Origin of the sequence: Pseudomonas sp. R11-23-07, assembly GCF_003852295.1 — a bacterium.
In the GTDB taxonomy this organism is placed as follows: domain Bacteria; phylum Pseudomonadota; class Gammaproteobacteria; order Pseudomonadales; family Pseudomonadaceae; genus Aquipseudomonas.
Window position 1 is genome coordinate 229,481 of sequence record NZ_CP027761.1, and the last position, 57,671, is coordinate 287,151.

The 57,671-nt window shown below is 56.1% G+C and carries 49 protein-coding genes, 1 tRNA gene and 2 pseudogenes (2 of these 52 running past the window's edge); 35 read left to right on the top strand and 17 right to left on the bottom strand.

Going from position 1 to position 57,671, the window contains the following annotated elements; genetic code table 11:
• From C4J84_RS00870 to C4J84_RS00930, 10 genes are all read left to right on the top strand, one after another.
• Nucleotides 1-1,273, top strand: the final stretch of a protein-coding gene (locus C4J84_RS00870; RefSeq protein ID WP_256681372.1) for a DUF637 domain-containing protein. Its footprint begins 7,991 nt before the window's first position; the window shows 1,273 of its 9,264 coding nt (coding positions 7,992-9,264); its start codon lies off the left edge, out of view; its stop codon occupies nucleotides 1,271-1,273.
• Nucleotides 1,274-1,284: 11 nt separating this feature from the next.
• Nucleotides 1,285-1,827, top strand: a complete 543-nt coding sequence (locus tag C4J84_RS00880; protein ID WP_124369144.1) for a hypothetical protein — start codon at nucleotides 1,285-1,287, stop codon at nucleotides 1,825-1,827.
• Between the two features lie 388 nt (nucleotides 1,828-2,215).
• Complete coding sequence (locus C4J84_RS00885) at nucleotides 2,216-2,617, top strand: hypothetical protein (RefSeq protein ID WP_256681373.1); 402 nt, start codon at nucleotides 2,216-2,218, stop codon at nucleotides 2,615-2,617.
• 377 nt (nucleotides 2,618-2,994) lie between these two features.
• Nucleotides 2,995-3,393 carry an SMI1/KNR4 family protein gene (locus C4J84_RS00895; protein WP_124369145.1) on the top strand — a complete coding sequence of 133 codons (399 nt, stop codon included), beginning with the start codon at nucleotides 2,995-2,997 and terminating at the stop codon, nucleotides 3,391-3,393.
• Nucleotides 3,394-3,786: 393 nt separating this feature from the next.
• Nucleotides 3,787-4,107, top strand: a complete 321-nt coding sequence (locus C4J84_RS26350) for a transposase (RefSeq protein WP_256681374.1) — start codon at nucleotides 3,787-3,789, stop codon at nucleotides 4,105-4,107.
• A 438-nt stretch (nucleotides 4,108-4,545) separates the two neighbouring features.
• Nucleotides 4,546-5,088, top strand: a complete 543-nt coding sequence (locus tag C4J84_RS00910; protein ID WP_124434784.1) for a hypothetical protein — start codon at nucleotides 4,546-4,548, stop codon at nucleotides 5,086-5,088.
• A gap of 390 nt (nucleotides 5,089-5,478) precedes the next feature.
• Complete coding sequence (locus C4J84_RS00915; RefSeq protein ID WP_124369148.1) at nucleotides 5,479-5,952, top strand: hypothetical protein; 474 nt, start codon at nucleotides 5,479-5,481, stop codon at nucleotides 5,950-5,952.
• Between the two features lie 172 nt (nucleotides 5,953-6,124).
• Complete coding sequence (locus C4J84_RS00920) at nucleotides 6,125-6,562, top strand: hypothetical protein (RefSeq protein WP_124369149.1); 438 nt, start codon at nucleotides 6,125-6,127, stop codon at nucleotides 6,560-6,562.
• Nucleotides 6,563-6,762: 200 nt separating this feature from the next.
• The gene (gene comJ / locus C4J84_RS00925) at nucleotides 6,763-7,236 is read left to right on the top strand and encodes a competence protein ComJ (RefSeq protein WP_124369150.1); all 474 of its coding nucleotides are present in this window, start codon (nucleotides 6,763-6,765) and stop codon (nucleotides 7,234-7,236) included.
• A 249-nt stretch (nucleotides 7,237-7,485) separates the two neighbouring features.
• A complete protein-coding gene (locus C4J84_RS00930; RefSeq protein ID WP_124369151.1) occupies nucleotides 7,486-7,932 on the top strand; it encodes a hypothetical protein in 447 nt (148 codons plus the stop codon).
• 144 nt (nucleotides 7,933-8,076) lie between these two features.
• Here the strand turns inward: C4J84_RS00930 and C4J84_RS00935 are convergent, their stop codons facing one another.
• Nucleotides 8,077-8,334 carry a hypothetical protein gene (locus C4J84_RS00935; RefSeq protein ID WP_124372368.1) on the bottom strand — a complete coding sequence of 86 codons (258 nt, stop codon included), beginning with the start codon at nucleotides 8,332-8,334 and terminating at the stop codon, nucleotides 8,077-8,079.
• A gap of 342 nt (nucleotides 8,335-8,676) precedes the next feature.
• Here C4J84_RS00935 and C4J84_RS00940 point away from each other — a divergent pair, with 342 nt between their 5' ends.
• From C4J84_RS00940 to C4J84_RS00960, 5 genes are all read left to right on the top strand, one after another.
• A complete protein-coding gene (locus tag C4J84_RS00940; RefSeq protein WP_177412762.1) occupies nucleotides 8,677-9,069 on the top strand; it encodes a DUF2846 domain-containing protein in 393 nt (130 codons plus the stop codon).
• A 142-nt stretch (nucleotides 9,070-9,211) separates the two neighbouring features.
• Entirely contained in the window at nucleotides 9,212-9,589 is a 378-nt protein-coding gene (locus tag C4J84_RS00945) for a hypothetical protein (RefSeq protein ID WP_124369153.1), read from the top strand.
• The gene (locus C4J84_RS00950; protein ID WP_124369154.1) at nucleotides 9,574-10,218 is read left to right on the top strand and encodes a hypothetical protein; all 645 of its coding nucleotides are present in this window, start codon (nucleotides 9,574-9,576) and stop codon (nucleotides 10,216-10,218) included. The genes C4J84_RS00945 and C4J84_RS00950 overlap by 16 nt, the downstream gene beginning before the upstream one ends.
• 1 nt (nucleotide 10,219) lies before the next feature.
• Nucleotides 10,220-10,912 carry a hypothetical protein gene (locus C4J84_RS00955; RefSeq protein ID WP_124369155.1) on the top strand — a complete coding sequence of 231 codons (693 nt, stop codon included), beginning with the start codon at nucleotides 10,220-10,222 and terminating at the stop codon, nucleotides 10,910-10,912.
• A gap of 399 nt (nucleotides 10,913-11,311) precedes the next feature.
• A complete protein-coding gene (locus C4J84_RS00960; protein ID WP_124369156.1) occupies nucleotides 11,312-13,900 on the top strand; it encodes an autotransporter outer membrane beta-barrel domain-containing protein in 2,589 nt (862 codons plus the stop codon).
• 461 nt (nucleotides 13,901-14,361) lie between these two features.
• Here the strand turns inward: C4J84_RS00960 and C4J84_RS00965 are convergent, their stop codons facing one another.
• Together C4J84_RS00965 and C4J84_RS00970 are read right to left on the bottom strand one after the other, a co-directional pair.
• A complete protein-coding gene (locus tag C4J84_RS00965) occupies nucleotides 14,362-14,949 on the bottom strand; it encodes a hypothetical protein (protein ID WP_124369157.1) in 588 nt (195 codons plus the stop codon).
• A gap of 16 nt (nucleotides 14,950-14,965) precedes the next feature.
• Nucleotides 14,966-15,577 carry a hypothetical protein gene (locus C4J84_RS00970; RefSeq protein ID WP_124365365.1) on the bottom strand — a complete coding sequence of 204 codons (612 nt, stop codon included), beginning with the start codon at nucleotides 15,575-15,577 and terminating at the stop codon, nucleotides 14,966-14,968.
• A 270-nt stretch (nucleotides 15,578-15,847) separates the two neighbouring features.
• Here C4J84_RS00970 and C4J84_RS00975 point away from each other — a divergent pair, with 270 nt between their 5' ends.
• The 6 genes from C4J84_RS00975 to C4J84_RS01000 all read left to right on the top strand — a co-directional run bounded on the left by C4J84_RS00975 (nucleotide 15,848) and on the right by C4J84_RS01000 (nucleotide 20,738).
• Complete coding sequence (locus C4J84_RS00975) at nucleotides 15,848-16,528, top strand: CsgG/HfaB family protein (RefSeq protein ID WP_124360727.1); 681 nt, start codon at nucleotides 15,848-15,850, stop codon at nucleotides 16,526-16,528.
• 29 nt (nucleotides 16,529-16,557) lie between these two features.
• Nucleotides 16,558-16,920: a DUF4810 domain-containing protein gene (locus tag C4J84_RS00980; protein ID WP_124365366.1), complete on the top strand. Its 363-nt coding sequence runs from the start codon at nucleotides 16,558-16,560 to the stop codon at nucleotides 16,918-16,920.
• Entirely contained in the window at nucleotides 16,917-17,567 is a 651-nt protein-coding gene (locus C4J84_RS00985; protein WP_124365367.1) for a DUF799 domain-containing protein, read from the top strand. Before C4J84_RS00980 ends, C4J84_RS00985 begins: the two co-directional genes overlap by 4 nt.
• Before the next feature lie 222 nt (nucleotides 17,568-17,789).
• The gene (locus tag C4J84_RS00990; protein ID WP_124369158.1) at nucleotides 17,790-19,412 is read left to right on the top strand and encodes a VWA domain-containing protein; all 1,623 of its coding nucleotides are present in this window, start codon (nucleotides 17,790-17,792) and stop codon (nucleotides 19,410-19,412) included.
• A gap of 154 nt (nucleotides 19,413-19,566) precedes the next feature.
• Entirely contained in the window at nucleotides 19,567-20,139 is a 573-nt protein-coding gene (locus tag C4J84_RS00995) for an RNA polymerase sigma factor (protein ID WP_124369159.1), read from the top strand.
• A complete protein-coding gene (locus C4J84_RS01000) occupies nucleotides 20,136-20,738 on the top strand; it encodes a hypothetical protein (protein ID WP_124434785.1) in 603 nt (200 codons plus the stop codon). Before C4J84_RS00995 ends, C4J84_RS01000 begins: the two co-directional genes overlap by 4 nt.
• 234 nt (nucleotides 20,739-20,972) lie before the next feature.
• Here C4J84_RS01000 and C4J84_RS26355 read toward each other — a convergent pair.
• Nucleotides 20,973-21,181: pseudogene (locus C4J84_RS26355) on the bottom strand (hypothetical protein).
• Nucleotides 21,182-22,868: 1,687 nt separating this feature from the next.
• Here C4J84_RS26355 and C4J84_RS01015 point away from each other — a divergent pair.
• Nucleotides 22,869-28,676: an ATP-binding protein gene (locus C4J84_RS01015; protein ID WP_124434787.1), complete on the top strand. Its 5,808-nt coding sequence runs from the start codon at nucleotides 22,869-22,871 to the stop codon at nucleotides 28,674-28,676.
• Nucleotides 28,677-28,741: 65 nt separating this feature from the next.
• The gene (locus tag C4J84_RS01020; RefSeq protein ID WP_124434788.1) at nucleotides 28,742-30,538 is read left to right on the top strand and encodes a hypothetical protein; all 1,797 of its coding nucleotides are present in this window, start codon (nucleotides 28,742-28,744) and stop codon (nucleotides 30,536-30,538) included.
• 771 nt (nucleotides 30,539-31,309) lie between these two features.
• Here the strand turns inward: C4J84_RS01020 and C4J84_RS01030 are convergent.
• Both C4J84_RS01030 and C4J84_RS01035 read right to left on the bottom strand, forming a co-directional pair.
• Nucleotides 31,310-32,959: pseudogene (locus C4J84_RS01030) on the bottom strand (DUF927 domain-containing protein); the annotation flags it as partial.
• Nucleotides 32,960-33,044: 85 nt separating this feature from the next.
• A tRNA-Arg gene (locus C4J84_RS01035) sits at nucleotides 33,045-33,121 on the bottom strand.
• A gap of 370 nt (nucleotides 33,122-33,491) precedes the next feature.
• Between C4J84_RS01035 and gabD the strand changes: the two genes are divergently transcribed.
• Both gabD and gabT read left to right on the top strand, forming a co-directional pair.
• Nucleotides 33,492-34,934, top strand: coding sequence for an NADP-dependent succinate-semialdehyde dehydrogenase (gene gabD, locus C4J84_RS01040; RefSeq protein ID WP_124360737.1), 1,443 nt, complete (start codon nucleotides 33,492-33,494; stop codon nucleotides 34,932-34,934).
• A 178-nt stretch (nucleotides 34,935-35,112) separates the two neighbouring features.
• Nucleotides 35,113-36,390, top strand: a complete 1,278-nt coding sequence (gene gabT, locus C4J84_RS01045) for a 4-aminobutyrate--2-oxoglutarate transaminase (RefSeq protein WP_124428348.1) — start codon at nucleotides 35,113-35,115, stop codon at nucleotides 36,388-36,390.
• Between the two features lie 82 nt (nucleotides 36,391-36,472).
• Here gabT and C4J84_RS01050 read toward each other — a convergent pair whose 3' ends face one another.
• The 4 genes from C4J84_RS01050 to desA all read right to left on the bottom strand — a co-directional run bounded on the left by C4J84_RS01050 (nucleotide 36,473) and on the right by desA (nucleotide 41,119).
• Entirely contained in the window at nucleotides 36,473-37,672 is a 1,200-nt protein-coding gene (locus C4J84_RS01050) for a hypothetical protein (RefSeq protein WP_124434789.1), read from the bottom strand.
• Nucleotides 37,673-37,685: 13 nt separating this feature from the next.
• On the bottom strand, nucleotides 37,686-38,573 hold the full coding sequence (locus tag C4J84_RS01055; RefSeq protein WP_124413506.1) for a nitrilase family protein: 888 nt from the start codon (nucleotides 38,571-38,573) through the stop codon (nucleotides 37,686-37,688).
• Between the two features lie 171 nt (nucleotides 38,574-38,744).
• A complete protein-coding gene (locus C4J84_RS01060) occupies nucleotides 38,745-39,746 on the bottom strand; it encodes a sensor domain-containing diguanylate cyclase (protein WP_124434790.1) in 1,002 nt (333 codons plus the stop codon).
• A gap of 188 nt (nucleotides 39,747-39,934) precedes the next feature.
• The gene (desA, locus tag C4J84_RS01065; protein ID WP_124369170.1) at nucleotides 39,935-41,119 is read right to left on the bottom strand and encodes a delta-9 fatty acid desaturase DesA; all 1,185 of its coding nucleotides are present in this window, start codon (nucleotides 41,117-41,119) and stop codon (nucleotides 39,935-39,937) included.
• 166 nt (nucleotides 41,120-41,285) lie between these two features.
• Between desA and dibA the strand changes: the two genes are divergently transcribed.
• The 6 genes from dibA to C4J84_RS01095 all read left to right on the top strand — a co-directional run bounded on the left by dibA (nucleotide 41,286) and on the right by C4J84_RS01095 (nucleotide 47,724).
• Nucleotides 41,286-43,196, top strand: coding sequence for a phosphodiesterase DibA (dibA, locus tag C4J84_RS01070; RefSeq protein WP_124434791.1), 1,911 nt, complete (start codon nucleotides 41,286-41,288; stop codon nucleotides 43,194-43,196).
• A gap of 301 nt (nucleotides 43,197-43,497) precedes the next feature.
• Nucleotides 43,498-43,680 carry a sulfur starvation response protein OscA gene (oscA, locus tag C4J84_RS01075; protein WP_010565387.1) on the top strand — a complete coding sequence of 61 codons (183 nt, stop codon included), beginning with the start codon at nucleotides 43,498-43,500 and terminating at the stop codon, nucleotides 43,678-43,680.
• 146 nt (nucleotides 43,681-43,826) lie between these two features.
• Nucleotides 43,827-44,837 (top strand): sulfate ABC transporter substrate-binding protein, encoded by a 1,011-nt coding sequence (locus C4J84_RS01080; protein WP_124360743.1) that lies wholly within the window; start codon nucleotides 43,827-43,829, stop codon nucleotides 44,835-44,837.
• Nucleotides 44,838-45,035: 198 nt separating this feature from the next.
• Nucleotides 45,036-45,854, top strand: a complete 819-nt coding sequence (cysT, locus tag C4J84_RS01085) for a sulfate ABC transporter permease subunit CysT (protein WP_065949976.1) — start codon at nucleotides 45,036-45,038, stop codon at nucleotides 45,852-45,854.
• 13 nt (nucleotides 45,855-45,867) lie between these two features.
• Nucleotides 45,868-46,740: a sulfate ABC transporter permease subunit CysW gene (cysW, locus tag C4J84_RS01090; protein ID WP_122686303.1), complete on the top strand. Its 873-nt coding sequence runs from the start codon at nucleotides 45,868-45,870 to the stop codon at nucleotides 46,738-46,740.
• A 3-nt stretch (nucleotides 46,741-46,743) separates the two neighbouring features.
• Complete coding sequence (locus tag C4J84_RS01095; RefSeq protein WP_124369172.1) at nucleotides 46,744-47,724, top strand: sulfate/molybdate ABC transporter ATP-binding protein; 981 nt, start codon at nucleotides 46,744-46,746, stop codon at nucleotides 47,722-47,724.
• Between the two features lie 127 nt (nucleotides 47,725-47,851).
• Here C4J84_RS01095 and C4J84_RS01100 read toward each other — a convergent pair whose 3' ends face one another.
• From C4J84_RS01100 to C4J84_RS01110, 3 genes are all read right to left on the bottom strand, one after another.
• Nucleotides 47,852-48,379, bottom strand: coding sequence for a DUF962 domain-containing protein (locus C4J84_RS01100; RefSeq protein WP_124434792.1), 528 nt, complete (start codon nucleotides 48,377-48,379; stop codon nucleotides 47,852-47,854).
• A 102-nt stretch (nucleotides 48,380-48,481) separates the two neighbouring features.
• The gene (gene uraH / locus C4J84_RS01105) at nucleotides 48,482-48,892 is read right to left on the bottom strand and encodes a hydroxyisourate hydrolase (RefSeq protein WP_124369174.1); all 411 of its coding nucleotides are present in this window, start codon (nucleotides 48,890-48,892) and stop codon (nucleotides 48,482-48,484) included.
• A gap of 28 nt (nucleotides 48,893-48,920) precedes the next feature.
• A complete protein-coding gene (locus C4J84_RS01110) occupies nucleotides 48,921-49,394 on the bottom strand; it encodes a heme-binding protein (protein WP_124434793.1) in 474 nt (157 codons plus the stop codon).
• A gap of 100 nt (nucleotides 49,395-49,494) precedes the next feature.
• Between C4J84_RS01110 and C4J84_RS01115 the strand changes: the two genes are divergently transcribed.
• On the top strand, nucleotides 49,495-49,860 hold the full coding sequence (locus C4J84_RS01115) for a response regulator (protein ID WP_124365385.1): 366 nt from the start codon (nucleotides 49,495-49,497) through the stop codon (nucleotides 49,858-49,860).
• 642 nt (nucleotides 49,861-50,502) lie between these two features.
• Here the strand turns inward: C4J84_RS01115 and C4J84_RS01120 are convergent.
• Nucleotides 50,503-51,507 carry an AraC family transcriptional regulator gene (locus C4J84_RS01120; protein ID WP_124365386.1) on the bottom strand — a complete coding sequence of 335 codons (1,005 nt, stop codon included), beginning with the start codon at nucleotides 51,505-51,507 and terminating at the stop codon, nucleotides 50,503-50,505.
• 101 nt (nucleotides 51,508-51,608) lie between these two features.
• Between C4J84_RS01120 and C4J84_RS01125 the strand changes: the two genes are divergently transcribed.
• Nucleotides 51,609-52,679 (top strand): fatty acid desaturase, encoded by a 1,071-nt coding sequence (locus C4J84_RS01125; protein WP_124369177.1) that lies wholly within the window; start codon nucleotides 51,609-51,611, stop codon nucleotides 52,677-52,679.
• Here C4J84_RS01125 and C4J84_RS01130 read toward each other — a convergent pair.
• Nucleotides 52,666-53,481, bottom strand: a complete 816-nt coding sequence (locus C4J84_RS01130) for an ABC transporter ATP-binding protein (protein WP_124360751.1) — start codon at nucleotides 53,479-53,481, stop codon at nucleotides 52,666-52,668. The genes C4J84_RS01125 and C4J84_RS01130 overlap by 14 nt on opposite strands.
• Nucleotides 53,478-55,052, bottom strand: a complete 1,575-nt coding sequence (locus C4J84_RS01135) for an ABC transporter permease (protein ID WP_124369178.1) — start codon at nucleotides 55,050-55,052, stop codon at nucleotides 53,478-53,480. The genes C4J84_RS01130 and C4J84_RS01135 overlap by 4 nt, the downstream gene beginning before the upstream one ends.
• Nucleotides 55,053-55,329: 277 nt before the next feature.
• Between C4J84_RS01135 and C4J84_RS01140 the strand changes: the two genes are divergently transcribed.
• On the top strand, nucleotides 55,330-56,331 hold the full coding sequence (locus tag C4J84_RS01140; RefSeq protein ID WP_124369179.1) for an ABC transporter substrate-binding protein: 1,002 nt from the start codon (nucleotides 55,330-55,332) through the stop codon (nucleotides 56,329-56,331).
• Between the two features lie 104 nt (nucleotides 56,332-56,435).
• Here the strand turns inward: C4J84_RS01140 and C4J84_RS01145 are convergent, their stop codons facing one another.
• Nucleotides 56,436-57,356: a LysR family transcriptional regulator gene (locus C4J84_RS01145; RefSeq protein WP_124369180.1), complete on the bottom strand. Its 921-nt coding sequence runs from the start codon at nucleotides 57,354-57,356 to the stop codon at nucleotides 56,436-56,438.
• A gap of 181 nt (nucleotides 57,357-57,537) precedes the next feature.
• On the opposite strand from C4J84_RS01145, the gene C4J84_RS01150 reads away from it, so the two are divergent.
• Nucleotides 57,538-57,671, top strand: partial view of a TauD/TfdA family dioxygenase gene (locus C4J84_RS01150; RefSeq protein WP_124365392.1) — the 5' end (the start) only. 772 nt of this gene lie beyond the right edge of the window; the window shows 134 of its 906 coding nt (coding positions 1-134); its start codon is at nucleotides 57,538-57,540; the stop codon falls past the right edge of the window.

The window sequence follows — 57,671 nt, forward strand, 5'->3', positions numbered from 1 at the left end:
TGGGTCTACTGCTGGCAGGTTTGGGCAGATTTCCAAGGCTGGCGAAGCCTCGGCTCTTGTCAGGGCTGACAGTGCCCTGGTGGCGAGAAGCGAAGCCGCTGCGGGGATGACGGCCCGATTGGCGGATGACATCCCAACCTACGGCCTGAGCCCCAACAGCTTTGACACCACGTTACAGTTTGAGCGCACGGGCACCCGTACACCGACCACATCCGTCGGCGCCTATCAACCGACTGCCCTCACTGGTGATGTAGGCAGCTACGTCAGAGCGGATGACTTACTTGCTGCCCGAAGCAATGAAGTCGTGCTCACGAAATACAAAGAGCCCTGCTGCTTCGCTGCCGGCACTAAAGTCTCAACCCCTAACGGCGACCGCGCCATCGAATCGCTCAAAGTCGGCGACGTGGTCTGGAGCAAACCGGAAAAAGGCGGCAAACCCTTCGCCGCTAAGATCCTGGCGACCCATCAGCGTACCGACCAGCCGATTTACCGCCTCAAACTGAAAAGCGTTCGGGCAGACGGCATAGCTGAGGGCGAAACCCTGCTAGTCACGCCGGGTCACCCGTTCTATGTTCCGGCCAAGCGCGACTTCATTCCTGTCATCCATCTGAAACCGGGCGATCTGCTGCAGTCCCTGGCTGATGGCGAGACGAACAATACTTCGTCTGAGGTGGAGTCGCTGGAGCTTTACTTGCCTGTGGGCGAGACCTTCAACCTGACGGTGGATGTGGGGCACACGTTCTATGTTGGGGAGTTGAAGACGTGGGTGCACAATACTGGGCCGTGTGCGTTGCCGGAGGGCTTTTTTGGTCCAGGAGGGCTAGCCGCCAACGGAGTTAGCGAGGTAGCGATCACCGGTGAAACAGCTTCGACTTCTCTGGGTAAAAGGGTTCATAAAACACAAGCGGACCTCCGCAGAGAGTCCGGGCTATTCAGCACGGTGGAGCAGCCAATAGCAGATCAATTTGGCAATCCAATTTTGGTCCCAAAGCGGGTTGATTTGAAAACGGGCGAAGCGCAGCCTGGGGCAAACTTCCAAAAGGCGATCCCTGATGCAGCTAACTTCGATCGTAGACTTATAGTGGATGACAAACCTCTGGGCCGTCCTATTGCAAAGGACAGGCAAGAGATTATTAGATTTATTGAGGCGTTTAGGCAAAGAGAGGGCGTTTTGCCTGAGACGATAGGCATACAACGATATGACCCTAAAACTGGCTTGCCTGTGAAAACCGACTTGTACTCACCGTATGATTTTTTGCCAAAAAAGAATTAGGAGTCTAAATTATGAGTTTCGAGCATAAAGCATTCATTTTTGACTTTGATAGCTTTGATAGCGAGCTTAAGCCGTTATTGGAAGCTTCCCTGCGCTCTGGAGATATTGAGCCGCTACGTTGTTTTATTCTTTCTAACAAAGAGCTTTTGGTCGATCCCTATGAGGGAGATGCGCTGGATAACGACTGGGAGGATATGATCGAAGACAGGGATGTTCATCAATATGGGGACTTTGCGCTGACGAAATATTATTCCCCGAAGGATGATCATGGATTAGGCGCGAAATGGGCAGATTTTCAAGAAAAAATCTCCAATCGAGGTAAGCTAAATATTTCTCCTTTTTTGGGTGCGCCAGTAGGTGTAGATGGCGAGTTTTTTGATCCTGGTAAAATGGGGTCGTACTTTCAAACTACCCGTGAAGTGGGTGAAAGTCTAAAAAAAATTGAGAAAGTGAAGGGTGAGATGAAAGATAGTTTAATTGAAGATCTGGAGAGGTACGAAGGTTTTCTCAATCAAGCTAATTCAGTAAAAAAAGGGATATATGTAACGTTTTGATTGAGAGAAGGAAGTGAAGATGGAAAGTAAACGGGTGTTGGATATAAAGGATGTCGTGCAGTAATGTTCTAATTTTGAGAGCGATATTAGTGTTCTCTTTTAACTTTTTCTGTATTTCTTGCGCTCGTTCAATCACAGCTCTTTAAAAAATAATTTTATTTTTTGTTTAAATGTCTAAGCGAGGCGGTTACCAGATAACCGCCCTTAATTATTTACGAAACTTTCGAGTTTAACTTCCATCCAGCCACATCCAGCAGATCACACCCATCTCTCAGGGGAATAGCCAGCAGCAGCGCAAAATCATGCAACACAACCGCACCACTGCTGATCTCCTCCCGAAATGCCAGACTCCCCAAAGAATTGATTCATAAAAAAACAGGACATATTAGTGGCGAAGCTATGGGGGTGGAATGTGAGTGCTATTGAGCTTGATGGTTTCAATGATGAACTGATGGCTTTTGTCATTACGTGTTTATTTTGTGGTGCTATCAGCAAAGATGAGCTCAGTACGTGGTGCGCTCAAGCTTTGTCACTAAGTAACGTCCCAGCTTTTTTATATGATTTGATGGATTTTCAAGATGAGATTTTCAAGGTGTATAAGATAACTGGTTACGTGCCCCATTGGGAGCATGCGGAGGGCGACGAATACGCACTGTATGGTATCGCCCTCCGTAGAGGTTTTAAGCCTTATGACATGCCTGTATCCACGACCGAAGCGCTCATTCACCTTGAAGCGTCACCACATATTGAAAATTTATTCAAAGAGGTCTTTACCTTTATCAAGCTGTAAGTCGGTGCAAAAACTACTGTTAACAGTGCTGCCGAAGGTGCTACGCCTCGGGTTTCTATCGATCCCCCGGAAGGAAGTTTCTCGATTTCAGATTGGGCAGGCTATCCAACGGGCGTCCCTGTACCGCAAGGGCCGTTCAGATTACTGGAGGGGGCCGAGTACAATGCCGCCAGAAATGCCGCCAACAAAGCCAATAGCACTCTCCGCCCAGAACAAGGACTTGTAGGTCAGCCTGTGGACGTGCATGAAATCAACCCAGTGAAATTTGGTGGAAGTCCAACCGACTCTACCAATAAAGTTATCCTGCCTCGCGATGTTCATCGGCAGCAGGTAACTCCTTGGTGGAACCAATTGCAGAAAGACTTAGGAAAATAGCTATGGAATATCATCTAACAGAGGGGCAGCTCAATGGTCCGGCTGAAATTTCGACTGTTGATGGTCTGTCAACACGCTTGGGAGTTGCACTCCCTGAGAGTTACATTGAATTCCTTAAGCAGCACGACGGTGGGGAAGGGTTCATTGGCGATAGCTACATTATTTTTTGGAAAGCAGAAGAGTTAATTGATTTCAATCGTGAATATGAGGTCGAGATATATGCGCCAGGCATCTTTTTGTTCGCTTCTAACGGAGGAGGGGAGGGGTATGGGTTCGATATGGAGGATACAGCAATGCCGGTAGTTCGAGTCCCTTTTATAGGTATGGATCGGCAGTACGCCATCTCGGTCGCGAGTGACCTCCCCGATCTATTTGCTCGATTGGCAGACCGAAATGCGTGACCTTAATAAGTACTCACGCCCTAAAGGCATGGAGCTATTCGAGATTAAACCCGCTATCGTTGGTGGTGATCCGAGCAGCCCTGAGAATAAGACTTGGTTGACGAGGCAGCAGCACTTTGAGGCAGTGCGCTACTGGAATCGGATTATCAGCAGTCTGCGTAACGAACGGAAGTAAAAATAGCGGGGAATAGGGTGCAGACAACGTTTTTGCGTTTTCTAGGGGAATAGGGGGAATATCACGGTTTCGCATTTTTTAGAGTTCAGCGGAGTTGCTCTTTAAAAATATGATTTATTTTTTGTAGTTATTCTATCTCGTTGGCCTATTGATGGGCGGCTAAGCTGTAAGTTTTTATCCAGCTAGGGGTTTTATATGGCCCGCCGTCCTAGGTTTTTATGCCGGGTATCCCGTTTCACATTATACAGCGGGGAAATAATCGGTCTGCGTGTTTTTATTCAGGTAGAGACTACATTTTTTACATTGAAACATTAGCTGTGCTTGCTCAACTGTATGGCTGTAAAGTTCACGCATTGTGCTTGATGACAAATCACGTTCATCTATTGTTGACTCCCACCTGCTGCGCAGGGGCTGGCCTACTTATGAAGGGGGTGGGCAGCGAGATGTTCAGTACGCCAATCGAACATATCAACGAACAAGAACATTGTGGGAAGGCCGTTTCCGCTCTTGTTTGGTTCAACAAGACAACTATGTTTTAGCTTGCTATCGATATATTGAAATGAACCCGATCAGAGCGGGTATGGTTGCTCATCCGGGCGACTATCGCTGGAGCAGCTATAGAGCAAACGCACAGGGCGAGCTATCAGGATTATAAGCCCGCATGCGGTTTATAGCGAGTTAGGTAGCAGCACCGCGCAACGAGCCCAAGCTTATCGGTCTATGTTCGAGGATCGGCTTTCACCTGGATTGATAGAACAAATTCAATCTTCTAAAAACGGTAATTACGTTTTGCGCGATCAGAAGTTTGCGTCCGAAATCGCGCAGATTTTAGGTAAAAGAGTTTCACCGGGTGTGTCAGGACGCCCGAAGAAGTGTGAGTTGAAAGAATAGAGTAATAGTGTTCTGACCCCTATTTTTTCCTAGATGGCTCCGACCATTATAAGGCTGCGGAAGCTGATGTAGAAACGTGGATGCCTGTGTGGGAGGACGAAGGCTGGTCGGCTAGTAAAATCGACAATACGCGAAATCAAATTCACGAATTAAACAAAAGTTTATTCGAAAGAATGGGGCTTAATATGGATCCAAATGAATACTTAAATGCGTCGTTAATTGATGTTCTTGCGGAGTTTAGAAGGGATATATCGATAGTCGAGTACGTAAAGGTTGAGGGTGAAGAGTTTCTAAAGCTGCCGGAGTATGGGGTCTATTTTCAGGCGGGTAGTGACGGTGTCATCGTTGCATACCGCGTTTATTATCAAGCCTCTGATGAGTATTTCCCAGCTGATGCTGAAACTAAAACTGCTTGTGCGGATATTGAAACAATTGAAGAGTCAATTGCTAAATATGGTGCGCCCTTGCGTAATGTGCCCTCCGTTCGAATTCCCGGTAGGGCTCCCACGAGTCCGGGGTGCGAGTTTTTAGTGAGAGGGAATGCGGTAACAGTGCATTATGATTTTGATAGTAAGTTGGTTGATTATGTTCATGTTAGGAGGAAGTTTGAACTGGTGGGAAATGTATGAACGGGTGGAAATCGAGGGAATAGGGTCAGACCACGTTTTTGCATTTTTAGTGTTCAGCAGAGTTGCTCTTTAAAAATATGATTTATTTTTGTAATTAGTTATTCTATTTAGTTAGTCTGTTGATAGGAGGCGAAGCTGAAAACGCTTATCCACTTAAGGGTTTTAGATGGCTCGCCGTCCTAGGGTTTACTAATAGAAGAGTAGTGGTCTGACCCCTAATTTTCCACGGAGTCATGGCAGCTTAGGTTACGCTACGGACGGTCGGGCGGTGCCTCATGAGCACAAAATAGAATATAACGGTCGGGGTTTCGTCGATAAACAGTATTATCGAGAAGTAAGTGCCGACGAAAAAGTTGTCGAGCCTTGGATTTTAGATAAATAGGTATCAGCATGTCGAATGATGTATGTGGATATGTTTTTCCGCCGCCCAGCCCAGACGCTTGGGTAGCGTTGGATAAATATATTTCCGAAAGCGATCTGGGGATATTTAAAATTAGCAGCGCGGAGCTATTTAATTATCCGCCACAGTTGTTGCCAAGCGAAGAAACTTTTGTGTTTTTAATTGGGGATAGGCCCGGGTATCCCAATGCTACGTATTTGACTGACTATAATCAGTATGATCCGCTGTATTCGGATATTGGGTTTCCTGGTGATCCGGTAGAAAGAGTTAAAATTTTATTGGCGGCGATTTTTAAGATCATTGCAATTTGTGAATGTAAAAAACTTGTATTTTCAATTTCAGAAAGTAGCCAAATAGAAGTAATTAAAAAAATTGATGTTTTTAGTATTGTTGATGTCGTTTTGTCAGATTTTGAACGTGCGCAGGCCCCTCCGGACGCCTTATACGAAGTTTCTATAGAATAAGTTAAATGGGCAGAGAAAAGTCAAGGGCTGACGTGATGATGTTCTTTGTCGGTAGGAACGTCATGGCAGCGGAAATGAGATCATGACGGTAGAGGAAAGAGGGCGGATTTATTTAATATGAACTGAAAAACGTATTAGATAAACATAGCCCCTTTATCATATTGGTTTCTTCTTGATCTCTATCGCCCTTTCGTCGCTGAGCGCTTTAGAGGGATGTATGAGGACTTCGCCAGATGGTTTTGACTTTTCGCTGCTTTCTGATTGTTATTTGGAAATGGTTTGTTTTGGAGTGCGTGTCACGAGGTTTGACTTTTCAAGACCGCAGACATTCGCTGGTGTGTCGCCTTATAAAGTTTCATTCTGTGTAGAAGCCGGGTTGAAATATCAAATTCACGACATTGTGGGTCAGCGCGAATTTAACGACTCGTCTACCAGTTCACCCTTATTAGATTTTTTATTAATGGACGTTGAGTCTGTTGAGAAAGTCGAAACTGATGCACTACAAATAACATTTAGCACGGGAGCGAAAATTACCATCGAGTCGGACGTTTCAGATGGTTATGAGTCTTACTCGATTTATTTGGATTCTGGTGGCATCATCGTCGTCTGAATGGGTAAGAACGGAGAAGCGGGACAGATTTATTCGGGTTCGAGGTGGCAGTAAAAAAGCCAAATAAATAAATCTTTTCCCTTTATTTTAAGAAAGTGGGGCCGGAGCGAGTGTTAGACCCGAAGTCCCGGAGGCTAATAGGGACTGGCGCATGTATAGGTAGTGCATGGGGAGAGAGCCAGAATCAAAGTGGTGGGCTGATGGCTACGTTTAAAGAAAGTATATATTTATCTTATTCGCAATTTTGCGTATTTTTGAGTTCGCTTGATCAGCCGTATAACGATTGGAGCGATCGTAGTTGTGCGCAAGGATTCGCGTGGAGATTGGGGAGTGCCTCATTTAGATCACTGGTAGACGAAGGGGGGCATATAACTATTTTTTTCATTAATGAACATGTACCAGCTATAAGCGCAGACGTGGTTCGGGCCTTTAAAGTACCCTTCGCGGTGAGAGATAGAAATATTGAGATTGGTAGTATTTCGGATTCGATTTCTCTAGAGATGGCTGAAGGCGACTATTCTCTTCAGGTCGAATTTATGAGGCCATCTTCCAGTGGGTTATATGCGATAAATGTCTATCTGAATTTGGGGCGCTGCGATTTTGAGGTGTTGAGAGCGGACTCAGAAATTGACGAGCGAGGTGAGTTCGATATCGATGCGGTTCCTGCAGGATAGTGTAAAAATATATTAGAAAAAGAACGGGGAGAAAAACGGATTTATTCGAATTTTAGGTAGCTGTTGAAAAGCCAATTTAAATTCACCCATCTTACTCGCGAACTTTCCCATTAGCAGCGGTAGGAAAGTCATGGCAGCAGAAAAGGACGCTCGACAATGAATAGTGATGCGTGTATCGAAAAGGTTTTAATCGATTTTTAGTATAAGTAAGTGCGGTGTATAGAAAGCTATGCTGGCAGCGTTGTACGCGTGGAAAAACTATTGCTGAGGCTAGGTATGGAGTCTACTAAGGAGAAAAAATGGTTGATGATTGGAGGGTATACACTTAGCCCTGAGCACGGTAGATTGCAAGTCCCTATGGTTCATCAACCGACCATGGAAGATGTAAAAGCCATTCTAAACACATATAGTAAATTCGATGGCGTCGCATCTTTTTCTATTTCCCCGGCGCCTGAATATGGGCCTTACGAAATCAATCTCTACGCTGATTCTGGAAATTATTTTTTAATGCTAAATCAATATCTGGATGATGGGGAGCACGCTGTACGTACTCTTAGTAATACGTCGGCTGGAACAAGTCCGGTTGAGATTCTTAGCGATTGTTATCCGGCGAGTTTCATCACAAGAGATATAGGTGTCGTCATTTCTTGCTTTCAAGAATTTTTGAATTTTAGAGATGTAAGTTCTTTATGTTGAATGATTAGAGGAAGTAGGAAGCAAAAAGGGGGCAGATTTATTTTAATTCGTGATGTCAGTTAAAGCCTATTAAGTAAATCAGTCCCCTTTGTTTCTATTTTTAGCGCACCAAAGCGGGCGACACTACGGTCGCCCGATTTTCACTCAAGACAGCTCAGCATTCAGCCTGCGACTGATGACATCCAGCAAATCACACCCATCGCGCAGCGGAATGGCCAGCAAATGGGCGAAGTCTGAAAGCACTACGGCATCGCTGCTGAGTTGTTCGCGGAAGGCTAGGTTTTCCAGCAGTTGGGTGACGGCCCGAATACGGTGCACGGCGGCGTCGTGAAGGACGTCGAGGGGTGCCTGGGTGTCGATAATCAGGGCGGGGACGGTGCAGTCGTGGCCGGTTAGGGGCATGTATTGATTCATCATTAAGCTCTCTAGATTATTGAGGGCTCGGTTTTCGGGTCGCCAAACCCGGTCGCTTTTTGAGCGACGGCCGGACTATAAGCCCCTCGCCCAAAACCGCGCAAGGCATCACAGCAGTGGCACCAGCCCTCATGCCATGCCAACCCTTGCCGACACATTGGCGATGACCCAACGCATCAAAACTGAGGCCCCGCCATCATCGGCGCTCTCGCAACCGCTCCACCGTTAACCACAAGGAAGAAGTACATGATCAAGTTGTTCTGCAAAGCCGCTGTCGTTCTGTCGCTGGCCACTCTGTTTGGCTGTTCCTCCACGCCGTCGGTAGAGAAGATGCAGGCTGACGTGGCGAACTACTCATTGCCCAAGGCCGCCGTGGCCGATAAAGGCCTGGTCTATGTCGTGCGCCCTAGCAACGTCGGGATGATGGTTCGGTTCAACGTGTTCCTGGATGACAAGGAAGCCAACTCGGAGATGGGTTACAACCGTGGTAACCAGTACATCTATTTTTTCGTGACGCCGGGCAAGCATGTGATCAGCTCCAAGGCTGAGAACTGGGCGGACATGCCGATCGACGTCAAGGCGGGTGAGGTGGTTTACCTCAAGCAGGAAGTCGAAATGGGCTTCGCTGTGGCGCGCAACAGCCTCAAAGTGCTTAGCGATCTAGAAGGCCGTTATCTGGTCAAGGATGCGTCCCTGGGCACCATTGCCAAAGAAAGCAAGTAAGTTAAAAAGGCTTGAAACGGGCGGGCTCTGAGTTCGCCCATTGTCCCTGTCCTCTGCCCTGAACACTGGGTTTGCTTGTGGCTCACCCAGTATTCTTCAATCATGTTTGACTGACACGCGACATAAGCCGGAGTAACACCGTATGGACGCAAATTCCCCCACTAAACAGCCGACCGTTCTGGCTAGCATCGGCCGCCGCCTGCTGGCCCGAATCATCTTGTTCGCCGACGCGCTGTCCAGCGGTCAAAGCCTGGGCAAGCGTTTGCTGAGTATTGCGACGGTGAACCGTAATAGCCGCAAGGGCTGCAGCGTTTCCCAGTCGTTTACCTGTAATGCCGGGGCGCTGTTGATTGTCGACTGGGTGTGGATTTTTCTGGAGTCCAGAACCCGCCTGGGCGACATGTTTGCCAAGACTATCGTGATTCAAACCGGCAACTTGACCAAGGTACGCAGCCTTGCCGATATTTTGACGACGGGAAGTCCTGCGCTGCTTGAGGATAAAAAGTGGACGATAAGCTAAATGAACTGCTGCATTTTGTCCCCCAGCATGCCGATTATGCTGTGGACGCTACAGATCTGGACCCGGAAGATATCCCCGACCGTCGAATAGCGGGCGTGACCGAGTTGCTCAGGACTCATCCCGATGAGGGTGTGCGGCTGTTGGCCGCGCGTTTGTTGACGAGTTGGGGCGTACAAGAAGGATTGAGCTATACGGTTCATATCGTTGACCACTTCCAGGCATTCGGAGGGTTTGACTCACATCGATTGCACGGCCACGACGAGACCTTCAAGTTCGTGCTGAGGTCGTTAGTGGGTTACTTCTGCAGACTGGCAGATGCAGGTGAGAGCGAAAAAGCACGGGCTGACATCTATGAACCAATGGTGAAAATCATCCATCTGTCGAATGACCGCCCTTTTGAAATCGCTGATATGTTTTGGTTGGTCAAGCGCGAAGAGTTCAGGGATTTCATTCCAGCGTTGCGTGAGCATTTGTTGGCTATTAGCGCGCATCCTGAGCTTCACCGATGGAAGATTTATGATGTTTTGGAGCTTTTATTAAAAGTGGATGCTGAGTTCGCTTCTGGATTCTTGAAGCGGGTCGGCAAGTCACATGACGACTTCAACTTGAATAAAACATTAAAGGACTGATGTGAAAAACCTCCTCCTAATCCTCATCACCACCCTCATCCTCGGCGGTTGCGTCAGCCACCCCCTCACCCCCGAAAACCGCGCGCAGATCAAGACGGTAAAAGTCCTGCCCGTGAAGTGGGAAAAGAACATGGTGTACTTCGGTCGCGAACAAGCCTGGGGCGCGGCACTCGGGGCCGGGGTTGGCGCGGGTGTTGGCATGGCCAGCGGTGCGTCCAAGGTGGGTACCGCGGCGTTGAGCGGCGCCGGTTTGGCTGGCGGCATGAAGCTTGGGCAGTTGGCAGAGATGCCGACGTCGATGGCGATTCTGACGCTGATCGAAGCGGAAAAAATCGACGTGGGTGTGTTGCTCAAGCAGGGCTTTGTCGATGCACTGGGCAAGACCTCGACGCTCAAGGTGGTCGGCGACGATGAACCGGCCGATGCGCAGATCCAGTTGACCGTGTCCGAGTGGGGTTTTCGCCTGACCCAGGGGTTCAGCAGCGTGATTTACCCCACCATTAGCGTGGTGGCGCAGATGAATCGCGGCGATGAGATGATCTGGCGCACCTTTGAAACGGTTACGCCATTCAATGGCCAGAACGTTTATGGCTACACGCCGCTGACTTATCGCACCGATCCTGAGGCCTTGCGCCGGGCGTTGACCGGGATTACGCAGATATCTGCGCAGTATCTGGTGAAGGAGCTCAAGTAAGTCTGACGGTGGTGTAACAACGTCTATGCGGCGTTTTTCTGGTTGCTCGCGTTATCGTTGACGATTTTCGCGAGCAAGCTCGCTCCTACAGGGTGGGCGGTGTTGGGGCGTGCCGCTTATAGCTTTGAACATTTTGTTTATCCCAGTGTCTTTACCCCGCCCACCCGCAATCGGTCGGGCTGCATGGACTGCAGCGTTTTCAAATGACATTAAGGATTGATGTGAACCCTATTCCCCTTACGGCCCCTGTCTGCCACCGCCCACGGTGCGCGTGCCCGCGCCTGGGATTCAGAAGGGCGGCCCCGGGGGACTCATTCGGATCGATTGATCCTTTCCCAAAGCACACCTACTGCCGCCGGGCCTCTTGGCGGTTTTGACCTGTAGTTCATGGAGTTTGAAATGAAGCGCAAGCAGTTCCAGAAAAGTCTGTTGGCAATCATGGTTGGCGCGATCAGCACCCAGGTGCTGGCAGTAGAGTTCGACCTGGGTCAGGGCAAGAATATTTGGGCCAATGAGACGTTTAACGAGCCGGTAACCATTACCGGCAAGTTTTCCGAGGTGGTCAATTCCGGCACCACTGACCCCGCCGGTCTCGGATTTGTGAACACCAACATTCAAGGCTCGCTGATCAACCGCGCAGACATCACGCTGGACTCACAGGGCAAAACCATTCGCGCCATCGCCATCGACCCGATGTTCTGGTCTGGTCCTTCCGGTCTGAACCCCGGCACAATCACTGGGGATGTGGTTCAGGCGGGCAATATCCTGATGACCCATGGCGCCTATGAAGGGCTTGAAATCGGCGCTACCACCATTGGCGGCAGCGTTATCAACTCCGGCACCATCCGTTCCACGCCGCCGGTGAGCGCCGAGCCCTTTCCCGGCTACCTGGGCGGTGGTGAGGGTATTTACCTGCACGGCACCACGGTTGCCGGTGACGTTTCCAACACTGGCGTGATTGATATGGCCGGCCCGGAAGCGATCGGCCTGGTCCTCGACGTCAACAGCGGCACGCCGACCACCATCGGCGGCAAGCTGCTCAACTCGGGCTCGATTATCGCCACAGGTAATGGCGCCTGGGGTATGGAAGTTGAGACCGCTACCAACCCCCTGCGCATCGAAAACAGTGGCCTGATTTCCGCCAACGGCAATGAAGCCAAGGGCCTGACGTTTTACGCGGGCACCTTTGATTACATCCTCAACACCGGCACCATCGAAGCCAAGGGCGCGTCGGCCAATGCCTTCGACCTGTCCGGCGCCAGCTTTGCGCAAAACAGTGCCGCAGGTGCGCGTGGTATCGTCAACCGTGGCCTCATCACAGCCGACGGCACCGCGATCCAGGTGGATGCGGCCGAGCAGGTCGCGACCTTTGAAATCAACCAGCAAGCCGGCGAAATCCGCAGCAACAGCGGTATCGCCGTCGATGCCAATAACCTCGCCAGCCTGAACTGGACCGGTGGCAAAATCACCGGCGACTTGCTCAACCTCACCGCCGTCAACGTCGATGGCCAGGCGGGTTTCACCGGTAGCCGTATCATCGCGCCTGTTTCGATCAATTCGGGCTCGCTGAACCTGTCCGCACCTGGCACCGCCATCACCGGCAATCTGAATGTGGCCAGCGGCGCGGGCATTGATATGCACCTGGCCGACAGCGTGGTGCCGACCACGCCGTATCTCACCGTCAACGGCACGGCCAATCTGGCCCAGGCCTCCAAGCTGACCGTCAGCGCCAACCCGGGCGACTTCGCCGCGCCTAAAGCCGGCACGCAATACACCCTGCTGCAAGCCACCAACGTGCAGAACAACGGCGTGGCCGTGGCCAGTGCGTCGTCGTTGCTGAACGTGCTCAGCTACTCGGCCGATGCGCAGACGGTCAAGGCCGTGGTGGCGGTGAAAAGCGATCAGCAGGTGCAGCAGGAGCTGGCGGGTGCCAGCGCGGGTGCGTCGGCTGCGACCGCCGTCAACGTGTTGAAAAACGATGTGCTCGGCCAGCTCAACCAAAACGACCCGGTGTTCCAGAGCCTGGCGAACGCCGGGACAGCACAGCAACTGGCGCAGCTCGCCGGCCAACTCACGCCGGACGTCAACCGTGGCGCCCTCGATGTGGCGCTGTCGGGGCAAACTGTGGTCAACGGCGCGATCTTCAATCGCCTCACCGACCAGCGCGAAAGCCACCAGGTCGGCGGTGTGTGGGTGCAGGGCCTGAGCAGCAACATGGACCAGGACGGCCGTGGCGGCAACAACGGTTACTCGGCCAACAGCAGCGGTATGGCGGTGGGCGTGGACGGTCGTGTGAACGACACCACCACCCTGGGCGTGGCGTACAGCTACCTCAACTCGAATATCCATTCGGACCTGGGCAACAAGACTGACGTCGAGGGCCACGCGCTGTCGCTGTACGGCAACTGGGCGCTGCAGAACTGGTTCGTGGATGGCAGCCTCAGCTACGGCCATAACGAGAACGACAGCAAGCGCCACGTCGCGGGCACCACGGCCAAGGGCAGCTACGACAGCAATGTGTTGGCGGCCAGCGTGATCGGCGGCTACAGCTTCAAGCCGTCCCAGGCGGTGGTGATCGAGCCACGTGTAGCGGCGCGGTATGCCAACGTGCGCATGGATGGTTTTACCGAGAAAGGTTCGTCGGCGGCGTTGAGCACGGCTTCGCAGCGTTATGAAGTGGGCGAGTTGGGTGCTGGTGTGCGTCTGGCGGCCAACCTGCCGTTGAGCGCCGGCACGCTGCAACCGGAAGCCACGTTGATGGCCTATCACGACCTGATGGGTGATCGCGTCGCGCAAACCTCCAGCTTCGTGGCGGGTGGTTCGCCGTTTACCGTGACCGGCGCGTCGGTGGCGCGTGACAGCTATGAAGCCAGTGTGGGCGTGAATTACCAGGTCTCGGACTTTAGCGTCGGCGCCAGCTACACCCGCCAGGCACGCAGCGGTTTCGATGCTGACGGCGTCATGCTCAAGGCACGCTACGCGTTCTAAGCAACACCTCAACATAAATGTGGGAGGGGGCTTGCTCCCGATAGCGGTGGCCCAGTCAATGATGTGTTAACTGACTCACCGCCATCGGGAGCAAGCCCCCTCCCACATTTGGATTTGTGTGAATCCATCAGAACAACTTGCGCTGTACAGCCTCAACCCGCGTACGTAGAGCCTGCCGCTAATCCCCTGTGGGAGGGGGCTTGCCCTAATGCCAGTCAGTTAAGCGAAAGGGCTTCACTGTAGGAGCGAGCTTGCTCGCGAAAAACGCCCAGACAACGCGTTCATTCTGGATGAACGAGGGGGCCTTGAGTTCTTCGCGAGCAAGCTCGCTCCTACAAAAAGCCTTAACTGACTGGCATTAGGGCTTGCCCCCGATAGCGGTGGTCCAGTCAATGTCGTGTTGACTGACTCACCGCCATCGGGAGCAAGCCCCCTCCCACATTTGGATTTGTGTGAATCCGTCAGAACAACTTGCGCTGTACCGCCTCATCCAGCGTGCTGCGCGTCAACGCCTCTACCACTTCCCGGGTGTCTGCCTGGAACGGGATGCCCACGATCAGCACCAGGTGCATCCAGGTGCGTACCGACTCGCTCTTCTTGACGCGGCCCAATTCCTTGCCGTCTTTGTCCTTGAACACGGTTTCCAGGGTGAAGGTGTTCTTGGCTGTGGACGGGATGATGAAGAACGTCACGCCGGTGATGATCGCCGAGGCCATGCTGAACTGTTCGTTGTTGTACAGGGTGGCGTCAGCGTAGATGTCCGAGTCAACCTTGTCGGTGCTCACCCGTGCGAAGCGGTTGGACTGGCGGAACCCATCCGCCACGGCTTTTTCCCACAGGGCGGCGGGTGCGCCGGCAGCGGCGTTGGCGGGGCCGCCGTTGACTTGGTTCAGCCCGGTGGTGCGCACGTACGCCGTAGGTTTTTGTGCGGGCGCGTTGGCGGTCGGTGGCCAGGTTTGTACCGGTGGCAGTTCGTGTTGCGAGTAAGACACGCAGCCCGTCAGCAAGACGGCCGCGAGTACCAGGCTGTGCTTGATCAATCCTTTCATGTGATGCTCCTTGCGGTTACGGTTTGGCCAGTTTGGCGGTGGCGGTGTCGAGCAGTTGCGCGACGAGTTCGTTCAGTTGTTTGGCGCCCATGGTCGGGGCCCAGTATTCGCGACCGTACAGGCCCACGTTGCGCTCGAACTTGACCTCTTGTTTGCTGCTGGCCAGTTCCTTGCCGTCGCGGTCGACGATCACCAGGTCGCCGGCCAGATCGAACGTGTCGACGTAGATCGGGCCGTTGACCCAGATCCAGATCGTCAACGTCAGCAAGGCGCCGGGTACATAGCCCGGGTGTACGCCGCGATGACCCTTGAGCGACGTCATGTTGAACTTGAGCGAAACATCCTGCTCACCCAGGCGCACTGGGTACTCGGTAACCTGCTTGAAGTAACCGGCCGCGCGCACGTACTGGTTAAGCTGCAACGTCAACGAACGGCTGATCGCGGTTTTGTTGGCGTCGTTGACGTCGGCGGCGTTCACCGTCACATCAGCGATTTGCGCGCTGCGCGGGCTGCTGACAGAAGCCGGGTGTAACGGGGCGCCGATAGGGCCGGTGACGGTGTAGGACACACAGCCCGTCATCGACAGCGCGGCAACGAGGGCGGCTGCCCGCAAGAGGATTTTCAACACGCAATATCCCTATTAATGAATGAACCAGGTCAGGGTCTCGGCACGTCGGCTCAGAACTTTAGGCCGATCCGGTTTCCCTCCCTCAGCAGCCCCATTCATCACTTAACCCTGCGTTTATTCAAAACACCTTGAGAACCGCTCTCAACCCCGTAAAATGCCGCAGCCGTTGCGGCACGACAGGTTCAGGGATGAATACAGACGCACGTGTTTCCCTCCCCGAAAATGGCCGCAGCCCTGCGCTCTGCCGATATCTCACTTTAGGAGCAACACGTGAAGACACTGTCCAAAATCCTGCTGTCGGGCCTCACCGCCGTGGCGCTGTTGACCGTGGCCGGTTGCGCCACCGAGAGCAACCGCGCGATGCCGGTGGAGCAAGTCGCCAGCGCCAGCGTGGCCTATTCCGGCGTGCGCGTGCCGATTGCCGTGGGCAAGTTCGACAACCGCTCCAGCTACATGCGCGGTATCTTTTCCGACGGCGTCGACCGCCTCGGTGGCCAGGCCAAGACCATCCTTATCACCCACTTGCAGCAGACCAACCGCTTCAGCGTGCTGGACCGCGACAACATGGGCGAAATCTCCCAGGAAGCCAAAATCAAAGGCACCGTGCAGAAGCTCAAGGGCGCTGATTACGTGGTGACCGGCGATGTGACCGAGTTCGGCCGCAAGGAAACCGGCGACCGCCAGCTGTTCGGCATCCTCGGCCGTGGCAAGACCCAAGTGGCCTACGCCAAAGTCGCGTTGAATATCGTCAACATCAACACCTCCGAAGTGGTGTATTCCACCCAGGGCGCCGGTGAGTACGCGCTCTCCAACCGTGAAGTGATCGGCTTCGGCGGCACCGCCAGCTACGACTCCACCCTCAATGGCAAGGTGCTGGACCTGGCCATGCGCGAAGCGATCAACCGCCTGGTGGACGGCATCAATGCCGGCGCCTGGAACCCACGTAACTGATCAGCAACACCTCAAGGAGCAGTACACGGATGAGCAAGGCAGTGAAGTTGGCGCTGACGCTGGCAGCAATCGCGACGGTAACCGGGTGCCAGACGGCGCCCCAACCCCTGTATCAATGGGAAAGCTACCAGCCGCAGGTTTACGAATACTTCAAGGGTGAGCCCAAGGAAGCGCAGGTCGAGGCACTGGAGCGCGACCTGCAAAAAATCAACGCCACCGGCCGCAAGGCGCCGCCGGGTTACCACGCGCACCTGGGCATGCTGTACATGAACATGGGCAAGGACGACCAGATGGTGCAGGAGTTTCGTACCGAGAAGGCGCTGTTCCCTGAGTCGGCCGCCTACATGGACTTTTTGCTGAAAAACGCCAAGACCGGAGTCGCCACCAAATGAGCCTGTTAAAACTCACCGGCGCCTTGCTGGCCCTGGCTTTGCTCGGCGGTTGCGCGGCGCCCAAGACGTTTGATTACTCAGCCTACAAACAGGCGCGGCCCAAGTCGATCCTGGTATTGCCGCCGATCAACGAGTCACCGGAAGTGCAGGCGTCCTACAGCCTGGTGTCGCAAGTCACCTACCCGTTGGCCGAAGCCGGCTACTACGTGCTGCCGATCGCCCTGGTGGACGAAACCTTCCGCCAGAACGGCCTGACCACCGCCAACGATATCCAGGCCGTACTGCCGGCCAAGCTGCATGACATCTTTGGTGCAGACGCCGCGCTGTACATCACCGTCAGCGAGTACGGCACCAAGTACATGCTGATCTCCAGCGACACCTCCGTGACCGCCTCGGCCAAACTGGTGGACCTGCGCACCGGCACCACCCTGTGGACCGGCACGGCGCGTGCGTCGAGCGAGGAGGGCAACAATAACAGCGGTGGCCTGGTGGGAATGTTGATTACAGCGGCGGTCAAGCAAGTGATCAACAGCTCCACCGATGCGGCGCACCCGATTGCCGGTATCACCAGCGCCCGGTTGCTCTCGGCCGGGCAGCGCACCGGCATCCTCTACGGCCCGCGCAACCCGAAATACGGCACGGACTGAAGTAACCCTTTTCTTCAGACAATGAAGATCAAATGTGGGAGGGGGCTTGCCCCCGATAGCTTAGTGTCAGCCACTGCATCTGGTGGCTGACCCACCGCCATCGGGAGCAAGCCCCCTCCCACACTGATTTCTGGCGTTATCTAAATCGAGAATGTTAACCCGGACCCCACATTCCCCGCGTCTGACCTTGTGAACGGACTATTCACTCACGAGGTTCAGCCCATGTCCCGCCCTCTGCTTTCCCTGCGTCCTGCTGCCCAAGGCTTCACCCTTACCCTGCTGGTGGCGCTGGCCGGATGCGGGCTGTCGTCCTCGCCTGACCTGGCGAAACCGGCTGAGCCCGCCGCCGAACTTCAGCGTGCGCCGGCCCAGGGCGCATTGGTCAAGCGCATGGCCATGCCTGCACCGATGCAAATGCGCGAGACGGCGACCATGGACTACCGCAGCGAACCCCGCGAGCAATACGCCAACCTGCCCGACAACCCGGTTCATCGCGTCGCCGAAACCCCGGTCTCCACCTTCAGCGTGGATGTCGACACCGGCAGCTACGCCAACGTCAGACGCTTCCTCAACCAAGGCAGCCTGCCGCCCGAAGGCGCTGTGCGATTGGAGGAAATGGTCAATTACTTCCCCTACGACTACGCGTTGCCTACCGATGGCTCACCCTTTGGCGTTACGACCGAAGTCGCCGCCACGCCGTGGAACCCACGGACTAAACTGCTGCGCATCGGCATCAAAGCGTCCGACCGCGCCGTGGCGGACCTGCCGCCGGCCAACCTGGTGTTTCTGGTGGATGTGTCCGGCTCCATGGACCGTCGCGAAGGTTTGCCGTTAGTGAAAAGCACGCTGAAATTGCTGGTGGATCAATTGCGTGATCAGGACCGCGTGTCATTGGTGGTCTACGCTGGCGAATCCCGCGTGGTGCTCAAACCGACTTCCGGGCGTGACAAAACCACCATCCGCAACGCCATCGACCAACTCACTGCCGGTGGATCCACCGCTGGCGCGTCCGGCATCGAACTGGCCTACCAACTGGCCCGCGAAGGCTTTATCGACAAGGGCATCAACCGCATCCTGCTCGCCACCGACGGTGACTTCAACGTGGGCATCAGCGACTTCGACAGCCTCAAGCAAATGGCCGTCGACCAGCGCAAAAGCGGCGTTTCGCTGACCACCCTCGGCTTCGGTGTGGGCAACTACAACGAGCACCTGATGGAGCAACTGGCCGATGCCGGTGATGGCAACTACGCCTACATCGACAACCTGCGCGAAGCCCGCAAGGTGTTGGTAGACCAGCTCAGCTCAACGCTGGCGGTGGTGGCACGGGACGTGAAACTGCAAGTGGAATTCAACCCGGCACAAGTCAGCGAATACCGCCTGCTCGGCTATGAAAACCGCGCCTTGAAACGTGAGGATTTTAATAACGACAAGGTCGATGCCGGCGAAATCGGCGCAGGGCACACGCTGACCGCGCTGTACGAAATCGTACCGAAGGGCGAGAAGGGCTGGTTGGAGCCGTTGCGCTATGCCAGAGCGCCTGCGGCTGAAAACACCTCGGCCGAACTGGCGACGGTGCGCGTACGCTACAAACCTGCGGTGGGCGGTGATAGCCAATTGATCGAACGGGCCGTCGGTAAAGCATCCACCAAGCCCAGCGACGACCTGCGTTTCAGCGCCGCCGTAGCCGCCTTCGCCCAACAGCTCAAGGGCGATGGCCGCTACACTGGCAACATGAGTTTGCAGGACACCGCCAACCTGGCCCGCTCTGCACGCGGCGACGACCCGTTCGGCCTGCGCAACGAGTTCGTACAGCTAGTGGAACTGGCCCAAAGCCTGAAACGCTGATCTCAAATCCTACACTGTCCAAATGTGGGAGGGGGCTTGCCCCCGATAGCGGTACATCAGCACCAAATGTGCTATCTGACCCACCGCATCGGGAGCAAGCCCCCTCCCACAGTCAATCCTGCTTCGGCTGACAAAAAGGAGTTCACCCCAGCACATGGCCGTCCCAGACGATCCACCCAGCGACGAATCGCTGCTGGCCCGCTACCGCACCGGCGACGCCGCTGCTTTCGAAGCCTTGTACGCCCAGCACCGCCAAAGCCTGTACCGCTTCCTCCTGGCCCTGTGCAACAAACCCGAACTGGCCGAGGAAATCTACCAGGACACCTGGCTCAGCCTGATCCGCAGCACCACCCAGCCACAGGGCCGGGCGAGTTTTCGTACGTGGTTGTTCCAGATCGCACGCAACCGCCTGATCGACCACTGGCGCAAGCACGGCATCCACAACCCGTTGCACGACAGCTACGACGAGCAGCTGCACGCCCAGGCCGACCACAGCGCCGGCCCCGAGCAACACCTGAGCCTGAGCCGCGACCAGGCGCGCCTCGACGCCGCCGTGCAAGACCTGCCCGAAGACCAGCGCGAAGTCTTCCTGCTGCGCCTGCACGGCGAACTCGAAGTCCCCCAAATCGCCGCCCTCACCGGCGCCCCGCTGGAAACCGTAAAAAGCCGCCTGCGCTACGCCCTGCAGAAATTGCGGCGCTTGTTGGCGGAGGAGGTAACTGTATGACTGACATTCGACCCACCCCAGACGACGAACTGCTCCAGCACTACCGTCAACACAGCACCGGCGAACCCCCCGCGTCCCTCGACGCCTTCATCCTCAACACCGCCCGCCGCGAAGCCCCGGCGCCACAACTCAACCTGTGGCAACGCTGGCTGCACGCCTGCCAACGCCCACGCTGGCAAATGGCATTCGCCACCGTCGCAGGTTTAGCGCTGATGATCGGCGTGCTCACACGCTCCCCCGTGCCGCAGCCCGAAATCTCCACCGCGACATTCTCCGCCCTGCACCACCAAGAAGCCGCCCAGCCAACGCCCCAAGCCTTCTCCGCCCCCGCGCCAATGGCCCGAATGGCTGCGGCACCCAGACTTGAAAGTGCGCCGGCTCAGGCTGAAACCGCAGATACACTGGCGGCCCCGCCAGCGGTAAAACTCAGCAAGTCCGCGCCGGCTGCATTGCCGTCTTTGGAGCAGGAGCTGCAGGCCATCGTGAAGTTGCGTGAGGCGGGAGAGAGCAAGGCAGCTGATGAGAAGCTGCTGGCGCTGCATAAGCGCTTTCCGGAGGAGGATTTGCCGGGGAGGTTGGAGGCGTTGCGGAAGCGTTGAATTGGCATACACGAAAAAGCCGCAGGTCTTTCGGGCTGGGGCTTTTGCATTCGTATCTGGTGCCACGGCGTCGTTTGAACTGGGCGTTAAAAGGCGCGTATTCATTGGGTATGTTTGGTGGTTCTTCGGTTAGGCATACACGGCGCTTACTTCTGGCCACTTTTTCGAGGTAGGTAAAGCAACACCAAATGGTTGCTGATGTGTTGGCATTCAGCTGAGTAGTTACTTCTTCGTTCAACCTTCTGCCGCAAGTGAGGCAAGCGCAAGGGTGATAAATCCTGCATTTCCATCCAGGGTATCCAGTGCCCCTCGAATGTTCTGTGCCACTTCTGTAGATCCTGTTTGCTCAACCCAGTTTGACAGCTCCTCGATAGCTGCCCCAGGGCCAGTTGGTTTTCATTCATGCGCTTGAGCAATGACGCAAGCAAAGGGGTGTCTTCCATGATCTTCTCCCGCCGTGTTGTCAGGTAGTCAATCTACCTCGAGCCAGTCGCATTGCATATCAGCTGTCCTCACCACCTGATGATCGGAAATCGCGCTGATCATCTTGATTCCCTAGATGCGTAGTTGCATGGACTTGACCAGTCGTTTGCATCGGATTTGACCAGCACACTGGGTGGCCTTGATCGGCAAAAAACGGCCAGGAGCAGATCTTCCTTAAATCTCCAAATAGGTTTACAAACCAGATCCGTTCACGAGTTTAGGCTAGACGGTATGACACTTTCCAAGGGCAGTATCATAAAACTGATCACTATTGACCGGGCAGCGGTGGTACTCAGGGACTGGATGAACTCTCGGGAGGCGGCTCCTGGAGATATCGCTGTGGTGGAAAGGGTTTCAATGGGGGAGGCTGGGTGTACCGTTCTCTTGTTGTGCGAGCCAGAAGTAGTATTCCTTGAGTGGAGAGCGTCATATTTTGAGGCTGGATTGACCTATGAGGTGCTTAGCAGCAGTCCCACTGACGTCGCCTCTTGAATGTATGCTCACGGCCGATTTCTACCTGCCGCCACCGCCAGATTTGGGTCGACTTCTGCCAATCAGGGCCGCCAAGTGTGCTGGTCAAATCCGATGCGAACGACTGGTCAAGTCGAATGCAAATGAGTGGGCAAGTGCAATGCAAATGGGTGTTCAGGTGGAGTGCAATTACCCACCCTAGAGGCCAACAATGTGATGTAGGGCCAATTTGGAAAGGCAGCATCAGAGCACATATCCAGCCTCCCTCCAAAACTGTTGTAACCGGTGTTACGAGTGTAACGCCCTCACCAAACGCCCAGTTTCATTGACTTTCATGCCTGTTACACAGTTGAGCGACATAGCGTACATCCCGATGTGCCGCTGCTCCTGCGTGTAACGCTAAAGTCAGCATCCGGGTGTTGTGGGCAGGCGCTTTGCGCTCGAGCCTACCAAGCGAATTTCGCGGGCTCCACCTTTCGATGAGAGGAAATCAGGCTGGGGAACCTGAGAGCTTTAGCTTCACACGGGGCATGAAACCCGCGGGATTGAGTTTGTGGGAGGAACTTAAAGTTACTGAAATTTCAATTGTTGAAATTGAAAGGTTTCCACAGAAAAAGACCATTTCTGCTCCATTGGTACGATTAAAATTTTTGTTGATGATGGTGAACACTCCACCAGATCACCTCTGCGTCATTTTTAGAGACTGAAGGTGCAGGAAAGCTTCCCACGCGCTGATCGCGTGATTCTCGCAGGGAGTGGGTGTGGCGGGCACGTGCTTTCAGCATTCAAGGTAAGTGCAATAGGTGTTCACATGTAACACGTGTGTCACGGTTTACTTAACTCGTTGATTAATTTGATTTTTTAACGTTGCACGAATTCGGCGAAGCCGCTACGCCCGTGTTGGAAATGTCGAGAGTGTGTAACACTGTTGAAATTAAGACGTAATTTTGTGTGCCTTTACGGCTTAAACATGTCATTACTTCTTCGGGTTCAGTGTGTAGCTTTTCTTAGGCCTAGGATAAGAGGGCGCTAATCATGAATATTGTAGATTTTGTTCTCGGCATTGGCTAAATTGGCTGAACGCGCCTAAAAAAGCCACATATACAATAAATTGTGATCGGCATCAGCGGGCGGTCGATCTTAAGCGAAGTCAATTGCTAACTATGGCAAGGGCATATGAATAAAATTTCTTGTATTGAGTTTGATGCTTCCAGAGATAGTCATCCATACGTTGGTATTTGGCCTTTTTCTGCTGATGGTTTTTTTCCTTCTGATATATTTCCCCCTCAACACTTATATGATGTTGTTTTCAAATTGTGGCCTGCTTATTTTAATTGCCCTGCCGCAACAGTTCGGCGAGCCATTAGAGCTCATTTAAAACGTTACGCTCCTCAGGCCTTAAAAACTACTCATAGAGACACGATCCAAAGAGATACTGCGATGGCAAATGCTTTCGCAACCCTATACTCTTCCCGTATTAGAGCTAAAGAACTTACCTTTCATAGGGAAAGTTTAGGCAGATTCGGTCGTGTAAGCAAAAAAAATAGTGTTTTGGAACCGGGCAGTACTTTTGGGGAACTCATAGGTCATAGCTATCACGAGGATAGTGAGTTAAACCCTCTATTTAGATGGTTTTTGGATTGTGCTCAGCCAAGGCATGAACTTGAAAGAGAAAGGTATTTAACAGGGGAGTTATTATCTGAGGGTTTTAAAAAAACACCGTGTCCTAAGCCAGTAGATAGTATCGAGTTTGCCAGGCTCGTGTTGGTGTATGCTTCATTGTCTAAATCGTTCGATGAGCAAGTGTTGCTAGTAGAAACGGCACAGTTGTTAGGCTGTACCCATCTAAATGGGTTGGCGAGAGTGCAGTTTGAAGGCGGCGAGTCAATCGACATTGATTGTGAAGATGTTGGACATAACATCGAACAGCCTAAGCTTATGAAGGGGGTATCTAAATCAAGTGATGAATGGCCGCCTGATTCTGACTCATTGCGATATGTTGAGGAATTTGATTCTGCTATTTCTGCCTTATTTAAGTCGAAAGAGTTGGTCGCTGAATGGGATGGAGGGATGATTTCAGATCTTATTACTATTCCAGACGATAGGTGGAGAGCTCTTTCAAGTGCCGTGCAGGAAGCGAGAGAATCGTCTAAAAATGTTGTCAAATGTCGCTTGAGGGTACAAGAGCAAGACGCTGCGCAGTGGGAGTTGATTCTTGATAGGGTTGGTGCTGAGCAAACTTGGAGTAAGCATGTTCCGGCGAGCGACGAGGAGTTGGTGGCAAGTTTTTTGTTGTTGTGCAGAATAAAAAACGCCTTAGATGAACTAAAACCTTCATTTAATCAACTTGAGGTTTGGAAGGGTTCACTTGGCGGTGTTTTGAATCTATCGAAATTGGAAGGATTAATCAATTCGATAAGCGCAGAGAATGGCGACAGGTGCGAGCGGAGTTCATTTAGAGAATCGTTTAATGAGTATTTGAAAGCATTACCTCCGGCACTTTTAAGACGGTGTATTTTGGGGTTGGATGGAGTAGAGCTAAGTTCACTAATCGACCCGGATGGTAATGATCGCTGGTTAGTGGGTGATGCAATACTCATAAGAGCAGCGCTAGATAAGACGAGTATGATTCCCAGTAGCGTAATGGACGTTATTCTGGCCGCAGTGGTTGTTGAAAAAAGAAGAGCTCTGCTGCATTTTATTGATCCTAGTTCCGCAGTTCTAAAAACAAATTTAACATTTCGAAGAGTTGTTGCTGTTGAGCGTTTTCGGGATATATTTTTATTTGAGCCTGTTGCGCAAATACTCGACCCCTCTTCCGGTCTAAATGATGTTGAGTTGGTTGGCCGTAACGTTTATGAACTTGCGGAGCTGATATCGGTAAATTCGAGTTTGTTGTCAACTGGTGCTGATGTTTCGCGTTTGATAAGGCAGTGTTCCAATGATGAACGTGCGTGCTCTGCTTTAAAAGAATTTGCCAATGCACCAGTCACAATGCGAGGTAACTTCCGAAGGCTTAAGGAGAAGGCTAGAGATAAGTTGCTAAAGACCGCTTTCAAAAATGACGAGCCAGTGGTGAAACAGGCTCTAGTCCTGATTGAGGACATTCAAAGTGAAAATTTTACAGATGGGTTGTTTTTTGAACTTCAAGAGGAGCGTCCAGATGATAGCTTGGAACAGCGGCATCGAGAACAGTTAACTCGATATGTTTCTCAAATGGATCGTTTGTTGAGAGACTTCGTCTCTGAAGTACAACATAGGCCCGATGTCAGACTGAAGAGTGTCGCGTCGAAACTTAGAAAACTGCACCGACAGCTGAGAAGTTCTGACGAGATTGGATCGTTGGAATGGTTAGAGGGGCAGGTTGCAGAACTGCTCAGCAATCCGGCCAGTGGGAATAGTATTCCAACATTGCGTGGGAAATCTGAGGATATTGAAGGTTCTAGATGGACCTCTGAAAATACATTATGGGCCACAGATTTTATAGAGTTGCCCGAATTTTATTTTGAAGCCTCAATTTCTTCATGGGATGTAGCTGTTGCATCGTTATATTGGCGGGCTTTAGGGAATGCGCCTGAAGGGATGCAGATAGCTAAAAAATTACTAGAGTATGAAGAATATCAAGGTGCAATAAAGTTTGCCAAGGAACTGAATGATAAAGCAGTCAGTAGTTATGTGCTGGATGCTGTATCTCCGCAGGTCGACGCCCTCGCACTGAGGGTGGGTAAGTTGATTATTGAGCATGGTGACAGCACTCTGGAGGGGATTGAGGAATATAACCTATATAAGTCAGCTTTAGACTTGTTCGATTTGACCGCTGCGAGCGAGCATCTAGAGCTATTGGAGTTAATAACCACCGATATTAATAAGGTAGTTTCTTTCGATTCAAATCAGAATCAGGAGAGACGGCTGGCTCTTTTACGTTATTTTGGCTTGATTGGCACTACTTTGGAAGATCCAGTGCCAATTGATGCGCAACTAGAAATGCTTTGGTTGAGTGTTATGAACGCTCATTCATTAGAGCGACTACATCTAACAGTTGTTGAGAAGGCCCTTGACAATATTGACAATGCCACCGGTAGCTTTGCCAGCGTAATCTCGACCTTTAAAGAGGGTAATCAAAACCCTGATCGGTGGCTGCCTTCAGATACGGCTGCTGATTTTTCGGATTTTGTCCGCGAGCCAGCCGAAGTGCTAGCGTCATGGGCGAGATCAGCGCCTATGTATATTTCTTCTGAGCAACGTGCTTCGTATATAGTCTGTGAGTGGTTTATAGGCTTTGTAGTGGAGCGTTCGAGATCAATACATCAGCTAGAAGAAGCTGATAGTTTGAATTCAGCTATGGATCGGATATTTGAAGTTTCCGCGATTATTGTTAATGCACTTCGTCCAGCCTTATGCTTAACACAGCTGCGTGAGACCGGAGAGGTGCCTCATGAACTCGTTGATTTGGCTATCGACCAGAACGGGACAGGTGACGATAACCATTACTCGAACTTCGGAAAACGTAGGCTGAATGCTCAAAATGAGCCAGGAGAAGATAGCTCTGAAGCATCATTGGAAGTTATGAGGCTTGTAAAAAGAGAGCAATGGTTAGAAGCAAGTGAAATTTGTGCAAGGTTTGATGCGAGCGGAAGTGAAAAAGCGACGTCTTTGTTCAATATGACTGATGTGTTTCAAGCTCTTTCGGATGAAGCAGAAAAGCCTAGTGTCAATTTAGTCGACAAGCTGGCGTCAGCTGCGACATGGCTTTCCACACATAACGAATACACTACACTACTTCCGGAATCAAGAAGAGTGGATCTAGCGTTTCGTGTGCTTAGTGGTGTCGTTGCCGCCGATAGCGGGGATGAGATGACTCGCGTGCCCGCAACTAACGGCGCATGGACAGAGATATTGGGACGATCCTCACCTTTTAGGAAAATGTTGGTAACTGGAGTAGAGTATCGTGTTGAGAAGGTACTGGAGGCGCTTTTAACTGGGTGTTTGAGCATCCAGATAGCCGAACGGCTTTGGGATGCTGCGACGAACATAAATGACCCTCATACTTACCGTACACCACTTCTAACATTTCTATATGAGCATGGTGCGTCTGACGCATTGAGTAGGCTTGCAGCTAAATTCGATCCCGCCATTGCTGCTCGCCTTTCCCAGCTTTTTGAGTTAAGGCTGGTGGCCTCAAACCGACCAGATCTCATACCGGTGGCGCAGTCGGTTGCAGATCAAGTGGTCACCGCGGCGAAAAGTTTACCTTTTAGAACATTTGTTAAAGAGCTACCTACGGCAGCTCAGGTAGTGAAGCCTAACCTCAGCGTTGAATGTGAGGGGGAGTTATGCTTAAGGGACTCGACTAAGGGTGCTGTCTTCGAATTACCAATTGTGGTTACACCACAAGGTCTGGTACCTGTAAAGTTGGAGGCTACTCTCTTTGACGGTGATGATGCCGTTTTTGAAGAGGATACGTTACGCTCTGAGCTTTCAAGTCGTCCGTTGTACTTCGCTAGTGAGTTTACACTGCGAATTAAATTTGGTTCATCGTGGTTTGTTAAAGGAAGTAATCCTCGCGACAGTGTAAGAGTAAGGGTCCGTGCCAAAACAGTAACAGATGAGTTTTTTGTAGAGGATATCGTGTGTAGAGTTCGCTCCTACGACTCTAGGGGATATAGCGGTACTGATCTGAATACTGATACTTTGCTCGATATATATCCTGGTGTAAGCAATACTCCTGCAGTCGAGGAGGCGTTCATCGGTAGGCATGATGAGTTAGAGTGTTTGAATCAAGTGCTGGTTTCCGCACGGCGGCCTAGTCCAGTATTGTTAACTGGTATGCGTCGTATCGGGAAAACCTCACTGCTATTTGCATTTCATAATCGTTTGCGGCAACCGGGTAATTCGACAGCAATAAGCTTTTACCTTTCCTTGGCTGAGCGAAGAGTAGAGTTTGTAGATCATGATCGTTCTGTGTCGGCCACTATTTTTCGCGCTATTTCTCATGGGCTTGTACGACCCAACCTTTCCGCGACTGATCAAAATCATGCTTTGTGCACACGAATTCGTCAAAAATTTGATGGCGACTGGAAAGCTGCAAGAAAGGCAATTCAGGAGTGCTTCGACGAAGAAAGTCTATCTGACTCGCTTATAGCGCTGAGTGAGAAAATCCTAGATTGGACAGGCGCGCCTTCAGAGCGATTTATTTTATTAATTGATGAAGCAGAGGCTTTGGTAGCGCCATATCAGGCTGGAGGGAACAAGAGACTGGAGTTGGAGCAACTACTCCAAAGTCTTCGTGAAATCTCCCAAACCACCGGTTCAATAGGCATTTTGCTCTCCGGTAGCAATCATATTAACGTTTTTGCCAGGGAGTATAAGAACGCATTTTTTGGCAGCAGCCAGCTTATTGAGTTGGCAGGATTAAAAGATGCTAAAGAAGCTGCCGCTTTAATTGCTCCTCATCGAGTATCAATTTTTGTTCAATTCGAAACGCCAGCTATCGAATACGCTTTCTCTCTGTGTGCAGGAATGCCGCAGTTTCTCTGGCAAGTTGGTGCAACTGTTGCGCATTTGGTCAGATCCGGGGCTGCAACAAAAAAAGACGTTAGGATGGCTGTGGCAGCTTTAGTTGGAGAAAGAAAAGCAGAATTACCGTTTAAGTCTTATGAGATTCTTGAGCCAATTGACAGTATGTTGGCCCTGGAAAGTGCTCGTGAGCGAGACCTGCTTTGGATGCTTCTTTATCGTATCGCTAACGCTAGTTCTCTCGTTGCGGAAGATGCAACTGTTCCGTTTGTAATTGATCATGCACTCGCGGCGTTGGAGGAGCGTTCAGCTTGGAATAGGCGCCTTCGGGCTTTGGTTGACCTAAAAATACTGCGCATGGATTCATCATCAACAATTCGTTTCCAAGTTCCACTTTTTGCTGAGGGATTCAGAGCTAAAAAATATTGGCAGGAATACAATATTAGGCTTCAGGGAGTTGCAGTATGAGACGAAGTTGTGAATGGTTTTCGGATCGGGCGGATATGATATGGCGTGCGCAACCAGCTAGATCTATGCTGCTGTTGGTGCCTCAAGGTTGTGATGAAACTGCTGCTTCAACATTAGTTCGTGAGTGGACTTTACGCAACTTTAAGTTGCCCTCCGCCTATAAAGATCATCATCCTGTTTGTGTTGCCTTGACTTCGGATAGTATGCAGTCATGTGCTCACTTCGCAAATACTTTTGCAAAGCGGCTATGCCGACCTTTGAGTATTAAGCTTGAAGCAGATCCCGATGACTATCCAACTGATACAATTCAATTGGCGGTTGAAGGCTTATTGAGTTCGGGATATTACCCTATTATTGTTATTGAAAGATTCCATGCTTTCGCTTTGATTAAAGACTCTGGCATGACATCTGTCTTGTCGGGTATGCGTTCTCTTGAGCATGCAGGCCAGCTTACAACTCTAGCTTTTTCACCACTTACCTACACGATGATCCGTCGGTTAATGCAAGATGGGCAGCCATTCCTCAACTCTGTGTATGGTGATAATCACGATCAGGCTTTTATGACGCCTATCTCTCGGGAGGACTTTGTTCAGTACGCAACTGATCGAGGTATAACGAACGGTCGCGCAAATTGGTTGTATGTTCGCGGAGGTGGTCCAGACGCAGTATATAACGCTCTGATTGATGTTTCGTCTTCTCCGGACTCTTTCATAATCGAAAGGTGTATTGATCGTATCGGTGATACTCTAGATAAGTTTTTAGAGCGCTCTTTTGCCGCTGGCCTAGAAGACCAGAATTTGATTTTGTCTACTTTAGCGGTGGGTAGATTACTAAAGCAACAGGTTTCATTTTTAGCAAGCAACCCTCTCTCTCCTTTTTTGATGAAAAAGACTGCGGATGGTAATACGGTCTGTAGTTCTCAGATTTTAGCAAGAAAGATATTGCGCAGAGACCAACCGAAGTGGTCTCTCTATGGTGAGTGTCTTCAGGCAATAGGTAGTGAGGAATACCAAAAAGCTGGAGACATTGCTAATTGCCTAGAGGATGACGATTCGAGGTTAACGGTATTTAAAAACGTGGTTCTCCTGCGCTCAGCTCTTTTCTCTCGTCCGGGATTAGGGTTACTAGGTATCGAGTGGGCAGTTGTAGGCAGGCTCGCAGATAATATAATAAATTCTGACGCCCGCGTACCAGATGATATCTTGGAGTGGATTCATTCAGTGTCAGAATGGGCTGATTTGATTATTGATAATGGAGAGGGGGCTATTAATAGATTGCAAGTTGACGCGCTTACATCTTTAGCTGCGAATAAAGATGTTAGGATTCTAGTTTTGTATATGATTTATTCGTTTGTTAAAGAGGTGTCGTTATTGAAGTCACCTTCTCAGCGTATTCTTCATTTGGTTAATGTTCCAGAAGCTATATTGCAAACCATTGCTTCTGGATTTTGCGATATAGATTACAAAAAACCCGCAGAGCCTTTTCCGAAGGCAAATTACAGTGAGTTTTTTAGCGGGGTAAGCGAATTTTTGGTTCCAACTCCAAACCAAAAAATGGCACTTACTTCGCTACTGGTCGTTGTTCCTGCGTTGCTATCTTTTCGTGAGCTGAGAAATTGCGAATCGTTTACGGATAGTAAAAATATAAAGTCATTGCAACAAAAGCTCGTTGATTGCGTGAGAAATCCGGCCGCCCACACTATTGTTGACTTTATAGAAAAGGACTCAAGTTTTCTATTGGAGTTGTGTTCAAAGTGGGTGGAAGGCTGGATAAGAATGGAAGGGTTTCAGGAATTCAATGATTTGCCTGTGGTGCGCAATACTCCAACTTCCGAAGATATTGCTGCGATACTTGTTGGCTGATTGAGGTGAGATTTCTATAAAAATTGGATATCTGCTTAGACCGGGTGCGTTAATGGTGCGAAAATCAGAATTGAGAAAGCCGATAGGTGTCGGCTTCTTAGCCCGCTTGGTTGATATCTATATCGCGAGAAAGTCTTGCAAGCGATGCTGGCTGCTACGATCTGCGAGATCACCCCATTTCCAATTACCAGAATTCTCACCTAGTTGAGGAATATCGAGATTAAAGAGTGATATTGGATCCCTGCTAATCATGCGAGAAGCAGCATAAAGCTCGCCGCCCACGTCGAGCAGCGCCTTGGCCGCTTCATTCCACTGTTCCTCCAAAACGTCATGAGCGAGGTGTAAGGCCTTTTTCTCGATCTTTTGCTGCTCTTCCTGAGCTTCGGTAATGTATCGATCAACGGTGATCAGCTCCTGCTCTAAGGCGGCGATGATCAGGTTTTGACGGCGATTTTGCTCGCTAGCTGCAGTCAGGCTTTGCCGCTTTCTGTGCCATCAGTGTTGGCAGCTTTCTCGCCCTCTGCATCGCCCCATGCCAATGCCTGCGCGTAAGCGGTGGCCGCGAGGGTAATCGTTTCGGAATTCTCGAGAGCTGTTTCATAAGGAATCAGGGCGGCTCGAAGGCCCTCCATTTCGTTGGTAATTTGGTCGCGTCGTCTTTCATTTCTTGAATTTCGTTCATTTGACTGGTCTCTGAATGATTCGAATGGAATTATTGATTGGCTGGCAAGACGGAATGAGCCGGCGCTGCCTCAGTCAGTAGGTTGGACGTCAGGCGGCCTTGGCCTCGCGTTCATCAGCACCCGGTACGGTCTTCACCACATAGCAGCACTGAGTTCCTAGGCCCGGTAAACGAATCGAGCTGGACGCTTTGCCATCTGTGCCTGGTTCAAGCACGCCACGGCGGAGTAGCTCTTTGTTCACAGCATTTAGGTTCATTCCCTTGAAGACTTCGGAGCGCCATGCCTCGGGCAACACGTAGTAGGTGTTTGTGGTGTGCAGGGCATCGCTCATTCCGTGTTCCATCGTCTTGCGAAAGCCAAGCCGATCAATCGTGCGTGGTCCATGCCCGTCGATCTTTGCAGCGGCAGACTCCACCGGGTGAGGCGGCTTTCTCCAAATCGCTCAATGACCTGTCGCAGTCGCGCCAAGATCGCATCGCCCTCGAGGTTACCGGTGCCGCCGCGTTCGTCCAGCCACGCATGCAGACACACCCGTGCTGCGGTTGTGGCTGTGCCATCGGGCCAGCCAGTAACGCCGAAGGCGGTGGCTAGCTCTCCGGCCGCTGCTGCGAGGCCGAAGCGAAGGGCGGCACGCTGCGCCTGACCACTGGCCGAGGCTGGTAGGTTTTGGGTGATGAACTGTTCCACCGTGCGGCGCACGATCACTTTCCACCTGAGCATTTCCCCAGGCGCACACAGTGCGCGCAGGAAAGCGGTGAGGGGCGTGCCGTAATATTTGGCTACTCGGGCCTTGAGCGCATCGGAGAGGGCGGCAGCGTCCTCAAAACCATTCAGCACATCGAACATGCCGAGGCCTTTGCTGGCATCCGCTGGCACGGCGAGCATGCGCACCTCCATACCGGCTTTCGGCTCCTTGCTTGCATCCGCCATGTGCTGCGCCAACGTCTTCTCGCCGGTCGAGAGAAACAGCAAGCGCCACTCCTGCACCTGTCGGCCCGCTTGTCCTCGATCATTCGCCCGGGCCTTGCCGGTGCCGTTGCCGAGCATGTACACCGTCTCGCAAATAATGCGCGGGTCGCACATGCCGATTTCATCCAGTACCAGGAGACCGTCTGAGTGTGCGGCGGCGATGGACTCCAGGGCGTTATCCGTGGAGCCCCACGAGCGCACCAGACGAGGCCCACCATAAACCGAGGCTGCGACTTGCAAGTGTGTGGTCTTGCCGCCGGAGCTGTCGCCGTAGAGGTGGAAGCCGCCCGACTCATGCCCAAGCAGGTTCAGCAGAGGCCCTGCAAAGGCCACAGAGACGACAAACGCCAAGTGATGGTTGCCAACACGCGCCGATTTTCTGCTGCCATTGCTCCAGAGAACCTGCCTCGCTGATCGGCGGCAACTGCGCACCGGCTTCATAAAAATGCAGGCGTTCGGCGTGTGAGCCGATCTGTGGTTCGGGCAATAGGAACGCATTGTCGTGCCAGCCCAGGCGTGTCACCAAACGTACTCGCTGCGCGCTGTCGAAGCCGTCGAGATAACTCTGCAGGTCGTCGCGGGCATTGCGCCCTGATCGGGTTCCCGCGAGGCGCAGGCCCATGTCGACCGGTGGACCGAGTACGTCCTTTCCGAAGTCGCCAGCCATGGTTCGGGCTGGAATGTTCCAGCGCTTGTTGGCGCCGTCCGGGTAATCGAATTCGACCTACAAACCCCAGTTGTGGCCTTTGTCGTCGTGACTACAGGCGACGGATAGCCAGAAACAAGAAAGCCCGCACTAGGCGGGCTTCTTGAGATGACTCGTAGACTGTCTGAGACAGGTCTAAACAGCTATATGGTGCACCCGGCGGGATTCGAACCCACGACCCCTGCCTTCGGAGGGCAGTACTCTATCCAGCTGAGCTACGGATGCTTGTGCGGGCGACATCATACCCATGTCGACCTTGGGCGTCCATGCCGGTCTTTGGGCCTTTAAGTGTAGGAATCCGCCGCGTGCAGGCTCTGGGCCGGGGCCATCGATCAGTGCGGTTAAACCAAGTGCAACTACGCTGATCAGAAAGGTCTGACGGATATGGCGTTTTTGTTCTTTTTTTCGAACATCCTATTGCCCTGTACCCCCATTGCTCCTAGGATTCGTTTGAGATTTCAAACGCTCTGCCTCTCGTGCTCTGTCTATTCACTGTGGCGCGTTGAGGCTGATTTCCCTGACGGCAGCCCACCAGGCGCCTTTCAACAACTCTAATTCGCTCCGCGTGCGCGCGGTGCTGTTAAGGAAAGCCGACATGCAGCTTAAAGACACCCAGTTGTTCCGCCAGCAAGCGTTCATCGATGGCGCTTGGGTCGATGCGGACAATGGTCAAACCATCAAGGTCAACAACCCGGCCACGGGCGAGATTCTCGGCACCGTGCCGAAGATGGGCGCCGCCGAAACCCGCCGCGCCATCGAAGCCGCCGACAAGGCCCTGCCGGCCTGGCGTGCACTCACCGCCAAGGAGCGCGCCAATAAGCTGCGCCGCTGGTTCGAACTGTTGATCGAGAACCAGGACGACCTCGGCCGCCTGATGACCCTCGAACAAGGCAAGCCGCTGGCCGAAGCCAAGGGCGAAATCGTCTACGCCGCTTCCTTTATCGAGTGGTTCGCCGAAGAAGCCAAGCGCATCTACGGTGACGTGATCCCCGGCCATCAACCCGACAAGCGCTTGATCGTGATCAAGCAGCCGATAGGCGTGACCGCTGCCATCACCCCCTGGAACTTCCCTGCGGCGATGATCACCCGCAAAGCCGGCCCGGCCCTGGCCGCCGGTTGCACCATGGTGATCAAGCCGGCGTCGCAAACCCCGTTCTCGGCCCTGGCCCTGGTTGAACTTGCGCACCGTGCCGGTATCCCGAAAGGCGTGCTGAGCGTGGTCACCGGCAGCGCCGGCGACATCGGCGGCGAGCTGACCAGCAACCCGATCGTGCGTAAATTATCCTTCACCGGCTCCACCGAAATCGGTCGCCAGCTGATGGCCGAGTGCGCCAAGGACATCAAGAAAGTCTCTCTGGAGCTGGGCGGCAATGCGCCGTTCATCGTGTTCGACGACGCCGACCTGGATAAGGCCGTCGAAGGCGCGATCATCTCCAAGTACCGTAACAACGGCCAGACGTGCGTCTGCGCCAACCGCCTGTACATCCAGGATTCGGTATACGACGCGTTCGCCGAAAAACTCAAAGTGGCCGTGGCCAAGCTCAAGATCGGCAACGGTCTGGAAGAAGGCACCACCACCGGCCCGCTGATTGACGAAAAGGCCGTGGCCAAGGTCCAGGAACACATCGCCGATGCCCTGAGCAAAGGTGCCAAACTGTTGGCCGGTGGCAAGGCGATGGAAGGCAACTTCTTCGAGCCGACCATCCTGACCGACGTGCCAAAAAACGCAGCCGTGGCCAAGGAAGAAACCTTCGGCCCACTGGCGCCGCTGTTCCGCTTCAAAGACGAAGCCGAAGTGATCGCGATGGCCAACGACACCGAGTTCGGCCTGGCGTCGTACTTCTATGCCCGTGACCTGGGCCGTGTGTTCCGTGTGGCTGAAGCGCTGGAATACGGCATGGTCGGCGTCAACACCGGGTTGATCTCCAACGAAGTGGCGCCGTTCGGCGGCATCAAGGCTTCGGGCCTGGGCCGTGAAGGGTCCAAGTACGGGATCGAGGATTACCTGGAAATCAAATACCTCTGCCTGGGCATCTGACCGGTAAGGGATTGCAGTAAACGCAGAGGGCACGAGAGCGCTGTCCCTTTGCGTGTTTTACGCCGTTATTCGCAGTGGCCGGAAAGCTGTGGCAGTCGATCATCGCATGCTGCCGTAGTTGCCTCCCCGCCACTTATCCTTGAGCCACGCCGCCCGATGAGCGGCGAATGAGGACTTTATGAGCAAGACCAACGCTTCCCTGATGAAACGCCGCGAAGCCGCTGTACCGCGCGGTGTTGGCCAGATTCACCCGATCTTCGCCGAATCCGCGAAGAACGCCACCGTGACCGACGTTGAAGGTCGCGAGTTCATCGACTTCGCCGGCGGTATCGCCGTGCTGAACACCGGTCACGTGCACCCGAAAATCATCGCAGCGGTGACCGAGCAGTTGAACAAGCTGACGCACACCTGCTTCCAGGTCCTGGCCTACGAGCCTTACGTGGAGCTGTGCGAGAAAATCAACGCCAAGGTGCCAGGTGATTTCGCCAAGAAAACTCTGCTGGTCACCACCGGTTCCGAAGCGGTCGAGAACGCCGTGAAAATCGCCCGCGCCGCCACGGGTCGTGCCGGTGTGATCGCCTTCACCGGCGCGTACCACGGCCGCACCATGATGACCTTGGGTCTGACCGGTAAAGTCGTGCCGTACTCGGCCGGCATGGGCTTGATGCCGGGCGGCGTGTTCCGAGCGCTGTTCCCCAATGAGCTGCACGGCGTGAGCGACGACGACGCCATCGCCAGCATCGAGCGTATTTTCAAGAACGATGCCGAGCCGCGTGATATCGCTGCGATCATCATCGAGCCGGTGCAGGGCGAAGGCGGTTTCTACGTCGCGCCGAAAACCTTCATGAAGCGCCTGCGCGAACTGTGCGACAAGCACGGCATCCTGCTGATCGCCGACGAAGTGCAAACCGGTGCCGGCCGCACCGGCACCTTCTTCGCCATGGAACAGATGGGCGTCGCCGCCGACCTGACCACCTTCGCCAAATCCATCGCCGGTGGCTTCCCGCTGGCCGGTGTGTGCGGCAAGGCCGAATACATGGACGCCATCGCCCCAGGCGGCCTGGGCGGTACCTACGCCGGTAGCCCGATCGCCTGCGCGGCCGCGCTGGCGGTAATGGAAGTGTTCGAAGAAGAGCACCTGCTGGACCGCTGCAAGGCCGTCGGCGAGCGCCTGGTAACCGGCCTCAAGGCCATCCAGGCCAAATACCCGGTAATCGGCGAAGTGCGTGCACTGGGCGCGATGATTGCCGTGGAGTTGTTCGAAGATGGCGATAGCCACAAACCGAACGCCGCTGCCGTTGCATCCGTGGTGGCCAAGGCGCGTGACAAGGGCCTGATCCTGCTGTCCTGCGGTACCTACGGCAACGTCTTGCGCGTATTGGTGCCGCTGACCTCGCCGGACGAGCAGCTGGACAAAGGCTTGGCAATCATTGAAGAGTGCTTCTCTGAGCTTTGAGCCCAGCGCCTTCCTCGATAGAAAAACCCCGCCTCGGCGGGGTTTTTTATGCCTGATGAATCACCTCCAGGCGTTGATTGGGTTAATCCGCGATCACCGCACCGATGAACGGCACGATCAACGCCGTACTGATCGCCATGGATAAGACGTTGCCGATGTAGGGGTGCAGGTAGCTGGGCAGGCGCCCGGCAATCGCGCAGGCCAGCGGCGGGGCGATCAGCGCGCCCAGTATCGCGCTGGCTACGATCACTGTCGGGTTGCCGCCATAGGTCAACACGGCAGCGGGCACTACCGACACCAGGGGCACATAGGTTGGGTACCAGCCACGCTCACGCCATTGCCGGCGCCACAGGATAATGCCGATGAGTGAGGTCAGCGCTTGGCCTGCAATCAGGTGTGGCAACCATCCAGATCCATAAGCGGGGCTCAGGGGATTCAGCGCATAAGCCAGCAACACCCCAGCGAGCAAACCCAGGCTGGCCCACTCATTGCCATAGAACGGCGCTTCGGAAAAGTCCGCCAGCACCCGACGTAACGTCCAGCGTATACCGTAATCGGGTGTTTTCAGAGCGGCAGCGGGAGGGATGCTCGCTTTGGGGTCAACTGCGCGACTTACCAGCACCGGCAGGGCACGGCATAGTAAAAACGCCACCAAACTGCCTAAAGCCATGCCCAATACATTGCCAATCACCATCGGCAAACCCAGCGGAATGCACAGGTAGTTGACCAGCAACAGGCAGCTCGGCGTCACCAGAAGCGCGCCGAGCAAGGCGCCATTGAGCGTGACCTTCCACCCCCCGCCAAACAGCAGCACCATGGCCGCCGGCAGCGAAACAAAGGCGGCGAACGTGGGTTGCCAGGCGTCTGCCGTCAGGGTCCAGCCCCACATCGCATTGCTCAGCAGCAAGCCCAGCAATGAACTGGTCACCAACCAGGGCCAGAGCCCCGTGCCGTAGGCGATGCTGAAGCCTTGCCAGGCCTGAGCATAACGACTGGTCCAGTAACCGAAAGCGCCACCGAGCAGCAGGCCGAGTGACGCGAACTCGTGTTTATAGAAGGCCACTTCGCTGATATCGCCGACCACCCAACGCACCCACGCTGTAGGGCTGGGCAGGCTGGCCATCATGTCGTTGTAGCTTGGCCAGAGCTCCGGCGCCGAGGTGGAATAAACCACTGATAACCCGGTGAGCGACACTGCCAGGGTGAGCGAGGCCAGGACCAGAAGGACAAGGTGGCGAACAGATGAGTCTGATGACAGTTTTTTTGTCGGTAGGAAAGCCATGGTCGCACCCCCATCAGCGTGGCAGGCACGGGTGAAGGCGGTAGCCGAGCATCCCGTCATACAGGTCGCTGCGACGATCCCGTTGCAGGTCGTTGAGGCTGTTCCAGATCGGTGCGCTGCGAGCGCTGGAGAGGTCGATGTCGGCGTAAATAATCGCTTGCTCGTTAGGTGAGGCGATCTTGCCGATGGGCCAGCCGTTGGTGCCGGCAATAAGTGAACACCCAAGGTAACGTGCATCCTGTTCCTCGCCGATACGGTTGGCCGCAGCAATGAACACGTTGTTGACGTGGGCGGCCGTCATGGTCAAGTACGAGGCCATGCATTTGCCGGCTTCGTCGAACAGCGGCGGCGGGGTCCACACCCAGTTGTTCAAACTGCAGATGATATCGGCGCCTTGCTGGGTCAGGATGCGTGGGACCTCGGGGAACCAGATGTCCCAGCAGATCAGTAAACCTATACGGCCTATGGGGGTTTCAAACACCGGGAATCCAAGGTTGCCGGGGCTGAACCAGAGCTTTTCCTTGTTCCAGAGGTGGGCCTTGCGGTATTTACCAATCAGGCCGTCCGGGCCCAGCAGCACGGCGGTGTCGAACAGTTGCATGCCGTCGCGTTCAGCCAGGCCTGCCACAAGATGCACTTGGTGAAACTGCGCGAAATCCATCCAGGCCCGCACGCTGGGGCCGTCTGGAACGGGCTCGGCATGCAAATAGGCGTCCTGGCGATTGTTGAATAGGTAACCGGTATTGGCCAACTCGGGCAGCACAATCAGATTGGCGCCATTGTTAACCGCTTGCAGGGCAAGGCTCAGGCTGGTTTCCAGGTTGGAAGCGCGATTGTGGGTGCCGACTTGCGGATCAAATTGCACAACGGCGACGCGTACGGGGCTCGTGGACTCGTTCATGGTGCAGACCTCTTATTGTTATGAGCCCACCGGAATGGGTGGGCCGTTTAATAGGAAGTCTTCTTTTGCTGTGCGTCAGTAGGTTGTTTCCTTTTGAAGCGTAGGCAGTTGCTGTATCAGCGGCTGCCGCGGTAGCGCGGTACGCGACTAGCGCTGCCAAACCAATACGAGCTAACCCGCGATCACCCGATTTTTACCCTGACGTTTTGCCTCATACATCGCCGCATCGGCGCGGCCGAACAGGCTGTCCAGGGTCGAGTCGTCTTCGCGCAGGCTGGTCAGGCCCTGGCTGACGGTCACTGTAAACGCGTGGCCTTCAACGCTGAAACTCAGCGCCTGGATTTCCTTGCCCAGCCGCTCGGCTACCTGCAGGGCCATGTCCGGGGCGCAGCCGGGCAGTATGGCGGCGAATTCTTCGCCGCCGATGCGGCCGAACAGGTCGCCACGGCGCAACACGCCTCGGCCACTTTCGGCGATGCGCCGCAGCACCTGGTCACCTTCGAGGTGGCCATAACTGTCGTTGATGTCTTTGAAGTCGTCGATGTCCAGCAACAGGAACGCCAGCGGCGTGCCCTGCATACAGGCGTTGTCAAAGGCCTGGTTGGCGAGTTCGAAGAAGTGCCGGCGGTTGCTGCTCTGGGTCAGCACATCGGTGGTGGCCAGGCGATGCAACTCCAGCTCCAACTGCTTCTTTTCGGTGATGTCCTCGGCCATGCCCACGACGATCATCGGCTTGCCCGGCTCGGCCTGCTGATTGATATAGCATTTGTCGCTGAGCCAGCGGATCTGCCCGTCGACCGTGACGATGCGGTATTCGCGGTCTTCCACGGCGCCCTGTTCCAGCACGCGGGCCAGGCTGTGTTCGGCGTAGTCGAGGTCTTCGGGGTGGATGCTGTTGCGCCATTCCCGGTGATCGGCCAACAGCAAACCGGCGCTTCGGCCGAATATCCGTTCGTAGGCCGGGCTGACGTACAGCACACGACGCGTTTCCCAGTCGATGGCCCACAGCACCGCGTTCACGCTCACCAGCAGCGAGCTGAGCAGCTGCTCACGCTCACTCAGCCGCTCGACCTCGCCCTGGGCATGCATCAGCGCCAGCAGGGTCGACGCCGCCGCTGGGCGCGGTGGCTGGGCAGAGGACAGGTCAATCGGGCAGGGCTTTTCGTGAACCATCGGAACAACTCTCTCTGGGCGCGCCGCAGGATGGAACAGCGGTCACTACAAGGGGTCACCATGATGGCGAAGTGTTCTTTGAGAGAGGGGAATTGCGGTGAAGTTCCGTGATCGGGATGGATTGGCGGTGCCCGGAAAATGGCGCCAAAAAGCCAGTGTGCGGGAGGGAGAGCCCTCCCGCAGTACCGTCAGACCGCTGCGGGACGCAGTGAATAGGTCTTCAATTGGTGAGCGAAATCGCGCAGAGATTGAATGCCGCTGGCCTCGGCTTCGTGCACCCATTCCTTGATCGCAGCCAGCATGTCGTGGCCGTTGGAACTGGTCTTGAGCCAGATTTGCTGCAGCGCCAGGCGCTTCTCGTAGATCACGCTCAGCGCATGGCTGTGTTCCAGCATGCTCTGGATGCGCACGTGGTGGCGATCGCTCAGCAGGCTGGTTTCCCGTGACAGCAGGCGCTTGGCGCGATGAAACTGGTGGCGCACCGAATGATCGACTTTCTCCAGCTCTTGCTTGACCAGCGGGCCGATCACCAATTTGCGGTATTGGGCCATGATCTGGAAGCGGTTGTTGAGGATCGCCATTGCGGTGTCCATGTCCAGGTGGCCCTTGCCTTCGACACGGTGGGCGATCGGCGCGACGCGCTGCACCTTGGCCAGGCGCAGGAAGCTGAACACCTTGATCCAGGCCCAGCCCAGGTCGAATTCCCACTTCTTCACCGACAACTTGGCCGAATTGGGGTAGGTGTGATGGTTGTTGTGCAGTTCTTCGCCACCGACGATGATGCCCCACGGCACCAGGTTGGTCGCCGCGTCGCGGCATTCGAAGTTGCGATAGCCCACGGCATGGCCCAGGCCGTTGATGACGCCGGCGGCCCAGAACGGGATCCACATCATCTGGATCGCCCAGATGGTGATGCCGATGGTGCCGAACAGCAGCACGTCGATGACACCCATGATCGCGATGCCCAGCAGCGGGTAGCGCGTGTAGAGGTTGCGTTCGATCCAGTCGTCCGGGCAGTTCTTGCCGTAGATGCGCAGGGTCTCGGGGTTTTCCGCTTCGGCGCGGTACAGCTCGGCACCTTTGCGCAGCACGGTGGACAGGCCCTTGATCACCGGGCTGTGCGGGTCATCGACGGTTTCGCATTTGGCGTGGTGCTTGCGGTGGATGGCGGTCCACTCGCGGGTGTTCTGCGCCGTGGTCAACCACAGCCAGAAGCGGAAGAAGTGTTTCAGGCCAGCATTGAGCTCGAGCGAGCGATGGGCCGAATAACGGTGCAGATAGACGGTGACCCCGATAATGGTCACATGGGTCATCAACAACGTGACTGCCACCAGTTGCCAGGCTGACAGGTCAAGAAAACCGTTGTACCACATAGGCTGTATGGCCCTCAGATAAAGTAAAGAACAGCTCACGCATTATCACTAAGCCTACAGAGAAAACCAGCCGCCCTTTCAGATAGAAGTGACTGGATGTTTCTTATTCTATAATCCTCAGCCTTCGTAGGGCGATTGTGTTTTTTTGGTAAGGATTACTGAGCATATGTTGTTTTCATACCGAGGAGCCCTACGTGCGGGGCTGGTATACCTGCTGATTTCCATTCTATGGCTCCAGCTTAGCCACCATCTATTAATCAGCTTTATCGATGATCCACGGGCCTTGCCGCATTGGCTGCAACTGCGCGGCTATGTCTGGGTGGGCCTGAGCGCGCTGGCTATTTACTTGATGGGCGCGCGGTTTGCCCGTGCCCACGCGTTGCAACAACCCCTGAAAGAAAACCGTGAACGTCTGCAACAGGCCGCTGCGGTGTTTGATTGCACCCGCGAAGGCGTGCTGGTCACCGACGCTCAGGGCCTGATCGTGCACGTCAATCGGGCGTTCATCGAGATCACCGGATACCGCCGCGAAGACGTCATGGGCCGGCCACCCAGCCTGTTCAAGTCCGGGCGCCATTCGTCGATTTTTTATCAACAGATGTTCCAGGCCCTCGAGCGCAGCGGCGAATGGAGCGGCGAAATCTGGAATCGACGCAAAAGCGGAGAAATTTACCCCCAGTGGCAAACCATCCGCGTCATCCGTGATGACCAGGGCCACATCAGCCACTACGTCGCGGTGTTCTCGGATATCAGCGCCATCAAGGACTCCGAACACGAGCTGGCGCACCTGGCCCACCACGACCCGCTGACCGGCCTGCCCAACCGCCTGCTGTTCACCGACCGCGCCGAGCAGGCGCTGGCCTCGGCACGCGTGCACAAGCGCGGCTGTGCGTTGCTGTTGATGGACCTGGATCACTTCAAGATCATCAATGACAGCCTCGGCCACAACGTTGGCGATCAACTGCTCAAGCTGGTGGCCGACCGTCTCAAGGGGCTGTTCGGGCCTGGGGTGACCCTGGCGCGCCTGGGAGGCGACGAGTTCGCCGTGCTGGCGGAAAGTTGTCCACAGGTGATGCAGGCTGCGGCCATGGCCCAGCGCATGCTCGAGGCCATGAAGGAGCCGTTCATTTTTGACGGCAACCAGCTGTTTATCAGCGCCAGCATCGGTATCAGCCTGTTCCCCAGTGATGCGCTGAGCGCCGAGCAATTGTTGCGCAACGCTGACTCGGCCTTGTTCAAGGCCAAGAACGCGGGCCGTGAAAGCTACGCCTTGTACACCGAGGAACTGACGGCTCACGCGCAGAGTCGTGTGGAAATCGCCAGCGAATTGCGCCGCGCCCTCGACCGGCAGGAACTGCGCGTCTATTACCAGCCCGTGCACGACCTGCAGGACAGCCGTTTGATTGGCGTGGAAGCGCTGGTGCGCTGGCAGCACCCGGAGCGCGGCCTGGTGCCGCCGGCTGAATTTATCCCCATCGCCGAGCGCACCGGGTTGATCGCCGACATCGATGCCTGGGTGATGGACCAGGCCTGCCGCCAGATGTGCCTATGGTTGGCGGACGGCGCGCCGTTGGGGTTTATCGCGATCAACGTCTCCAGCCGCCTGTTTGCCCGGCGTGAACTCTATGAACAGGTCGGCCAGGTGCTCCACGACACCGGCCTGGACCCGGCCTTCCTGGAGCTGGAAGTCACCGAAAGCGCGGTGATGGATGATCCGGAAGTGGCCCTTGAACAACTGCACCGCCTGCGCGAGCTGGGCTTGCGCCTGGCCATCGACGACTTCGGCACCGGCTATTCCTCGCTGTTGCGCCTCAAGCGCCTGCCGGTGCAGAAACTCAAGATCGACCAAGGCTTTGTCGCCGGTTTGCCCTGGGACGAAGACGACGCCGCCATCGTGCGCGTGGTCATCGCCCTGGCCAAAAGCATGGGCATGCAGGTGCATGCCGAAGGCATCGAGCAAGTGGAGCAGGCGCGCTTCCTGCTGGACCAGGAGTGCGACATGGGCCAGGGGTATTGGTTTGGCAAGCCGATGCCGGCGGCCGATATCGACTGGCACCGAGCCCCGGTCCTTAATTGAAATGCGATCAAACTGTGGGAGGGGGCTTGCCCCCGATGGCGGTGTATCAGCTTGGGGAGGCTTGGCTGACCCACCGCCATCGGGGGCAAGCCCCCCTCCCACATTGGATTGCATTACGGCTGAATTTCAGTGGTTGAACGCAAAACCTGCGCGCAACCCCACGCTCCACCAGAAAATTCTTTCTGGTTATATAAACATTCTTAAATAGTATTTTTAAGAATATCCGCGCTTATCTACTATCGCCCTCACGCCGCAAGCAGTGCCGCCACTGCCAGGCACTATTCATTTCAGGAGCGAGACCATGAGCGCATCTCTACGTAGCGTCGACGGCCAGGACGAAGCAGCCATTTTGCGTGAGATCCAGAGCGCTTTGCGCGATCTGCGGTTTGGCGCGGTGGAAATCACCGTACACAACGCTCAAGTGGTACAGATCGAACGCAAGGAAAAATTCCGTCTGCAGAACCCAGGTAACAAACCCGCCTAAGAATAAGCCACCAGTAGGAGCGAGCTTGCTCGCGAAAAACGCCAACGATAACGCAGCGCATCAGGTTTAACGCGGTGCTCCTGGGTTTTTCGCGAGCAAGCTCGCTCCTACAGGGTTGCGCCAACATAAGAATTTCAGGAGCTTCTATGTCGTCGATTCGCCGTTACGCCCTGGCCGCATTGGCCAGTGCCGTGTTTGCCGGTTCCGCCGTTGCCAAGGATTACGAGTTGCTCAACGTCTCGTACGACCCGACCCGTGAGCTGTACCAGGACTACAACGCTGAGTTCACCAGCTTCTGGAAACAGTCCCACCCGGGCGACAACGTGAAGATCCAGCAATCCCACGGTGGTTCGGGCAAGCAGGGCCGCGCGGTGATCGACGGCCTGCGCGCCGACGTGGTGACCCTGGCCCTGGCCGGCGACATCGACGAAATCGCCAAGCTGGGCAAGACCCTGCCGGAAAACTGGCAGACCCGCCTGCCGGATGCCAGCACCCCGTACACCTCGACCATCGTGTTCCTGGTACGCAAGGGCAACCCCAAGGGCATCAAGGACTGGGGCGACCTGGTCAAGAAAGACGTTTCGGTGATCACGCCTAACCCGAAAACCTCCGGCGGTGCGCGCTGGAACTTCCTCGCGGCCTGGGCCTACGGCCTGAAGACCGGCGGCAGCGAAGCCAAGGCTCAGGAATACGTCAAAGAGCTGTTCAAACATGTGCCGATCCTCGACACCGGCGCACGCGGTTCCACCATCACGTTCGTCAACAACGGCCAGGGCGACGTGCTGCTGGCCTGGGAAAACGAGGCGTTCCTGGCGCTGAAAGAAGACGGCGGCGCCGACAAGTTCGACATCGTCGTGCCGTCCCTGTCGATCCTCGCCGAGCCGCCAGTGGCCGTGGTTGACAAGAACGCCGAGAAAAAGGGCAACACCGAGATCGCCACCGAATACCTCAAGCACCTGTACAGCCCGGCTGGCCAGGAGATTGCGGCGAAGAACTTCTACCGCCCACGCGATGAGAAAGTCGCCGCCAAATACGCCCAACAGTTCCCGAAACTGGACTTGGTGACCATCGACAAAGACTTCGGCGGCTGGAAAACTGCCCAACCGAAATTCTTCAACGACGGTGGCGTGTTCGACCAGATCTACACGGCGCAGTAAGCCAAAGTACCTGTAGGAGCGAGCTTTCTGTGGCGAGGGAGCTTGCTCCCGCTGGAGTGCGAAGCGCTCCCAGTACCGGTCCCCACGGTTCATCGGGTCGCCTGGTCCTGGGGCTGCTGCGCAGCCCAGCGGGAGCAAGCTCCCTCGCCACAACAGCTGGCTTCTACAGTGGTTTCTACCCTTTAACCAAGGACTCTTATGTCGCGTCGTATCTCCCCCGTCATACCCGGCTTCGGGCTGACGCTGGGCTACACCGTCGTGTACCTCAGCCTGATCGTGCTCATCCCGCTGGCGGCGATGTTTGTACACGCCGCTCAACTCACCTGGGATCAGTTCTGGAACATCATCTCCGCACCCCGCGTGCTGGCGGCGTTGAAACTGAGCTTCAGCACCGCGTTGTACGCCGCGCTGATCAATGGCGTGATCGGCACCCTGCTGGCCTGGGTGCTGGTGCGCTACACCTTCCCCGGACGCAAGATCATCGATGCGATGATCGATCTGCCGTTCGCCTTGCCCACGGCTGTGGCCGGTATCGCGTTGACCGCGCTGTACGCGCCTAACGGGCTGGTTGGCCAGTTCGCCGCCGACCTGGGCTTCAAGATCGCCTACACCCCGCTGGGCATCACTCTGGCGCTGACCTTCGTTACCTTGCCCTTCGTGGTGCGCACCGTGCAGCCGGTACTCGCCGATATCCCCCGGGAAGTCGAAGAGGCCGCCGCTTGCCTGGGCGCCAAGCCGCTGCAAGTGTTCCGTCACATCCTCGTGCCGGCGCTGTTGCCGGCCTGGCTGACCGGTTTTGCATTGGCCTTCGCCCGTGGCGTCGGCGAGTACGGTTCGGTGATTTTCATCGCCGGCAACATGCCGATGAAAACCGAGATTCTGCCGCTGCTGATCATGGTCAAGCTCGACCAGTACGACTACCGCGGCGCCACCTCGATCGGTGTGCTGATGCTGGTGGTTTCCTTTGTTTTGCTGCTGCTAATCAACTTGCTGCAGCGGCGCATTGAACGTCCATAAGGAGGCGCGGAACATGTCCCAATCGTCTATCTCCGCCGCGTCCTCGGCCAACGCCGCCCGGCGCGGCAGCGCCACCTCGCGACGCATCCTGATCGGCCTCGGCTGGCTGGTGTTCGCGCTGTTTTTGCTGCTGCCGCTGTTGATCGTGGTGTCCCAAGGCTTGAAGAATGGCCTCGGCGCGTTCTTCACTGCGATCCTCGAACCGGACGCGCTGTCGGCGCTGAAACTCACGGTGATCGCCGTGGTGATTTCGGTGCCGCTCAACCTGGTGTTTGGTGTCAGCGCCGCGTGGTGCGTGAGCAAGTATTCTTTCCGTGGCAAAAGCATATTGGTGACGCTGATCGACCTGCCGTTCTCGGTCTCGCCCGTGATCGCAGGCCTGGTGTACGTGCTGATGTTCGGCGCCCAGGGCTTCTTCGGGCCGTGGTTGCAGGACCATGACATCCAGATCGTGTTCGCCTTGCCCGGCATCGTGCTGGCGACCATCTTCGTCACCGTGCCGTTCGTAGCCCGCGAGCTGATCCCGTTGATGCAGGAGCAGGGCACCCAGGAAGAAGAAGCCGCGCGCCTGCTGGGTGCCAACGGCTGGCAGATGTTCTGGCATGTCACCGTGCCGAACATCAAGTGGGGCCTGATCTACGGCGTGGTGCTGTGTACCGCGCGGGCCATGGGTGAGTTCGGCGCGGTGTCGGTGGTGTCCGGCCATATTCGTGGCGTGACCAACACCCTGCCGCTGCACGTCGAGATTCTCTACAACGAATACAACCACGTCGCCGCCTTCGCGGTGGCCAGCCTGTTGCTGATCCTGGCGCTCTTCATCCTGCTGCTCAAGCAGTGGAGCGAGAACCGAATCAACCGCCTGCGCAACAGCGCCGGTGAGGAATAAGTCATGTCGATCGAAGTCCGTAATGTCAGCAAGAACTTCAATGCCTTCAAGGCCCTGGACAGCATCAACCTGGATATCCAGAGTGGCGAGCTGGTGGCCTTGCTGGGCCCGTCCGGCTGCGGCAAGACCACCTTGCTGCGCATCATCGCAGGTCTCGAAACCCCGGATGCCGGTAGCATCGTGTTCCACGGCGAGGACGTCTCCGGCCACGATGTGCGTGATCGCAACGTGGGCTTTGTGTTCCAGCACTATGCGCTGTTCCGCCACATGACCGTGTTCGACAACGTCGCCTTCGGCCTGCGCATGAAGCCGAAAAACCAGCGCCCGAGCGAAAGCCAGATCGCGACCAAGGTTCACGACCTGCTGAACATGGTGCAGCTCGATTGGCTGTCGGATCGCTATCCGGAACAACTCTCCGGCGGCCAGCGCCAACGTATCGCCCTGGCCCGCGCCCTGGCGGTAGAGCCTAAAGTGCTGCTGCTGGACGAACCCTTCGGCGCCCTCGATGCCAAGGTGCGCAAGGAGCTGCGCCGCTGGCTGGCGCGCTTGCACGAGGATATCAACCTGACCTCGGTGTTCGTGACCCATGACCAGGAAGAGGCCATGGAAGTTGCCGACCGTATCGTGGTGATGAACAAGGGCGTGATCGAGCAGATCGGCTCACCGGGCGAGGTGTACGAAAACCCGGCCAGCGATTTTGTGTACCACTTCCTGGGTGACTCGAACCGCCTGCACCTGGGCGAGGATAAACACCTGCTGTTCCGCCCCCATGAGGTGTCGCTGTCGCGGCATGAGCTGGAGGATCACCATGCGGCTGAGGTGCGCGATATTCGGCCGCTGGGCGCGACCACGCGGGTGACCTTGAAGGTGGAAGGCCAACCCGAGCTGATCGAAGCCGAAGTGGTCAAAGACCACGACAGCCTCACCGGCCTGGCCCGTGGCGAGACCCTGTTCTTCAAACCCAAGGTCTGGCAAAAAGCCTAAGCTCACCGCAAAACCAAATCTGAAACTGGGAACAAATGTGGGAGGGGGCTTGCCCCCGATAGCGGAGTGTCAGCTGGCCTATGAATCAACTGACCCACCGCCATCGGGAGCAAGCCCCCTCCCACATTCAGACCCCGCTTGGCTTAAGATCGCGGCGCGCCACCGGCCCCGAGCGCGCTTCAATCTGTTGTTTCAGGTCCTGCCGCAAGCCCACCAGAAACGCCAACTCCGCCACCACAAACAACGGCCCCACGATCAGCCCCGACACGTCGTCCACAAACGCCGGCTTGCGGCCTTCGTAGTAATGCCCGACAAACTGGATCACCCAGCCCAGCACAAACAGGCCCACGCCGCTGCCCAGCCACACCGTCGTGCTTTGCGCCGCCAGTACGTGCCCGGCCCACACCGACAAACCCATCAGCACCGTCATCAACACACCCAGCGCCAGCTCCAGGCGCAGGTAGAACCACGCCGAAAACAGCGCCAGCAGCACCGCCGGTGATAGCCACAGCCCGCCCACCGCCCATTCGGGGCGTGACAGCAGCACGGCGACCGCCACCACAATCAACGGAATGCCGATGAAATGACTGGTGATATTGCGCGGGTCGCGGTGGTAGGCGGCGTATTGACTGAGGTGGTCGACGAGGCTTTTCATTGTTATTCCTCCTGTAGGATGTTTGATCATGCCCTGTCAGTCGGCTGCCAGCGGCTGTTGATGATGATCGCGCAAGGCCAGGGTGAAGTCGAGCAGGCGGACCTATGAACCGCGATAGGTGGAGAAGCCGTAGGGGCTGAGCAACAGCGGGATGTGGTAGTGCTGATCGACCTGCTTGACCTGGAAAATCACCGGCACTTCGGGGAAGAAGGTTTCGCGGTTGGCTTTCTTGTAATAGTCGCCGGTCTTGAACACCACGCGGTACTCGCCCGGCTTCATTTTGCGATCAGCCGGGAACAGTTCGGCGATGCGCCCTTGTTGGTTGGTCACGCCTTGGGACAGCGCCTGCCATTGGTCGCCCACGTGTTCCTCCAGGGTGACGTTGACGCCGGCGCTCGGCAGGCCATTTTCCAGGTTGAGCACATGCACGCTCAGCGGGTTGCCGTCGGCCAGGGCCAGATTGCACAGGCCGCTCAGGCTGAGGGCGGCGAGGGTCATGCTTAGGGTTTTCATCGAGAAGTCCTTGTTGACAGGAGTGGAATCAAGGGGTGATTTTCAAGCCCAGTTGCTCGGCCGCCTGTACGGCGCAGGCTTCATCCTGCGGCGCGCCGCCGGCACCGGCGATGCCCAGCGCGCCGACCAGTTCGGCCTCGGCAAACAGCGGCACGCCACCGCCGAGCAACAGCAATTCGGGCAAGCTGTTAAGGTTGGCGGCCTCGGGGTTGTTGCGCGCACGCTCGGCGAACAGCCGGGTTGGGGTTTTGGTCGACAACGCCGTGTACGCCTTGCGCTGGCTGGCGAGGCTGTTGTGCGGGCCGACGCCGTCGGCGCGCAGGCTCAGCAACAGGTTGCCGCCGCGGTCGAGCACGGTCAGCGCGGCGGTGCAGTGAGCCAGGCTGGCATCGGCCAATTGGCGCGCGGTGTATAAATCAAGCGTGGCGTGGCGTGGCAGTTGTGGCGCCGCCTGGGCGGCAGTCGCCACGGCGAGGCTCAGGAATAAAGCAGTGCGATACATGGTGAACGCTCCAGAAGGCAGGCCGTCACGGTAGCCAGTGGAGGTGGACAAAAGCCGCACAATTTGATGACAGGTTTGTAATCAAACCCAGAGGTAAGGCATGCACGTGTTGTTAGTGGAAGACCAGCCGCAACTGGCGCAACGGATGGCCCAGGGCTTGAGCGAGGCCGGTTTTACCGTGGAAGTCGCGGCCAACGGCATGGCCGCGCAACGGTTTGTGGAAAGCACCGTGTACGATCTGGTGATCCTGGATGTGATGCTGCCGGGCCTGAATGCCTGGAAGTTGCAGCAGGAGGTTCGCCAGCGCGGCGAAACGCCCGTGCTGTTCCTGACCACGCCCGATGGCATCGAAGATCGTTTGCGTGGGTTGGAATTGCATGAAGACGACTACTTGCTCAAGCCGTTTGATGCCAAGGCATTGGTGGCGCGGGTGAGGAAGGTGTTGCGGCGTGACCGAGGGCGGTGATGGCCTCCACCACCGCTATCGGGGCATAGATATCTACACAACTTTGGCGTAGCCCTGAACCTGTGGCGAGGGAGCTTGCTCCCGTGGCGACCTGGCGGCCTATAGCTATCTGACTGATGCCGCGCGATCCAAATGTGGGAGGGGGCTTGCTCCCGATGGCGGCCTGACAGCCGACCAGGATGCTGGATCAGGGCGAGTACATATCCGTTGCTGCGGTAACGGCTGCTATGGGTTCCGCCCTTACGGCGTCTCACTTTTGAAAAGCGCAAAAGTAAGCAAAACGCTCTTGCCCCACCACTCGGCACCTCGCTTAGGCTCGGTGTGCCCGTAATCCGACAGCGATTTGGGGGGCCGCCGCCACGCGCCATCCATGGCGCGGGGCGGCTAAACCGGCATCCCTGCCGGTTTACCCCCCAAATCACTGTCGAATTCCGGCCAGCGTGGTTTAACGGGGCGCTTAAGATCAAGAGCAAGATCAAGAGCGGCTCGCTTCGCATCGTGGTTACTGTTGGCTGCTACAAAGTTGTGTAGATACCTATGGCTATCGGGGGCAAGCCCCCTCCCACACTTGAATGTATTCACAGACCCAATGTGGGAGGGGGCTTGCCCCCGATGAGGCCCTCAAAGCCACCCCACATCTGCCTACCGCAACCCATCCCTGAACTGCCCCGGCGTCATCCCCGTCCAGCGCTTGAACGCCCGATTGAAGCTGCTGGTATCGGCAAACCCCAGCAAATGGCTGATCTCGGCCAATGAACACTGCGGATCGCGCAGGTGCAATAGCGCCAGGTTCTGCCGACACTCATTGAGCAGTGCATCAAACCGGCAGCCTTCATCCGCCAGGTGCCGCTGCAGGCTGCGCAGGCTCAAATGCAGCGCCTGGGCGATCCGCTCCGCGCTGGGTTCGCCGTCGGGCAGTTGCGCTTCGATGGCGGCGCGCACCTTGCGCTCCCAGGTCAGCGGTTGCAGTTGGGCCAGGGTGCGCTTGAGCACGGTTTCATTGTGTTCGGCCAACTCCGGGTTGGCGTCGTCCAGGTGGCTGTCGAAGTCGCGGGCGGCGAACTCCAGGCGGTCTTCCTCAGCGCCGAAGAACACCGGTGAGCGAAACACCGTGTGCCAGGGCGCAGGGTCGGCCGGTTCCGGGCGCCGCAGGTACACCGCCAGCGGTGCATAGTCACGCCCGAGGCGATTGCGGCAGGTGCGCACATAGATCGCCGCAAACGCATCTATGGCTTCCAGCGCCGGCGCCGGGCTGCCTTCGGGTTGCAGCAGGCGGAAACGGTAGCCGTCACCGTGACGGCTCAGCTCCAGGCTCAGGGCATCACTGACCACTTGGTGATAGCGCACGATACGCTCGAACACCTCGCGCAGGCTGCCGCTGGCCACCAGCGCATACCCCAACGCATGAAAGGTGGTGGGGCTGACAAACCTCGACACCCGCAAGCCAATCGCCGGATCGCCACTGGCCTGCACCGCCAGTTCCCACAGGCGCGTGGTGGCCGACAACGGGTAGCGCGCATTCGGGTCGTCCATCAACAGCGGGTCGAGCCCGGCCTCGCGGCAGAGCGCGGCGCTGTCGAGGCCCAGGGCGTCGAGTTGCTTGCGCAGGGCGCGGGTCCAGCTGGCGAGGGAGGTGGGTTCGGTCATGGCGATTGGCGCTTGCGGTCAACAGGTTGGCGTGCGGAGCTAGCGCCCTGCGCCAGGGTAGGGTGCAGGATGCAGGCATCACTCCACTAGAGAATGGAAGCATGGACGGTACTTGTGCAAGTCCCCAGCAGATGAACGCCCAACAGCGTTCGGCGCATATCCGTGAGGTGGTGCTGGCCGAGGGTGTGCGATTGCGCCAGCGCCACCCCTGGCTGCTGCATCAGGACGCCCTGGGCGCGGGCATCCTGGCGTTTGCGCTGGTCGGCATGCTGGGTTCGGCAGCGCTCTATATCAGCGGCCAGATGGCCTGGTGGGTGTGCCTGCTGCTCAATGCCTTCTTCGCCTCACTCACCCATGAGCTGGAACATGATCTGATCCACAGCATGTACTTTCGCAAGCAGCGCGTGCCGCACAACCTGATGATGGGCCTGGTCTGGCTGGCGCGGCCGAGCACCATCAACCCATGGATTCGCCGGCACCTGCACCTCAATCATCACAAGGTCTCCGGCACCGAGGCCGATATGGAAGAGCGCGCGATCACCAACGGCGAGCCCTGGGGCATCGCGCGCTTGCTGATGGTCGGCGACAACATGATGTCGGCATTGATCCGCCTGCTGCGCGCCAAGACCTGGCGGCACCGGTTCAGCATCCTCAAGCGCGTGGTGCTGGTGTACGCACCGCTGGCGCTGCTGCATTGGGGCGCGTGGTACGTGTTCCTGGGTTTTCATGCCGCCAATGGCATCGCCAGCCTGATGGGCGCGCCCATCGAGTGGTCAGCCGGGACGCTGCAGATGATGCAGGTGATCGACATCGCCGCCGTGGTGATCATCGGCCCCAACGTGCTGCGCACCTTCTGCCTGCACTTCGTCAGCTCCAACATGCATTACTACGGCGACGTGGAGCTGGGCAATGTGATCCAGCAGACCCAGGTGCTCAACCCCTGGTGGATGTGGCCGTTGCAGGCGTTCTGTTTCAATTTCGGCAGCACCCACGGCATCCACCATTTTGTGGTGAAGGAGCCGTTCTATATCCGCCAGATGACTGCCAAGGTGGCGCACAAGGTCATGGCCGAGATGGGTGTGCGCTTCAATGATTTGGGCACCTTTGCGCGGGCCAATCGGCTTGAGCGCCAGGAGCAGCCGCGCAGCGAACTGTCGTTCAGCAAGCGATGAACGCCAACGGCAGGTCGCGGATCTGTTCGCGCGCCGGCGGCTGGTAGTGATCGTCGCTGGTCAATTCATGCAGCAGCTCTTCGCGCAACTGGTGGAATTCAAAGCTGCTGCGCTGGCGTGGATGGGGCAGGGCAATCTCCACGACCTGCTTGATCCGTCCCGGTCGTGGCTCCATCACCACCACCCGGTCGGCCAGGAAAATCGCTTCCTCCACGTCGTGCGTCACCAGCACCGTGGTGATACTGGCGCGGGCGCGGATCGCCAGCAGTTCGTCCTGCATCTGCTGGCGGGTCAGCGCATCCAGTGCGCCGAACGGCTCGTCCAGCAGCAGAATCCGTGGGCTGGCAACCAAGCCGCGAGCGATCGCCACCCGTTGCGCCATGCCGCCGGACAACTGGTGAGGATAGGCGCGGGTGAAGTCAGTCAGGCCCACCAGTTCGATAAAGTCGCTGATGCGCCGGCTGCGCTCGGCCTCGCTCAAGGGCTCGTTGACCAGACCCAGGCCAATGTTCTGCGCCACCGTCAGCCACGGAAACAAGCGGTGTTCCTGGAACACAATGCCGCGTTCGCCACCGATGCCGTTCACCGGCTTACCGTCCACCTGAATCTCGCCGCGAAACTGCGTATCCAGCCCCACCAGCAAGCGCAGCAGCGTGGATTTTCCGCAACCGCTGGAGCCGACAATCGCAACGAATTCGCCCTCGGCAATCTGCAGGTTGAACTCACGGATGGCCTCCAATTCGAAGCCCTCCACATCGAAAGACTTGCCCACATGGTTGAAGCTGACAATCGGTGCGTTCATGCGTGTCTCCAGCGGGTGGCGCGAGTTTCCAGGCGTTGGCCGACAAGGTTGAGGGTGGCGCCGGTAAGGCCGACCAGCAGCATGCCGCTCATGATCAAGTCCATGCGCAGCAGCTGTTGGGCGCCGATCATCAGGCTGCCGATACCGCCGTTGGACGGCATGAAGTATTCCGCGCCGATGGTGCCCAGCCAGGCGTAGATCAGGCTCAGGCGCAGGCCGGCGAAAATTCCCGCTGCCGCGCCGGGCAAGATCAGGCGTCGCAGCCGTTGGGGCAGGTCCAGGCGCAGCACTTGGGCGGCTTCGCTCAGTTGCGGTGACAGGTTCAACACGCTGCGCTGGGTGGCGACAAACAAGGGGAAAAACGCCGCCAGGCCGATAAACACCCACTTGGCCAGCTCCCCCAGACCAAACCAGGCCGTGAGCAGCGGCACCCAGGCGAAGATAGCGATCTGGCGTAACGCGGCGAGGGTATGGCCGAGTACCCGCTCACTGCGCGGTGACAAGCCCAGCCACAAGCCCACGGCAAACCCCAGGCTGCCGCCCAGCACCAAGCCGCCCAAGGTGCGCCCCAGGCTTTTGCCCAGCGCCCCCGACAGCGTGCCATCCGCGACACCCGAGGCGGTGGTGTGCAGCACCGTCCACGGGCTCACCAGGATATTCGCGTCGACCCAGCCCTGTTGCGTCGCCACCTGCCACAGCGCGAGCAACAACAGCGGCAGCAGCCACGGCTGCAGGCGTTGCCAGCCGTGGTAACGCGGGCCGCGACGGATCTGCGCCGTGGCCGGATGCGGCCAGTGCACCCAGCGCCGATCCAGCCAGCCGATGCCACGGTCCATCGCCACGCCCAGCACGCCGATGACCACGATGCACACAAAGACGATATCGAGCATGAATAACTGGCGCGCCCACACCATCAGGTAGCCGATGCCTTCGCTGGAGGCGAGCAGTTCCACCGCCAGCAGCGACGTCCAACCGGCCGCCAGGGCCAGGCGCACGCCGGCCATGAACGCCGGCAGGGCGGCGGGCAGGATCAGCCGGCGGATCAGCAGAGGGGTGGGCAGGCGCAGCACCCGCGCAGCCTCACGCAACTGCGGTTGGGCGTCGCGCACGCCGACCAGGGTATGCAGGGTGACCGGCACCACGATGGCCTTGACCAGCACCACCAGTTTCAGCGTCTCGCCAATGCCGAAAAACACCATGAACAGTGGGATCCACGCCAGGGTCGGTACCTGCGACAGCGCGCTGAATGTCGGAAATACCAGGCGCTCGGCACGCGCGCTGAAGCCCAGCCAGGCGCCGAGCAAGGCCCCGGCGCCGATGCCCGCCAGCAAGCCCCAGCACAAGCGCTGCAGGCTGACCGCCAAATGGCTCCACAACTCGCCGCCCGCCAGTTCCATCGCGCTGCGCCAGACCAATGAAGGCGGCGGCAGGATCTGTTCGCTCATCCACTGCTGACGGCTGGCCAGCCACCACAGGGCAAACAGCGACAGCGGCAGCAGCCAGTGGCTGAACGACGGCCAGCGCAGGATGGGCGTTGTAAGAGGCGGGCTCAACCGTGCGCTTCGGGCCATTGAGGACTTCCCTTTCGTTATGTGATTTCGATCTTATAAAAACGTAATCAAGATGATTGTGGGATAAGAGAAGTCATTTAAAGCCTGCGCCCGGCACGCATCCAATGCATTCGAAGAATATTTTCGATGCTGTTTATGCATAGGCCGCTGGAGCCTGCGATTTGGCTCGCATAGTGCTAAAAGCTATAAAATTGTGAATTTATAGTATTTAAAGTTTTCAGCAGCCTGTGCCTACTTTCAGCTCCCCGGCGACCGTCGCCCACCAGGAGCTGCGCTTATGAAACTGCCCTTCAAACGTCTGATCACGCTATTCGCGGGCACCGCACTGGCGGGGCTGGTGCATGCCGCCGAACTCAAGGAAATCCGCATTGCCGTGCCCGACCTCAGCGCTGGCACCCAACACAGCGGTGGCGGCATCACCGATGTGTTGCGCGAACAGCAGATTTTCGAAAAGGCCTTCGCCGACCAAGGCATCACGATTCAGTGGAATTACTTCAAGGGCGCGGGCCCGGTGATCAACGAAGCCTTTGCCAACGGTCAGGTGGACCTCGCCTATCTGGGCGACCTGGCGGCCATCATCGGCCGCTCCAATGGCCTGCAGACCCGCTTGCTCAGTGCAACGGCACGGGACATCAAGCAGTACCTCGGCGTGGTACCGGGCTCGGGCATCAAGACCCTGCAAGACCTCAAGGGCAAGCGCGTCGCGGTGTTTCGCGGCACGGCCAGCCAGTTGTCGTTCGACAGCGCACTGGCCAGCCAGGGCTTGAATGAGAAAGACCTGAAAGTCATCAACCTGGATTTCAACGCGGCCGGTGCGGCGCTGGCCGCCAAGCAGATCGACGCGACCTGGGGCGGCTCGAACCTGACCGCGCTGCAAGCCAAGGGGCTGGCCGAAATCGCCCTGACCACCAAGGACCTCGGCGGTGCCGGCAGCATTCAGGCGGTGCTGGTGGGCAGCAAACAGTTTGTCGATGAGCATCCCGACGCCGTGGCCAAGCTGCTAAGGGCACAGCAGCAGGCGGTGCAATGGTTGACCGATGACAGCAACAAGCAGGCGTACATCGAACTGGTGTCGGGGCTGGCCAGTTATCCGCCGGTGATCCTGACCAATGATTTGAAAGACCAGCAGCTCAGTGCGATTTTCCCGGCGACGCTTGATCCGGTGTTTCTTGGCAAGTTGCAGGATGCAGTGGACTTGGCGTCCAAGGAAAAGCTGATTCGCCGGTCGTTTCAGGTGAGTGATTGGGTGGCGCCTGGGTTGGTGGCGGCGGGGCTTTGAGTATTGTGGTGTCTGGGGTATCGCATCGGGGGCAAGCCCCCTCCCACAGTTGATCTGTGAATACATTCAAAATGTGGGAGGGGGCTTGCCCCCGATGAGGCCCTTCAAACCGCCACACTCACCTCCTGCCTGTCTACCTCAACCAACGTCTCGATCATCGCCTTGGCCGCCGGCGACAAGCGCGACCCGGTACGGCTGACAATCCCGCACCGCGCACTCAGGGTCTCCAGGCTCTGCGGCAGGTTGCGCCAGTGCAGCAGCACCAGCGCACCCCGGGCGACATCCTCGGCGAACGCTTCTTCGGTGCCCACGCCGATGGCATTGGACTGCAGCACAATCTTTACCAGCGCCGGGAAGTGTTCGGTCTGGATGCTCGGTGAAAAGTCCATGCGCCCGCTCAGGTTCGCCAGCAGTTTGCGAATGCCCTGGGAGATCAGCGGCGCGGCCAGCGGGTAGTCGAACATGTCGTTGGTCGACAGGCTGTCCTTGGCCAGCAGCGGGTGCCCCGGGCGGCAGAAAAACACGCCGCGCTTGGGCGTCAGCGCACGGGTCTGGAAGTTCGGGTCGGCTTCGAACTGGCGGATGTCGGCAATGAAGAATTCGATCTCCTCACGGCTCAATGCACGACTGAGCTTTTCCCAGTTATCCACTTGGAAACTGGTGCGGATTTTCGGGTGCGCGCCGATAAAACGCGCCACCGCATCCGGCACCAGCTTCACCGCGGGCGCCGGGCCGCAGCCGAAGCGCAGGTCGCCGGCATCGAGCTTGGTCATGCGCGTGACTTCACTGCTCAGCAAGGCGGCGCCATGCACCAGGGTCAGGGCGTGTTGCAGTACCACCTGGCCTTCCGGTGTCGGGCGCAGGTCCTTGTGGCCACGGTCCACCAGTACGCAGCCAAACTCCTGTTCCAGCCCCTGGATACTGCGGCTGAACGCCGGTTGCGTGATGCCCATGGCGTCCGCCGCACGCACAAAACTGCGGTGTTCGTTGAGGGCGATGAAGTAGCGCAGCTGACGAAGATCCATATGCATTCCCGGCATTTGAAAAATAGGTCGAAGGCATTTGCGAGCGACCCAGCTGAGGTTTTAAATGCAAGCTCTTATTCCGTCAACGAAGCATTGGTTCAATTGCTAGATCTAAAAGGCATATGAATAGAGCGTTGTCGGCGAGCGTTCCACCATCCGCAGGCACATGAGGGTCACTACAATGAGCAACGCCGCATTAGCTGTTCAACCCATCGCCCAGGCACTGGAGATTCATCCGGTCGCCGGCCGCATCGGCGCCGAGATTCGTGGCATCACACTGTCCGGTCACCTCGATGCCGCCACGGTCGAAGCCAT

What these genes read in the sequence shown, in the direction of transcription:
- C4J84_RS00880 (WP_124369144.1), top strand. Translation starts at nt 1,285, where the DNA reads ATGAGTTTCGAGCATAAAGCATTCATTTTTGACTTTGATAGCTTTGAT.
- C4J84_RS00895 (WP_124369145.1), top strand. Translation starts at nt 2,995, where the DNA reads ATGGAATATCATCTAACAGAGGGGCAGCTCAATGGTCCGGCTGAAATT.
- C4J84_RS26350 (WP_256681374.1), top strand. Translation starts at nt 3,787, where the DNA reads ATGCCGGGTATCCCGTTTCACATTATACAGCGGGGAAATAATCGGTCT.
- C4J84_RS00915 (WP_124369148.1), top strand. Translation starts at nt 5,479, where the DNA reads ATGTCGAATGATGTATGTGGATATGTTTTTCCGCCGCCCAGCCCAGAC.
- comJ (WP_124369150.1), top strand. Translation starts at nt 6,763, where the DNA reads ATGGCTACGTTTAAAGAAAGTATATATTTATCTTATTCGCAATTTTGC.
- C4J84_RS00935 (WP_124372368.1), bottom strand. Translation starts at nt 8,334, where the DNA reads ATGCCCCTAACCGGCCACGACTGCACCGTCCCCGCCCTGATTATCGAC.
- C4J84_RS00940 (WP_177412762.1), top strand. Translation starts at nt 8,677, where the DNA reads ATGCAGGCTGACGTGGCGAACTACTCATTGCCCAAGGCCGCCGTGGCC.
- C4J84_RS00945 (WP_124369153.1), top strand. Translation starts at nt 9,212, where the DNA reads ATGGACGCAAATTCCCCCACTAAACAGCCGACCGTTCTGGCTAGCATC.
- C4J84_RS00960 (WP_124369156.1), top strand. Translation starts at nt 11,312, where the DNA reads ATGAAGCGCAAGCAGTTCCAGAAAAGTCTGTTGGCAATCATGGTTGGC.
- C4J84_RS00965 (WP_124369157.1), bottom strand. Translation starts at nt 14,949, where the DNA reads ATGAAAGGATTGATCAAGCACAGCCTGGTACTCGCGGCCGTCTTGCTG.
- C4J84_RS00980 (WP_124365366.1), top strand. Translation starts at nt 16,558, where the DNA reads ATGAGCAAGGCAGTGAAGTTGGCGCTGACGCTGGCAGCAATCGCGACG.
- C4J84_RS00985 (WP_124365367.1), top strand. Translation starts at nt 16,917, where the DNA reads ATGAGCCTGTTAAAACTCACCGGCGCCTTGCTGGCCCTGGCTTTGCTC.
- C4J84_RS00990 (WP_124369158.1), top strand. Translation starts at nt 17,790, where the DNA reads ATGTCCCGCCCTCTGCTTTCCCTGCGTCCTGCTGCCCAAGGCTTCACC.
- C4J84_RS00995 (WP_124369159.1), top strand. Translation starts at nt 19,567, where the DNA reads ATGGCCGTCCCAGACGATCCACCCAGCGACGAATCGCTGCTGGCCCGC.
- C4J84_RS01000 (WP_124434785.1), top strand. Translation starts at nt 20,136, where the DNA reads ATGACTGACATTCGACCCACCCCAGACGACGAACTGCTCCAGCACTAC.
- C4J84_RS01015 (WP_124434787.1), top strand. Translation starts at nt 22,869, where the DNA reads ATGAATAAAATTTCTTGTATTGAGTTTGATGCTTCCAGAGATAGTCAT.
- C4J84_RS01020 (WP_124434788.1), top strand. Translation starts at nt 28,742, where the DNA reads ATGCTGCTGTTGGTGCCTCAAGGTTGTGATGAAACTGCTGCTTCAACA.
- gabD (WP_124360737.1), top strand. Translation starts at nt 33,492, where the DNA reads ATGCAGCTTAAAGACACCCAGTTGTTCCGCCAGCAAGCGTTCATCGAT.
- gabT (WP_124428348.1), top strand. Translation starts at nt 35,113, where the DNA reads ATGAGCAAGACCAACGCTTCCCTGATGAAACGCCGCGAAGCCGCTGTA.
- C4J84_RS01050 (WP_124434789.1), bottom strand. Translation starts at nt 37,672, where the DNA reads ATGGCTTTCCTACCGACAAAAAAACTGTCATCAGACTCATCTGTTCGC.
- C4J84_RS01055 (WP_124413506.1), bottom strand. Translation starts at nt 38,573, where the DNA reads ATGAACGAGTCCACGAGCCCCGTACGCGTCGCCGTTGTGCAATTTGAT.
- C4J84_RS01060 (WP_124434790.1), bottom strand. Translation starts at nt 39,746, where the DNA reads ATGGTTCACGAAAAGCCCTGCCCGATTGACCTGTCCTCTGCCCAGCCA.
- desA (WP_124369170.1), bottom strand. Translation starts at nt 41,119, where the DNA reads ATGTGGTACAACGGTTTTCTTGACCTGTCAGCCTGGCAACTGGTGGCA.
- dibA (WP_124434791.1), top strand. Translation starts at nt 41,286, where the DNA reads ATGTTGTTTTCATACCGAGGAGCCCTACGTGCGGGGCTGGTATACCTG.
- oscA (WP_010565387.1), top strand. Translation starts at nt 43,498, where the DNA reads ATGAGCGCATCTCTACGTAGCGTCGACGGCCAGGACGAAGCAGCCATT.
- C4J84_RS01080 (WP_124360743.1), top strand. Translation starts at nt 43,827, where the DNA reads ATGTCGTCGATTCGCCGTTACGCCCTGGCCGCATTGGCCAGTGCCGTG.
- cysT (WP_065949976.1), top strand. Translation starts at nt 45,036, where the DNA reads ATGTCGCGTCGTATCTCCCCCGTCATACCCGGCTTCGGGCTGACGCTG.
- cysW (WP_122686303.1), top strand. Translation starts at nt 45,868, where the DNA reads ATGTCCCAATCGTCTATCTCCGCCGCGTCCTCGGCCAACGCCGCCCGG.
- C4J84_RS01095 (WP_124369172.1), top strand. Translation starts at nt 46,744, where the DNA reads ATGTCGATCGAAGTCCGTAATGTCAGCAAGAACTTCAATGCCTTCAAG.
- C4J84_RS01100 (WP_124434792.1), bottom strand. Translation starts at nt 48,379, where the DNA reads ATGAAAAGCCTCGTCGACCACCTCAGTCAATACGCCGCCTACCACCGC.
- uraH (WP_124369174.1), bottom strand. Translation starts at nt 48,892, where the DNA reads ATGAAAACCCTAAGCATGACCCTCGCCGCCCTCAGCCTGAGCGGCCTG.
- C4J84_RS01110 (WP_124434793.1), bottom strand. Translation starts at nt 49,394, where the DNA reads ATGTATCGCACTGCTTTATTCCTGAGCCTCGCCGTGGCGACTGCCGCC.
- C4J84_RS01115 (WP_124365385.1), top strand. Translation starts at nt 49,495, where the DNA reads ATGCACGTGTTGTTAGTGGAAGACCAGCCGCAACTGGCGCAACGGATG.
- C4J84_RS01120 (WP_124365386.1), bottom strand. Translation starts at nt 51,507, where the DNA reads ATGACCGAACCCACCTCCCTCGCCAGCTGGACCCGCGCCCTGCGCAAG.
- C4J84_RS01125 (WP_124369177.1), top strand. Translation starts at nt 51,609, where the DNA reads ATGGACGGTACTTGTGCAAGTCCCCAGCAGATGAACGCCCAACAGCGT.
- C4J84_RS01130 (WP_124360751.1), bottom strand. Translation starts at nt 53,481, where the DNA reads ATGAACGCACCGATTGTCAGCTTCAACCATGTGGGCAAGTCTTTCGAT.
- C4J84_RS01135 (WP_124369178.1), bottom strand. Translation starts at nt 55,052, where the DNA reads ATGGCCCGAAGCGCACGGTTGAGCCCGCCTCTTACAACGCCCATCCTG.
- C4J84_RS01140 (WP_124369179.1), top strand. Translation starts at nt 55,330, where the DNA reads ATGAAACTGCCCTTCAAACGTCTGATCACGCTATTCGCGGGCACCGCA.
- C4J84_RS01145 (WP_124369180.1), bottom strand. Translation starts at nt 57,356, where the DNA reads ATGGATCTTCGTCAGCTGCGCTACTTCATCGCCCTCAACGAACACCGC.